The sequence below is a fragment of the Trinickia dabaoshanensis genome (assembly GCF_002879885.1).
GTDB classification, from domain to species: domain Bacteria; phylum Pseudomonadota; class Gammaproteobacteria; order Burkholderiales; family Burkholderiaceae; genus Trinickia; species Trinickia dabaoshanensis.
The window spans coordinates 57,672-115,342 of sequence record NZ_PNYA01000005.1; the positions used below are offsets into that span (position 1 = coordinate 57,672).

Below are 57,671 nucleotides of genomic sequence, written 5' to 3' on the forward strand. Positions count from 1 at the left end.
GCCGAAACTAGCCCGAGTGCGTCGCGCGTCACGTTCAGGAGACTGAAGGGCGCGAGCGGCGCGTCATAGTCGTTCACCCAGCCTGTCGTGCGGCCGAAACCTCGCTGATCGGGAGCGACGACGTGGTAACCGGCATCGGCCAAAAGCGGCATCAAGTGACGCCAGCCATAGGCTAAATCCGGGAAGCCATGTAGCAGTAGCGCCAACGGGCGGTTGGGACGCTCGAATCCAGCCTCGAGGATATGCACATCGAGCCCGTTGACGCCGTTGATCATGCGCGAGCGTATCCCCTCGGGCAGCGTTCCCCTCCCATACGGTGATGTAGTCAAGTCAGTTCCTCCCTCGAGGTTTGCGCGTGCGGGTCGAAGCAAGGCCATAGCCAGGCCGGCCGCGCCCATCGTCAAGACGGCTCGCCGGGACGCCGACGGCTCGGTTTCGTTGCGCGGCATGGCTCACTCCGAAATATGGTGATCGCCATACTATGGTGATCACCATATGCGAGTCAAGCGCGACGTGATATGGTCGGGGTATGACACGGAAAACCGAAGCCCGCACGCGCGCGATCGAGACGGCCATGCGGCTGTTTCGCGTTCAAGGCTATACAGCGACTGGCTTGACCCAAATCCTCGAGGAAAGCGGTGCGCCGAAAGGATCGTTCTACTTCCACTTTCCGCGCGGCAAAGCGCAGCTCGCGGAAGAAGCCATCGATCAGTACGTCGCCAGCAGAATCGCTGTGCTACGACAAATATCGGCGGATACGACGGGGAACGCGCTGGATTTTGTCCACCGGCTCTTCGAGACATTCGCGGCCGAGATGGTCGACTCCAATTTCCAGTATGGATGCCTGATGCAGAACCTGGCGAACGAGCTGCCTGCGCTCAACGCGGAGCTCACCGAACGGGTCGCGCGCGGGTTCGTGGATTCGACCGAGGTCATTGCGGCGCATTTCAGGGACTGCGGGTTCTCTCCGACGAGCGCGTCCTCTACCGCAGCCGCCCTAGTGGCCGCCCTGGAAGGCGCGCGAACTATTGCCCGCCTAGAACGCACGCCGGCCATATTCCAAGCGCTGGCGACGGTCAGCAGTCAGACATTGGCGGCTTCGGAGTGCAATCCGAACGCGATCGCTGGAACGCGGCATGGACGGTCGAAGCAGGCGCATTGATAGCCGTGGATGGAATGTCAGAAAGCCGACACTCGATCATGTACACCGCTGGCTGCCAAGACAGATCCCGGCCGGCGAGAATGCCGGCCATATTGATAATTAGTTCGATCGGTGTTTGACGCGATACAAAGCAGAACTTCCCCATACAACCGCGGCAGCGATCGCGAAACTAAAAACGAGCATGACTACTACCACCGGATTGTCGTAGTTCTCGCCATCGAGCGGCTCGAACGGCTCGAACGGCTTCGCAGCCCAGCCTAATACCTGATGACCCACCGGACTCTTCGCCAACGTCCAAAACCAATCTAGCGACCCAAGCACCCAACCAATGGGAAATGTCAAAACAACCGTTGCAGCAAACCGGAGAAGAAAGCGCTTCATCGCACCTCCACCGTTCCATAAAAATCGATTGTAGTCGCGGGAATCTCCGCGAATGTGTGTCTTTCGGCCGCCCATTCATTCATTTCGCCAAGGCGCTCCTGTATGCATCGAGCGATGCTCGTGCTTGTGCGCGAATCGCATTCTGGACGAACGGAGTCCAGCCGAGCAACGCGCCTTTCGCGCCGAGAGCCTGCCGGGCCCAGCGCCACAAGTCGAACGAGTCCCGGTGCTCGGCGATCAACCCCTCCCGAAACGCGAACCGCGCTTGTACACGATTCACCACGACTCGTCCCGTACGCGTGAACACGTACGTCGCTGTCCAAGTCGCACGGCCGGACCGATCGTCGGCCTCAACGTCGGAGAAGGTGAGGGAAAAGTCCTGTGCTCGTTGCGTCAGCATGCGCCACATGTCGCGCGCGGCATCGCCTTTCAACTCGCCGAATGCAGGATCGGCAAAGCTGACATCGTCGGCATAGCACTGGGCCATCTGCTGCGCATCGAGTCGCTGAAACGCTTGATAGAAACGCGTCACGACGTCGGCATTCGGATGACGACTATTCATGGACAGCCTCCTCCTAGATTGTTATTGAAAACCACCCATTATCGACGCTACGGCAAGCCGATGGCTATCTTTAGCGACCTAGCGCATAGAGGTTTCATGCGGAGCTCCGCATCGGTTTCGTCTTCCTAGGTGCCTCGTCTATCACAAGAGGATATAATTCAGGCCTTCATCCGCCGCAAAGTGCGGAATTGGTCAACCTGTCGGCGCGCGCTGCTTTCAGCAAGAGCGTGGCGCTCGCCTGAGCCGCGCCGGCACGGCGCGTCGTCATCCATTGTCATGAGGCGGGCTTGCTCCCGCGTCGTGGTCGATCCTGTAACCCATCGTCTGCCAATCGGGATCGTCACCGCGTGTTGCGCACTTCGCCCCGCGCTCGTCCGCGCCGGGCCGGACACTCGCTCGACCGCTTCCTTTCACGAAACCGTTCACCCAGAGGAGACCGAATGAGCCGAATCGTCGTGGTATCCAACCGAGTTTCCGACCCGCACAAGCCCGCTGCCGGCGGGCTAGCCGTCGCCGTTAAAGAGAGTTTGCGCAAGACCGGGGGCATTTGGTTCGGATGGAGCGGGCGTATCACCGACGAACCCGCACGGGGCAGCGGCCAAGAGCGCGTCCGTGTCGAGACGAGCGGAAACATTCGCCTGGCCACCATGGATCTAAGCCGGCGCGAATACGAAATGTACTACGCGGGCTACTCGAACAACGTCCTGTGGCCCGTCTTTCACTACCGCCTCGATCTCGCGCAATTCGACAAGCGCCATGCGGCAGGCTATCGGCACGTCAACCAGTTGCTCGCGCAACAACTTCGTCCGTTACTCGAGCCCGACGACATCGTTTGGGTGCACGACTATCATCTGATTCCGCTAGCAGCCGAGCTTCGCGCCATGGGCTGCGAAAACCGGATTGGTTTCTTCTTGCATATCCCCGTTCCGCCGCCGCTCATACTAGCTGCCATCCCGGAACACGAGTGGTTGATGCGTTCGCTGTTTTCGTACGACCTCGTCGGCGTTCAAAGCCAGGCGGACTTGACTCACCTCGAACGGTATATGGCAACCGAAGCGAAAGCCGAAATCGTCCGCGACGGCGTGTTGCGGGCCTTCGGCCGCACTTTGCAGATCGGCGCCTTCCCCATCGGCATCGACGTGAACGAGTTCGCATCGCTCGCCAAAGGCACGGAGAGCATGGACATGCTTGAAACAATGCGCGAGGAATACTCGCGTCGGCAACTGCTCGTGGGCGTGGACCGTCTAGACTACTCGAAGGGTCTACCGCAACGTTTGCTGGGATTTAGAGAATTGCTCGAGCGTTACCCCGAAAACCGCAGCCGCGCCACGTTGATTCAGATCGCCGCGCCGAGCCGAGAAGATGTCGATGCCTATGGCGAATTGCGTCAACAAATGGACTCGATCTGCGGCGCGTTGAACAGCGATTACGGCGAACTCGATTGGATGCCGGTGCGCTACATTCGCCGCAACGTAGCCCGGAAGCGTTTGCCGGGGCTGTATCGGGCGTGCCGAGTGGCGCTCGTCACGCCGCTGCGCGACGGCATGAATCTCGTCGCCAAAGAATTCCTCGCCGCGCAAGATCCGGCCGACCCCGGGGTGCTGGTGCTGTCGCGATTTGCGGGTGCGGCGGAGCAACTCACCGAGGCGCTGCACGTCAATCCGTACGATACGGAAGGAATTGCGCACGCGACCCAAAGCGCACTGACGATGCCGCTGGAGGAACGCGTCAAACGACACGAAGCGCTGATGACCCGCATCCGGCGCTATGACGTGCATTGGTGGCGCAACGCATTTCTCGATGCGTTGGAGCAGGCCGTCGTTGCTTGAGGGCGTCGTCTAGGCGCCCACGGCCACCACCGGCGAAGCCCGTAGACGCGCTATGTCGCGCGCCGGCGGCTCGCCAAAAAGGCGGCGATATTCGCGGCTGAACTGCGAAGCACTCTCGTAGCCTACGCGGAAGGCCGCGGTGGCAATGTCGATGTCCTCGACCAGCATCAGGCTGCGCGCGTCCTGCAAACGCAGTTGCTTTTGAAATTGAAGCGGCGTCATCGCCGTTACGGCCCGAAAGTGTTCATGCAGGCTCGACGCACTCATCCCTACTTCCGCCGCAAGCCCTGCGATGCTGAAGCGCTCCCGGAAGTGCTGCCCGATCCAGGCGATGGCGCGGCCCACCTGGGCCACCCTGCCCTGGCTCGAGGTGATGTACCGCATCCTAGCGCCGTCCGGCCCCGCAAGCAGGCGATAGAGTATTTCCTGCTCGGCAAGCGGCCCGAGCACGGGCAGCGCAGCAGGATCGTCGAGCAAACGCAGCAGGCGTAGCGCCGCGTCGAGCAACCCTGAGCCGGCATCGGACACGGTCTTGCCCGTAGGCTGGAACGGTGTCCCAGGAGGCACCGGCACGCGCAACGCCAACTCCGCCAGCATGACCGGATCGAAATCGAGAAATAGGCAGAGATAGGGGCTCGCAGGCGTCGCCTCGATCACCCGTCCCGTCGCCGGCAGATCGTAAGTCACGATCCCATAGCGGCCCGGTGTGTATCTGAACACATGCTCGCCGAGCGCGACCTCCTTTTTCCCCTGCGCGACAAGGCACAGTTGTGGCCGATAAACATGCGGCATCGGCACGGTCACCGTGGAGGATCGAGCAAGCGTCAACCTTTCCATGCCGGTGGCGTGAAAGCCATCCTTGGAGATGTGGCGGGCGATTATCGAGGCGATTTCGGTCAGTGTTTCCATGAGACGACTATGGCACGTACGCGTAAGCGCGGCAACGCGAAGCAAAGCCTTGGAGGATTGGGCATTAATCGCGGCGCATCAGGCTAACGGTTCGGCTTCACCGCGCATCATGATCGCAGCATCGCCCGGGTCACCGCAAACCCGGCAGCAAACCACGTAAGGAGCGTACATGACGATCGACAATCCGAAGACCCCCACGGTCGCATTGGGGACCTGGGCTTGGGGCGACAGCGGTAAGGCGGGCGATGGCTACTTCGGAAGCGCCTTGACTCGGGTTGGCCTGGAAGAAGTTGTGGAAAGGGCGCATGCGGCGGGCTTCACCCTCTGGGACACCGCTATGGTGTACGGCATGGGCCGGTCAGAAACAGTCCTCGGAGACGTGCTGAAGCGCTACCCCCGCGGCGACTACCAGCTTTCGACGAAATTTACCCCGCAAGCCGCGGGGAGTGGAGCTGATCCGGTGGCGGACATGCTGGAGCAAAGTCTCGCGCGCCTCGGCACCGGCTACGTCGACCTTTACTGGATTCACAATCCCGCCGACGTGCAGCGGTGGACTCCACATCTGATTGCGCTGCTTGAGAGCGGAAAGGTCAAACACGTCGGCGTCTCGAACCACAATCTACGCGAAATCGAACTCGCCAACAGGATCCTCGGCGAAGCGGGCTTCCGCGTTGAAGCCGTCCAGAACCACTACAGCCTCCTATACCGTAGTTCTGAAAACGCAGGAATCCTGGACTACTGCCGCGATCAGGGCATCCCGTTCTTCGCTTATATGGTGCTTGAACAAGGTGCCCTGACCGGGAAATACAGCCTAGAGAATCCACTGCCGGAAGGCAGCAACCGAGCGCAGACTTACAACGGCATGCTCTCCCGGCTAAAACCCTTGACGGACAAGCTCGACGCGATCGGCCACAAGCACGGCGCACAAGCGGCAGATGTCGCGATAGCTTGGGCCATCGCTAAAGGCGCGACGCCGATCGTCGGCGTCACCCAGCCTCGCCATATCGATGGCTTGACCCGAGCCGGCACCATCATGCTTTCCCGCGACGACATGGCTGAATTGGAAGCGCTCGCTGACGGTGCCGACGTGAACACGCGCGGCTGGTGGGAAAAAGAAATGTGAGTGCCCGGCGATGACCCGCACCCGCTCAAGCTTCAGCTTGAGTCGACGCGAGCGCTGCTGCCGCGGCTTGCGCATCATGCGCCACGAGCGGACGATCCGGGCGCAGGAACAGCCAAAGCAGTGTTCCTGTATTTCGACTCAAGATCTACCCCTGTTGTTCAACGCGTGACGTTGCGCGCGGGCGATGGCCGCTTCTATACTGGCATCAGCGACGCCGAATCGGCGCTCGTGGGTCTAGCCGCCGAACACGTACGCCGAGCAATGATGGATACCGCCGCAATACCGAGCACGCATCCCCCACGCACTGAGCCAGGTAAGCGGCTCACGAGCCACTCGTGGAGCCTCGAGTTGTTACCTCGGCATGCCTACGAAGTAGCCTATACGCCGGGAGAGGCGGTCATCGGCTTTGCTTTCGAAAGCCAGTCGGGTGCGCATGCGTTTTCAAGCGATCGCGTCACGCCGTTTTTCTCCAAACCGAACAGTCTGGCCTATGTTCCGTCGGGATGCGCCGTGTTCTCGTCGTCCCGGGAAGGCGGCGAATACCTGCGCGTGACGACAACCGGCAAACATCTCGCGGAGATGTTACCTCAGCGGCAGTTCAACGACTTTATCGATCCCATTGCGATCGGTGCGGCGCAGATCATCCGTACTCAGTTGCTGATCGGCGAGCCCGCGAGGTTGATGTTGGACGAACACGTCATCGCCCTATGCGAGCGGGTTGAACACGTCCTGACTGGTCGAGCGGTCGAACCGAAGGTAGGCCGCTCGATGACATCCGCGCGACTGCGGCGAATCGATGAAATCATCGAGTCGTCCATCGATGAAGAGATCACGATCGAATTGCTGGCCAATGCGGTGGGTTTGTCCGAGGCATTTTTTATTCGCTCGTTCAAGGCAGCGACGGGAAAGAGTCCCCACAGCTATTTGATCGATCGGAGGCTGGCCAAGGCACGGACGTTACTGGAAACGTCTAAGTTCGACTTGCGAGAGATCGCGCTCGCCGTTGGGTTCTCGTCGCACGCACATATGACGGCCGCGTTTCGCGCTCGGCTAGGGGTAACGCCGAGCCGGTTACGGCAGCGCTAACCGATCAACGCTGAAACACCGCTGGATTCGGGCTCGAGCCAATGAATTCGCACGACAGGCGTTCCTTGCCACGCCCAAGGCTCTTTCTATGCACTCGTATCTGGCCGACCGGTGCGGTCGAAGCGATATGTGTGCCGCCGCAGGCAATGACGCGGCCTTCGCACTCCCAGTACCGAGCGTCCATGTAATCCGGGTGCGGATACACTTTGACTTCGCTGCCACGGGCGACATAGGCGTTGGCGATCCGTGCGATCTCTTCTACTTCGTCCAAAGCAAAGCGATTTTCCACAGCGAAGTCGAACCGTGCGGCGTTGACTTTGATGTGACACCCGATCGTGCCGGCAACGGCATCGGGACGAATATCTGCGACCGCGAGGTAGAGCAGATGCGAGCCCGTGTGGCTCAGCGATAACTGCGCGCGCCTCAGTCGATCGATCCGTACGCTAACTTCGGCTCCGATGTTCACGTCGCGTAGCAATGCCAGGTCGTCCTCGTGTATCACGTGCTCGATAATGCCGTCGACTTGGATGTCGGGAAATGCCGGTATGTGGATCGGGTTCCCGTACATTTTTCTGACGTCGACGAAGCGGATCTCCCGGCCGTCGTCGAGAACGATCACCCCATGATCGGCTTCTTGTCCGCCGCCTTCCGGGTAAGCAACCGTTGCATCGAGCTCGACGTTATTAGCGTTGATCCTTGTAACTTTCGCCGCGCACTCGCTCGCATCGGGGTTCTCGTAATACAACTTACGCGTTTTTCGACTGAGTGAAAACATAAGGTTGAATGTGCAGAAGCAGAGAATCGATTTGCGGTAAATGGCAGGCATCGCCTGCCATGCGGTGCGCCTCATCCAAGAGGATAAATGGATGCGGAAAAGCCGCTATCGAAAAACTGCCCTAATAAGGACGAGGCTCAGGAAAGCTTAAGCAGCGCGCGCGAAGATGGACCACACAGCGTCGTACGGGACGCTTACAGCACGCTGTAGCGGCCATGGATGAAGGCCCGCGATTTGCTGTAATCCGAGTGGCCCCAAACGACGCGTTCTCGGGGAGCAACACTACGAACAGGAGTTCGCCATGAGATCGTCCAGCTTATCTTCCACGTCTGAACGAATACTAAGGGGCATCGCCGCCCTGCTCGCCCTTGGCCTGTTCGCAGGCTGTACCTCCACGACCGGCGTTCCGCCCAGCGCTTCGGGCTCCGCGCAAGCCGTCTATGATGCGAACGGCCATTACGGCGGCTGGGGCACGGGTTTCGGCAACGACGGCTCGCGCGGCCGAGGCTGAACATTTCGGACCGTGGCTCGAGCGAACGGGTGTCATGACGCTACGACGGCGACATGCCGGTTGGGGCCACCGTGCTCGAGCCTAAACGACGACAAGGCCTTTCGAAGGCCAGGCTCCGAAGAGTCCAGATAGACCGATCGCAATCATCAGCGCGATGCAGGCAATAAACGAAACATACAGATCGGATTTGATCGTTCTCATAAAAGCGCTCTTGGTCTCCAATTCGTCGCTCAATCGTTTTGACGCATTGTATTCAGCTCATTCAAACGAAAGCTGTCAGTGGCAGACAGCTTTGTAACAACAGCGACGGCCGGGGGTAATTACCGACGGAAATCGACGTTTCCTGACAGCCGGTAGACAGCTTGCGCTCCCTACCATTCGGTCACTGCTCGCCGGCAACGACTCCGCGAGCAGTACTCGCGAAAACAATCACATGCAGGAGACATTGATGAAAAGGTGGGCGAATTCGATCGACCAACGGCAGCGGTGGACTAGGAAGCCAACATCGATAGCAGCGCAATTGATGTGCTTTGCCCTCGCAGGACTGACTGTCGCACCGGCCGCGCACGCGGATCAACTGAGTCAGCTCGAAGCTGAAATTCACGACCTGTCGGCGCAAATTGCGCAACTGAAGGCCACACAGGCACAACAAGCGGCCACCCAAGCGAATCAAGCAAAGCAATTGGCGCAGCCCGTTGCCGTTGCGCAAGCGCCCGGGGTCGAACTCACTCCCATGAAGGCGGAGCAGTTGAGTGCGTCTGCCGAATACGTGCGGCGCGGAACGATGCCGCATTCGTTCATCGTTCCCGGCACCAACACGTCGCTCAGCATCGGCGGCTTCATCAACTTCCAAGGGATCTACGACCCGACCGAAAACCTCGGTCCGAAATTCGCAATCGGCAATTTGGATCCCAAAGGCAGCAACGCGCGCGCGCAATCGGAACACACGTTTCACTTCCAGGACAAAGTATCGCGCCTGGTCGTCGGCACCAGCACGCCTAGCCCCTACGGCAACATCACGACGAATTTCGGCCTGGACTTCTACGGCTTCACGTCGGGCGGCGACAACAATCAAGCGCTCCAGAACAATAGCTGGGGTGCGCGTATCGTGACCGCCTACGGAACGATCGGACCGTTCCTCGTCGGTATGGCCAATTCGAACTTCATCGACGATCCGGACTCGCTGGAATCGTTCGACAATGCCGGCCCCGCCGGCCTACCCGCCGCCCGCACGCCGCAGATCCGATACACGATGCATCTCGGTAAGGGCGGTGCGTTGTCTTTCGCGCTGGAAAACCCGCAAACGGGCTATCAAGACACGCGTGACAACATCGAGGCCAACACCAAAACGAATCCGCTTCCCGATCTTTCGGTGAAGTACGAACGCGAAGGCGACTGGGGCCACTTCCAAGTCTCGGGACTGGCCCGCGAGCTCGGCTTCACGGATCAGAACGGCGCGCGTAAAACGAAGTTCGGGGCAGCGGCGCTGATGGGCGTCACGTTCAATCTGCCTCACAGCAAAGACAACTTCGGCGGCCAGCTTTGGTACGGCGCGGTGGGCCGCTACCTGCCGGACGATTTCGGCGCGAACGTCGCATCCGTGCTTGCCATCAACAACGGGACGACCGCTGCCCCCACCGGCGCGACAGACGTCGAGGTTCAGCCGGACGCAGGCGCGGAGCTGTTCTTCCAGCACTGGTGGACGCCCAAGCTGCGCTCGAATCTGGGGCTCGGCTACAACCACCAGCGCCTCGCGTCGTTCCTGCCGGCCGACCCAACGAACGCCGTCACGACGAAGACCGCGCATATCAACCTGATCTACCGCCCGGTTCCGACCGTCGACGTCGGCCTTGAAGCGATGTACGGCCAAAAGACGTTCCAGTCCGGGACGGGCCTCGGAACTCAATCGGCCTGGCGCATGGAAGCAGGCGGTATTTGGCACTTCTAAAACCCGTTGCCTCAGCTTTGGCGGCATACGAAAAACCCGGTCTCGTATGCCGTCATTTAAAGGAGAACACACCCGTCAACCAGACCTAAGACTCGAGCACTGACCCATCTACCAAGAAGTCATCGCCGCTTTTTCCGATTCCCGTCTCGTTAGCAGGCGAACGCCCAGACAGGCGATCGGCCGGAAGCGCGAAACGGAAAAATCCGGCGGCGCAACATCCATGCAATCCACCCATCGATCGGCGATGGGCCCATGAAATAAGGTTTTTTATGTCAGATACATCAACGCGGCGAGGAGGCGTTCAGTTCTCCGGGGTAACGAAGCGCTTTCCAACGCGCGACGGCTCCGAAAAGACTGCGCTGCGCGACGTCGACCTCGTCATCGAGCCCGGCATGTTCTGCGCGGTGGTAGGCCCCACCGGCTGCGGCAAGTCCACCACGCTCACGCTCGCGGCGGGCCTTTATCGCCCGAGCGCCGGCGTCGTGCGCGTGTCGGGCGAGGTCGTCGACGGCATCACGAACGGGGCGGGCTTCGTCTTCCAAAACGATGCATTGCTGCCTTGGAAGTCCATTCTGAAGAACGTCGCGCTCGGCCCCATCTTCCGCGGCGTGCCGAAAAAGCAAGCTACCGAGGAAGCGCGCGAATGGCTGCGCACGGTCGGTCTCGCAGGTTTCGAAGACTATTTTCCCTACCAACTGTCGGGCGGCATGCGCAAGCGCGTGAGCCTCGCGGCTGCCCTCATCAACAAGCCGTCGATGCTGCTCATGGACGAGCCGTTCTCGGCGCTCGACGTGCAAACGCGCGCGATCATGTCGAACGAGTTGTTGCGCCTGTGGGAACGCACCCGCCCGTCGGTGATCTTCGTCACGCACGACTTGGAAGAGGCCATCGCGCTGGCGGATCGCGTCGTCGTCATGACGGCGGGCCCCGCCACGGTCAAAGCGGTCTTCGATATCGATCTGCCGCGGCCTCGCGGTGAGGTGCAGGAAATTCGGTTCCACCCGCGTTTCCTCGATCTCTATCAACAAATTTGGGAGTCCTTGCGCGAGGAAGTAGAGCAAGCGTATTCGCGCACGACCTCCGTTTCGAATCTCAAGGGGAATGCGGCATGACCAGCATGAACTCCAGCGTGCAACTAAAGTCGGGCCCGACGGACCCGGCCGATGTCGCGGGTAACGCGCGGCGCAAGGCCCAGCGCCGCAAAACGTATGTCTTGATCGGACGCCTCGCCTTATTCTTGCTGATCGTAGGCGGCTGGCAACTGCTCACCTCCTGGGGCGTCATCGATCCGTTCTTCTTCGGCTCGCCCACCGGGATCGTCGCCCGTCTCGCCGACTGGGCGCAGAAAGGCACGGCATACGGTTCGATCTGGCTGCAGATCTGGGTGACGCTCGAAGAGTCGCTGCTCGGCTTTGCCGTCGGCGTGGCGGGCGGCGTCTTCTTCGGCGTGCTCTTGGGAGAGATTCCTTATCTTGCCGACGTCGTCGGCCCGTACATCAAGGTCGTCAACGCGTTGCCCCGGATCGTGCTGGGTTCGGTGTTCGTCATGTGGCTGGGCCTCGGCATGCCGTCGAAGGTGGTGCTGGCCGCGGTGCTCGTGTTCTTCGTGGTGTTCTTCAACGCATTCCAAGGGGTGCGCAGCGTCGATCGCAATCTGATCGCCAATGTGCGCATTCTGGGCGCGTCGCGCTTCCAAGTGATCTGGCACGTCGTGTTTCCCTCGGCCATGACGTGGATCATCGCGAGCCTGCACGTGGCCCTCGGCTTCTCCATCATCGGCGCGATCGTCGGCGAATTCCTCGGGGCGCAGCAAGGCCTCGGTCTCGTGATCGCAACGGCGCAAAACACTTTCGACGCCAACGGGGTATTCGGCGCGATGCTGGTCATCGGCATCATCGCCCTCAGCGCGGAAGTGCTGATGGGCATGCTCGAAAAGAAGCTTCTGTCGTGGCAACCGCCGTCGGCGTCCGACGGCAACCGTCCCGGGATCTAACGATTGGGTATCCGGGAAATCAGTTAGGACTACTTCATAAGAGATCCCCCCGCGGGATCTCCAATAACCAAGGAGATGTGTGTCATGAAGCAGAAATCACGCGCGACGATATTGTTGGCCGGTTTGGCTTGCGCCGCCGGCGTATTCAGTTCGGCCGCGATGGCGGCCCCGCTGCCGAAAGTCACGATGATGGTCGGAGGCATCGACAAGCAGATCTATCTGCCGTATCAGTTGGCCCAAAACCTCGGCTACTTCAAGAAATACGGCGTCGACATGCAGTTGAGCACGGAAACGGCCGGCGGCGTGGGTGCGGAGGACGCCGTCGTGTCGGGCCAAGTCGATATGGCGGGTGCCTGGTATCTCCACACGATCGACTTCCAACTCCACGGCAAAGACGTGATCGACATCGTTCAATTGAGCGGTGCGCCGGGCGAGCGTGAAATGTGTACGCCGGATTCGGGCGTGAAGACGCCGGCCGACTGGAAAGGCAAGACCGTAGGTGTGACCGACGTTGGTTCAGGCACCGACGATCTGACGCTCTATCTGGCCGCACGCTATCACCTGACCTCGAAGGACTTCACGCGCGTAGGCGTGGGCGCGGGCCCGACGTTGATCGGCGCGCTCAAGCACAACCGCATCGTCTGCGGTATGACGACGCAGCCGACTGTCAACGCGGTCGAGAAGATGAAGGTCGGCGTCTCGACGATCGATTTGGCGACGGGCCCGGGTGTCAACAAGTGGCTCGGCGGCTATTGGCCGACGGCCAGCGTGCTCGCACGCGCGGATTGGGTGAAGGCCCACCCCACGGAGACGCAAGCGGTCGTCAATGCAATGGTCGCCACGATGCACTGGATCAACACGCACAGCGCAGCCGATATCGCGAATCATTTACCTGCCGACTTCGTCAGCAATCAGTTGTCGACGAAGCAAGAGTACATCGACGCGCTGGCGCAGGATAAAGGCCAATTCCTTCCCGACGGCATGATGCCCGCGAATGGTCCCGATACCGTCCTCGCTGTCGAAAAGCTGGCGGGCAAAATCGACAAGCCGGTCGATTTGGCCAAAACCTATACGAACGACTATGTGATCAAAGCGAACGCGATGCTCGCAAAGGAGGGCGGCGCCGGAAAATGACGAAACCTGAAATCCTCGCATAGCTACGATGCATAGAGCGGTGGCTTGCCCCGCTCTTCCCGCGGTACGCAAATCGGCGCCGCTCGGGTCCCTCCTCTCCCGAGCGGAGCCTCAGTTCCGTGAAAATTCATCGACACCGTGCTGCCGCACCTCGCGCGCTCACGACCTAGCGGCGTACAGCGGCGAACGCATTGGGGTAAATCCTGGCGCTTCAGGCCGCTTCGTGACAGCCGGTTGACAGCTTGCGGTCTCTACCATCGTCGATATCGGAGACGAATCGCGATACCCGGCGCTCAGACCTGCCCGCCGTATCGCATATAACGGGTGCCGAATTGCCGGCGCTCCCCCAGGGGGAAAAGACATGAAGATCGGGGCCAGGCTAGGCTTGGCATTTGGCGTACTCCTTGCCCTCATGGCCGGCGTGGCGATCATGGGCATCACGCAGCTTTATGTTATGGACGGCGCGCTGACCGATGCCGTCGACGTCAGCGGGAACGAAAACCGGCTCGTGTCGCGGGCGCTCGAAAGCGCTCAGGAGGCGGCAGCCGCAATGCGTAATTGCGTCGCGCTCTCCGACGATTCGCGCAAGGCCGCCGAGAAGCGCTCTTTCGACAACGGCATTGCAAACTATGAAAGCGCCGCGAAGAAGCTCGACGCCCTGTTCGGCGACGATCCCGGTGTGAGCGACGACGAGCGGAACCTTCTAAAGAAGCTGAACGCGGCTCGTGACAACGCGCTGCCGATCGCGAACAAGGTGCTCGGCCTTGCGCTCGCGAACGACCCTAGCGCCCGCGGCATGATGATGAACGATGCGGTTCCGGCACTGGACCGCTGGATCGCAATCATGGTGAAGTTCAGCGATTACGAAAACGAGCAGAGCAACGAAACGTCGGCCGAAGCCCACGACACATATGGAAGCAGCGTCGTGTGGCTGCTCGCGCTGTGCGGTGCCGGTATCGTAGGCGGCATCGCCGTCGCATGGCGCGCTACGCGGAGCATCACCGTGCCGATCCGGCAAGCGGTTCGCGTGGCCGAGACGGTGGCCTCGCGCGATTTGACTTCGCACATCGAGACCGCTCGACGCGATGAGATCGGTGCGCTGCTGCAGGCGCTTCGCGCAATGAACAGCAACCTGTCGGCCGTCGTCGCGGAGATCAGGTCGGCGACGGAGTCGGTGCAGGTTGCTTCGGAGGAAATCGCAAGCGGCAACGCCAACCTTTCCGCGCGGACCGAGGAGCAGGCTTCCTCGCTCGAAAAGACCGCATCGACGATGATGCAGTTGACCGAAACCGTACGCCAAAACTCGGACAATGCGCAACGGGCCAACGCCCTGGCGAGCAAGGCGGCCGACCTGGCCGAGAGCGGAAACGATGCGGTACAGGCCATGGTTGCGACGATCGAGAGAATCAGCGGCAGTTCGACGAAGATATCGGAAATCACGAGCGCAATAGAAGGCATCGCATTCCAAACGAACATTCTCGCGCTCAACGCTTCCGTGGAGGCCGCGCGTGCCGGCGAACAGGGGCGCGGCTTCGCGGTGGTGGCGAACGAGGTGCGCGGCTTGGCGCAACGCTCGGCCGCGGCGGCGAAAGAGATCAAGGATTTGATCGTGTCATCGGTCTCGATGATCCAGGATGGGGCCTTGCAGGCCGTCGAAGTCGGGGACACCGTGGGCTCGGCGAGGCAGGCGATCAAGCAGGTATCCGACATCGTCGGCGAAATCGCGGCGGCGTCGAAGGAGCAGAGTATCGGCATCGAACAGGTCAATCAGGCCGTCATGCAAATGGACGACGTGACCCAACAGAATGCCGCGCTGGTCGAACAGGCGGCAGCGGCCGCGAAGTCGCTCGAGCAGCAAGCAGCGGATCTGAACGGCGCCGTTTCTGTCTTCACGGTCGACGAGGACGCGATACGAATAAGAAAAAAAGACGCAGGGAAACAACGGATTGCGGCATGACCGCGAGGGCACGTAAATTGCAGATGACGTGCCTCTCGGTAAGGCGGTAACTAATCTCGTTGGCGATGTGCTCGCGAACGTAAAAAATTTCTAAATGCCGATCACCGCGAATGGTTCGCATGAGACGTTGGTGGCCTCGATGAAACTGCTGCTCATAGAAGACAATTTGGAATTTGCGCTTTGGCTCAGCAAGGCGCTGCAGGCCGAGCGATTCGACGTCGAATGCGTGCATGACGGTTCGGCCGCGATCGATCGCATCGGTCAATCCCAGTACGACTTGCTGCTCCTCGATCTTCGCCTGCCCGGCATGGATGGGCGCAACGTGCTCAGCAGCATTCGGCGCCGCCGCAATGACACGCCGGTGCTCGTGGTCACGGCCAACGCCTCGATCGATGCGAAGGTGGATTGCCTCGATCTCGGCGCGGACGACTACGTCGGCAAACCGTTCGAAATGCGCGAACTCGTGGCGCGCATCAAGGCATTGATCAGGCGGCATGGCCGCAGCAGCCAATCTGTCGTTCAATGCGCCGATCTTCAGTTCGACCTCGATACGCATGAATTCCGGGCCGGCGGCCAGCCGCTCGAATTGACGCTGCGCGAACATCACGTGCTGGAAACGCTGATGCTGCGGCAGGGCAAAACCGTCACCAAGGCGCAATTGATGGTCAAGGTGTTCGACATCGGCAGCGAAGCGAGCGAAAACGCCATCGAAACGTATGTGCATCGCCTCCGTCGCAAGCTATCGGGCTCGCAGGCCCGGATTCTGACGTTGCGCGGCCTCGGCTATCTGCTGCGCGACGCGAATGCCGCGACATGAACCAGTTGCGCGTACGCCTGCTGCTATGGGTGCTCGTGCCCATGACGCTGGTGTTGGCATTGATGGCCGTCGTCTCCTGGCAGAACGCCCGGAGCACCGCCCTACTCGTTCAAGATCGACGCTTGCTTGCGTCTGCCGAAGTCATGGCCGGTCAGGTGCGATGGCAAGGAGACCGGATCGGCGCCGAGACGCCTCCCGCCGCCCTGCAAATGTTCGCCTCCCGCGAGCAAGACCGCGTCTACTTCCAAGTGAGGACGGCGTCAGGCGAAGTGCTGGCCGGCTGGCCCGATTTGACGAAGGGCGATGCCACTCCGGAAGACGCCCCCCGTTATCGCAGCGTCGAGTACCACGGCGACGCGTTGCGCATGGTCACGCTGACTCGCCATCTATATCGGGGCGGCATCACGACGGCGGTCCTCGTCAGTGTGGCCGAAAGCCGCCATGCGTACCATCATCTGCTCCAAACGCTGTGGCGGCCGGTGCTCGTCCAAGAGTCCGCTCTGCTCGCGCTTGCGCTCGCGCTGATGGTGGTCGGCCTGACGCTCGAGCTCAAGCCCCTCCTCCATTTGCGCCGCGATTTGCAGGCGCGCGAAACGGATGACTTCAGCCCGCTCGGCACCGGGCAACTGCAACGCGAACTGCGTCCGATCGTCGACACCATCAATCAGTACGCCACGCGCCTGACCGCCCAAGTCAACATCCAAAAGCGATTCATCGCAGACGCCGCTCATCAGATGCGCACGCCGGTCGCCATCATGAGCACGCAGCTCGATTACGCAGCGCATCTGACGCAAGACCCCGAACTGAGCGAGACCTTGCGCGCCGTGCGTGCATGCGCGCGCCGGCAAAAGGACCTGATCAATCAATTGCTGAGCTTGTCGCACGCGGAATCGAGCCGCGCGGCGAATCTTCCGCGCAAGAAGGCGAAGCTGCTCGATCTCGTGCAAGAGGTGCTAGTCGATCTATCGGTGCTCGCGGACGACAAGGCAATCGACCTCGGCCTCAGTGCGACGAGCGCCGAAGTCGCGATCTGGACCTACCCCACGCTCGTGCATGCCATCGCGTTCAACCTCGTCGACAACGCGATCCGCTACACACCGGATGGGGGACACGTCACGGTCCATGTCGGCCCCGGCGAAAACGGTGGGGCCGTCTTGCAAGTGGACGACACCGGGCCCGGCATTCCGGACGCCATGAAGGCCCGCGTTTTCGAGCGGTTCAGTCGCGGCAACATGTCGGACAACGATGGCTTCGGGCTCGGGCTCGCGATCGTCGGCGAAGCGGTCAAAGCGTGCGGCGCCGATATCGAACTCGCGGCCCGGTCGACGGGAGGATTGAGCGCCATCGTTCGGCTACCGCTGGATCAAAGCTGAACGCAATTCGACGCGCCGCGCGTCTGTAGGTGCGCCGCGCGACGAACTACACCCAATACGAAGTGGAGAGACCACGATGAGTACTGTAAGACGCGCAGCGGCCATGACCGTGTTCGTGCTCGGCGCGTCCTTTGCAACGCGCGCCTGCTACGCCGACGATACGATCACGCTCATGGTGGGAGGCATCGACAAGATCATCTATCTGCCCGCGATTCTTGCCAAACGGCTCGGCTATTTCGAGCAGCCTGGACTGGACGTCAGCGTCGTGACGGAACCGGCGGGTGTCAATGCCGAAGACGAATTGATCGCGGGTGCGGTGCAAGGGGTCGTGGGCTTTTACGATCACACGATCGATTTGCAAAGCAAGGGAACGGAAGTGGAATCGCTGGTCCAATTCGCGTCCGCGCCCGGCGAAGTCGAACTCGTGGCGGCGTCGCATGCCGGGGACATCAAAACGCCCGCCGATTTCAAGGGGAAATCGCTCGGCGTAACGGGTCTGGGTTCGTCGACGGATTTTCTCACTCAATACTTGGCGAAGAAGTTCGGACTGGCCAGAAGCGACTACCGTCTGTTGCCCGTCGATGCGGACAAAACTTTCATCAATGCCATGCGCGCGCACCGCATCGTAGCGGGGATGACGACCGAGCCCACCGTATCGGAACTGCTTGCAAGCCGCGAAGCCAAGGTTCTGATCGATTTGCGCACCGAAGCGGGCACACGAGAAGCGTTGGGCGGTCCTTATCCGGCAGGATGTCTTTATATGCGCGCCGCTTGGGTGAACGAGCACCCGGACGCCGCGCGCAAGCTCACGCACGCTTTCGTGCGAGCGCTGCAATATATCCACACACATAGCGCGGAGCAGATCGTCGCGCAACTGCCCCGCAGCTATTACCAGAACCGAAAGGCGCTCTATGTAGGTGCGCTCGGGGCCTATCGGCACACGTTTTCTACCGATGGCCGCATGCCCGCGGACGGTCCTCGTACGGTGCTCGGCATCCTATCGACGATCGACCCGAGCGTGAAAGCAACGGACATCGATTTGTCGAAAACGTATACGACCGCCTACTTGGACGACTCGGAAAAATAGGTGTTTGCGATGAGGACGGCAATGGAGAGCATCGCAAAGACCGTGCTTCGTGCGTCCATGGTGGCTCAGTGAAAAAGGGGGCGCAGTCAATGAGAAGCAGCCGGCTCGCGCTTCTCGCGACGACCGGTCAATCCGATCATGACCGGCATCGCCAGTAGCACCAGCGGCAACTGCACCAATGCCCCGGCGATGATGGCGATTGCCAGCGGCTGAAGCATCTGGTCGCCCGATCCGCTGACCGCGGCGCCCAACGGTACGAGCGCGAGAATCATGGCGAGCGTACTCATGGCGATCGGCCGAAGGCGATTGAGTGCGGCCTCGCGCAGCGCTTCGCGCTTGCCCATCGTCTCGCGCAGCAACTGATACTCGGAGACGAGGAAAATCGCCATCTCCGTTGCGATCCCGATGATCATCACCATGCCCATCATCGCGGTGATGTTCAATTCGACGCCGGTCGCCCATAACCCGATGAATACCGCCCCGGTCGAAAACAAGGACGTCCCCATGATAACGAGCGGCACGAACAGTTCGCGGTACAGGAACAGCAGCAAGATGATTTCGGCCGTGACTGCCGCGGCGAACACTTTAATCATGCCGCGCACGGCCATTTGTTGCTGTTTGTATGCGCCGCCGAACGTATAAGTCACGCCCGCGGGAATCAAGCCCGGCTTGTCCAATGCGCTGCGAATCGCCGCGATCGTCGATCCGAGATCGTGGGACCCGCTGATTTGCGCCGTCACCGCGACGATTTGCCGGAGGTTGTCTCGCGTCAACTGCGGTTGCCCCGAAACGAAGCGCGTCGTCGCCACCGTGCCCAACGAGAAGATCGCACCGCTCGGCGCTCGGATAGGCAGGTCGGCAAGGCTGTCGCGGTATATCGGCGAATGCGGCGCCTTGAGCCAGAGCCGTACGCCGACGTCTTGCACCGTGCCGAGGTAACGCGTCACCACGCTGCCATTCAAATAGTGGTAGACCTGCTCCTTGACGTCGGCCGGGGTCATCCCTTTGAGCGCAGCCGCGGCGGGATCGACGTGGATGTCGAGCGCATCGCCCGCGGGCACGACGCCGGGGTCGACCGAGGCCGGCTCGACACCGGGCACCTTCGAGACCGTATCCGCCACCTTCTTGGCAATGGCGCCGAGCGCGTCCGGATCTTTCGCGCTCAATTGGACGACGACAGGCTGCCGGCGGCCCACCATGTCGCCGATCATGTCGCTCATCAATTGGTGCGTATCGAAATCGATGCCAGGGACTCGCTGCGTCACCTTGCTCGAGATGTCGTCCATCACCTTCCAGATGTCGGGGCGCTTGGCGGGATCGACGAGGTGAACGAAGAAATCACCCTGGTAAGTCTCGGTCAAATCGCCCCCGAGGCCGGCGCCCGTTCGGCGCGAATAGGTGTCGACGTAACGATTGCTCTTGAGAATCGCCTCCACCTGTTGCAGCTCGCGGTTCGTTTCACCGAGCGACGTGCCCGGTGCCGTTTGATAGTCGAGCACGAAGCCGCCCTCGTCCATGCGCGGCAAAAAGCCCGTCCCGACGTGGTGATACGCCACATAGCCCGCACCGGCCAGGACGACGAGCCCCGGCACGATGAGCCATGGCGCACGAAACATGGCGTCGAGCCAGCGTGCGTGCGTGCGGCGCATCCACGTATCCTTCCCGTGGCCCGGGTCCGTCCACGAACGGAAGTCGATCATCGCGCGGGCCAACAACGGCGCGGTGAACGCCGTCAAAAAGAACGAAATGATCAGCGCCGACGCCATCGTCAGCGAGAGGAACTTGAAGAAGGCGCCGGTCACCCCGTCCAAGAAAGCAAGCGGCCCGAAGATAATCGTCGTGGCGAGCGTCGAACCGAACAAGGGCGACAGAAATTCGCGCGCCGCGTGCAGCACGCCCGCGTTCGGATCTTCCTGATCGGGATGGCCGGCACGCCGCGCAATGTGCTCGATCATGACGATGACGTCGTCGATCAACAAGCCGATCGCCGCGGCGATACCGCCGAGCGTCATGATATTGAGCGTCATGCCGAGCAGCCAGAGAATCAGCACGCTGCATAGGACAGACATCGGCACCACGATCATCGCGACGGCCGTCACGCGCCAATTGCGCAGGAAGGCGAACAACACGCCGGCCGCGAACACGAGCCCGATCGCGATGGCCTCTTCCAACGCGGCGATCGACGATCGGACAAGTTGCGTTTGGTCGTACCACTTGTACAGATGGATCGCTTTGGACTGCGTTTTCATGAACGTGTCGAGCCGCTCCTGTACGAGCTTGGCCAGGCTCAACGAATCTGCGCGATCTTGCTGGTAGACGTCGAACGTCACGGCCGGATGGCCGTTGTTGTTGACGAGCAGCCATTGCGGCTCCGTCCCGAGCTTCACCTGGGCAATCTGCGAGAGCGGCACGACACTGCCTTTGCCCGTACGCACGGTAGCTTGGCGAACCGAATCGACCGATGTGAAGGCGTTGTTGTTGACTGCCAAGTAAAGCAAATCGTTATCTTCGAGCCGCCCGACGGCTGCGACGGTGTTCGTGGACGACAGCGCCTGCGCGACATCCGCGATTGTTAGCCCATAGGCTTGAAGCGTTTGCGGTGCGATCGACACTTCGACTTCCGGCGTCTGGCCGCCGAGGACGCCCACGCGTCGAATGCCCGGAATGCCCGTGAGCATCGGCAGAATCTGGTAGCGCGCGATTTGCCGCAGCTCGGAGGGCGACTTGCTGTCGGACTGTAGCGCATACGAAACGAACGGCATGATGACGTTCGGGCTCATCTGAATGGCGCCATACGTGACGCCTTGCGGCAGATCGGGCATCTTCTGCGCGAACGCGGCATCGACGCTCAGCAACGCCCGGTTCATATCCGAACCCCATGGGAAATCGACGAAGATTTCCGCCGAGCCTCGCGAAGTCGTCGACGACACGTCGACGGCGCCGGGCACCGCGCGCGCTGCCGCTTCCAGCGGCTCCGTGACGTCCACGAGCATTTGTTTCGCCGGCATGCTGCCCGCGTCGACCTCGATGCGAATGCGCGGAAAGCTCGTGAGGGGAAACAGGCCGACGGGCAGGCTGATCGCAGCATAGAGGCCAGCCAGCGTCAAAACGAACGCAACCGCCAAAACCGGGAGGCGATGACGGTGAAGCCATCCGGCAAACGTCATTGCGCCTCCTTCTTGCCAGGCTGCTCGACGCGCATGCTCATGCCGTCATCGAGCTGATAATTTCCGGAAAGAACGAGGGGCTGGCCGGGCTTCAATCCGTCGCCGCGAATCACGTCCTGGTCGCCGTGCGCGCCGGCAATGCTGACCGCGACCTTGCGCGCTTTCAGGCCATCGTCCTGCACGACATAAGTGCCGCCGTGGTCGTCGACGAGAATGGCGGCATGCGGAACCACATAGCCTTGCGTATCGCCAACGGTGATCGTGGCATCGGCCGCCTCGCCGGGCAGAAAGCGGCCCGGCGGCAAGGCGATCTCGATCGGGACCAGGCCGGTCGCGGGATCGACCATCGAGCCACGCTGGACGACGGCGGCAGGCCAGCTCTGCTCCTCGCCGACCGCCGTGACCCGAGCCGCGTTGCCGCGGCCGACCAGCAACGCTTGAGCGGGTACCGCGCCGACTTTGAGGATCGCTTTTTCGGGGCTCGCTAGGTCGAACAGCGGCGAGCCCGCCGAAACGATCGTTCCTTGCGAAGCGGCCACATGCAGCACGATTGCGCGGAAAGGCGCACGCAGCACTTGAGCGCCACCGGCGCCCTGCGCCTTCAGTGCGGCCAAATTCGATTGCGCGTCGGACTCGGCCTTCTGGGCATCCGCCAATTGCTGCGCGGTCGCGAGATGTTGCGCGAACATTTGCTTGGTCCGCGACAGCAGTTGCTCCGCCACCCGCTGAGCCGATTGCGCTTGTGCGTAGGCCGCCGTCGTTTGGGGGCTGGGCACGAGTTGCATCAACGGGGCGCCTGCGCTGACTTCTTCGCCCTCCCGAACGTACAGCGTTTGCACGGTTGCCGAAGTCGCCGCCATCACCGTTCGGCTCGCCGCAGCGGAGGCTTGGACCACGCCATACGCTTCGATCGTGCGCGGCAAGGTGCCTTGCCGGAGGGCCGTCTGCGTCACGAGCACGCTGGGAGCGGGAGCATCGGACGCGGCGATGGCATAAGTCGACCAGGCCGCCAATGCGACGGCGCCAAGAATCCATCGATTGTTCATTATTCGTTACCTCGGGAAGCGAGCGGATCGATGCGAGTTTGCGGAAGTCCCAAGCCGAGCTCCAATGCCAGGGCGATGCGTGCCTCGTCGAGTCCACGTTCGAGACCGAATACCTCGAGGCGCCGATCCGATGCTGTCGTTTCGTAATCCATCAGCGACCGTTGATCCAGGTTGCTCTGCGCGTAGGCGCTTCGCGCCGCTTGCGCTTGCGATTCGGCCGTCGCGGCGCCCAGCTGCGCCTGGACCAAGTCGGCGGCCATGCGGCGGCTGCGCGCGTCGAGCGCGAGGATGCTGGAGACCGTATCGTCGAGCCGGGCCTGATATTGCGCGTGAAGCAAACGGCGAGTGGCACGCGTCTTGGCCACTTCGCCCTGGTTCCGATTGAAGATCGGCAGGTCGAACGTCGCCGTCGGGCCGGCCGAACGCACGTCGGACGTGTCGGACCCGTACGTGCCGCCGAGAACGAATGCCGGGAACTGTCCGAGAATGGCGGCACGCACGCTTTCGTCCGACGAACGATAGCCGAGCTGAAGCGCGACGAGGTCCGGACGCCTGGCTGGAACGCTCGAGATCAGCGCGTCGAGATCCGTCGGCGCTGCGGGCACTTGGGGCGCGGCGATCGCAAATCGAATCCCAGGCTTCATTCCGAGCAGCGCATCGAGATCTTGCCAATTCTTGAGCTGGTCGAGACGCATCGAGGCGAGCGCGCGTTCGGCCGATGCCTGCGAGGCCAAGATGGGGCCGAGCTCGGTGAGGCTCAGGCTGCCCGCGTCCACGGCACGCCGAACGTCCGCGGCCTCTTTCGACAGCGATCGGAAGGTGGCCTCGCTGCTTTGGATCGAACGTTCGCCCCAATAGAGATCGACGGCCAGCAAGCGGGCCTTTTGCGCCACTTGCCATTCGTTCCAAAGCAGATTCGCGTTGACCTCGGAGGCATGCGCTTTCGCGGCCGAGACGCGGCTTCGGTAAGAGACGAGCGATGCGATGTCTTGCGCCAGCGACGCGGTGAATGCACCGGTCGTGCCCGGCCCGCCCAGCAACGCCGCGTAGCTCAGGCTCACGGACGGATTCGGCAGCGTCGCGCTTTGGGTCACATCCGCGCGAGCGAGATCGGACTCGGCGCGTTCGGTCAGAAGCTCGGGATCGTTGAGGATGGCGAGAAGGCCGACCTGATCGACGCTCAAAGGCTGGCCGACGTCGATCGAGACCGGGTTGGCTCCAGGCGCCGCAGGAGGTAACGTGTGCCGGATGTCCCCGATGCGATTGGCCAAGTGCGCATGTTCGGACAGCGGCAGAGGGTGATATGCGGCACACCCTCCGATGAGGAGCGCACAAGCCGTCAACCCGAGCGCGGACAGGAATCCGTTAGTCATGTCATTTCGTCCAGACCTTTCGATAAGCTTTCCGAGCGTTGTGCGGAAAGGCGAAATGGAGCGGGACGGACGAACGACATGCTCGCGAGATCCCCTCCCCGTTATCTCGCGATGTCGACCGAGGCGGGCGACCCTATCCGAGAATCAGCGCAGTGTGAACGGGGCTGGCTTAAGGAATGCTTATGCGAGTAGCTTGGTAGGCGGATTAACAGATCGATCGCGGCAAGGCGGTTTTCAAGAGCAACGTCGAATCGCGCGGCGTTCACCTTGAGGCAACACCCGATACATAGCGAGCGCGGGGTTACCATCCATACTTCAACTCGGCGCCCATGTAGTCGCCGTTGCGCCCGCCCGCCTCGCGCACGGCGCTTCCCACCTGAAAATGCACCGCTTCGACAGAACCGATCAAGTTGGCCGCGATCGTCCAATCCGCCCGCAATTGAACATACATGCCGGTCCATGCGCTGCCCTTCCCGGCGGTCCCGGGCACGGCCTGGTTAGCTTGTTGATAGACGGCATCGCCCGTCGTTTCTCGCCACTGAAAGCCCAACGCGCCTAGCAGAGCCAAATTGGCCGACGGCTTGAGCGTGATCGACGGCTTGACGTGGATCAAGTTCGTATAGCCGGTGTAGCCCGCGAGCGTGAAATAGTATCCGTTCGGAAAAAGCGCGTTGAACGTTTCCACTCGTCCGTCGTTCGGATGCCGGTCACCGGAGGCCGCGTCGATCTGCAACGCGACACGGGGCGACCACGCGGCATCGAAGGAATACCCGGCGATCGATCCGACCGCCCAAGCGCTCACCGTGCTCTGCCCTACAGATCCCGTTTGCAGCATCGCTTCGACGTCCCAATCGATGCGACTGTGCGTTCCGGTATAACGCAAATCCCATACATCGCGATGTTCATCTCCGGCTGCATCGATAAAACGCGCATTGTGCCGGTTGTAGCGCGACCAATAGCCGGATAGATCCCCGGGGCCTATGGACTGCCGCTCGAAACGCACCCCGCTGAACGTGATGTTGCGGTTCGACGTGTCGTCGAACGGTGCGGCTTCGCGGTACTGCACGGGCTGAGTCGCGTAAGCGATGAAACGCCACTTATCCCATTCATAGTCGACCCACGCTCCATCGAATGATTGGCGCACGTTAGGTCCATCGCGCACGGAAATGAATCGTTGCAGATCGAACGCCATCTGCTGACGGCCCACCCGTGCCTTGAACGTGCCAGGGCCAAGGCTGCCGGCGTAGGTTGCGAATAGCTGCTCGAGATCGAGTGGATTTTTGTCGACCGGCGTGATGTTGTTCTTGCCATATGCATGGGCATCTTCCCATTGCATGAAGAACTGCCAATGTTGCGCGATGTGCGCGTCGGCATCGACCTCGACCCGCTGAATCAAATACGTATCGCCCTTCACGGCTCCAATGCCGAACAGCGGCGCGTCGTTCGTCTCGACGCGCTCACGCAGATTCGCCCCGAGCGAGAGATAGGAATCGCCGCCGTATCCGAGCGGGATGTACTTCAACGCGTCGAGGGGCTCACGCGCGACGCAGGGATTCGCGAGCACCGACCAATCTTCTTGCCAGCGATTGAAGAGAACGGCCGGGCGCTTGACGTTGCAATCGCCGCTAACCCCCGCGGCTGAAGACGCCGCCGAACCCGGTGTCACCGCCGAATCGCTAGCCGATTCGGCGAGCGCCCAACGCGGGCATGTCAGCGATAAAGCGGCAATGGACGCCAAGCATACTGCCGTTCGTTTATTGCGCGAGAATGCGCCGCCCGCGCGCTTCGAAAATCTCATCGATCCGCACTCACTTCGCTACGCTGTCGTGAATCTCGGCGATGTAGCCGCCGGGGAACTGTACGATCGCCGCATCGCGCCCGTCCGACTCGAACGGCGGCACGAGCACGGTCACGCCGGCTGCCTGAGCCCGTCCCAAGGTCGCCGCGAGATTCGGCACTTCGTAACCCGTCAATTCGCGTCCGAACGGGTACGGCAAATGACCGTCGGAGACGATCACGGTCATCTTTCCAAATCCGGATTCGATGCGTACCCGGCGATAGGTCTCGTTTGGCTGCCCGATCTCGATACCGGGAGCGCGCGATACGTCGGACACGACCTTCCCATGCGAGAAAGCAATGAATTCTCGGATCAACTTGTCCGCGCTTTGAGTCGATACATAGACCCGGTTTTCCGGAACGGTCTGCAACGGATCGTAGTGCGGTGCCTGCGTATGCCAATACAACTGCATATGCAGACCGCCGGGCCACGAGACGATCGCATCGCGGCCGATCGGATCCGGGAAGGGGTCGACGACGACGTCGGCACCGTGCGCGCGCGCCGACGCAATCGCCGCATCCATATCGGTCACGAGGTAGCCCGTGCGCTCCGCGCCGAACGGATACGGGATCGGCGTCTTGAACCCGAACACGGAGATCGTGCCGGACGGCGTGAAAACGAGCTGCGATATCGTCTGGCTCGGCGTCGGCGTGACCTGAAACACGCCCTGCTGCGATTTGGTGCCGCCAAACGTCGCGACGAAGCTATCCGTGAATCGGTCGAATGCCTCCGGGTCCACGTAGACGTGCGTCGTGTCGTATTGCGGACCCACCGCGAAGGAAACGGGAGACTGCGATGCCGTCTTGGCAAACGCAGCGGGCGCGGCGACGAGTTCGCCCGCGATCATCAATGCCGCCAGGGCATACCGAATGAGTTTCATCGGAGGTTTTTCCTTGCATTATTAGTGGGTGACTGCGTATCGGCAAACCCGATCGCGCGCAGCGCTGCTGCCGCGACCGGTCGCGATCGGGGAAATATCAAACCGCCCAGCACGAGCAACCGAAGGCGCCCCAGAAACTCTTCGGGTCCGAAGCCGGCACTGCACTGCCCCACGCCTGCGCATGCGCATGGCCGTGCAATCCACAAGCGCTCGCGCAACCGCAGGCGGCGGCCGCGGCGGCACGTTGCAACGGAGCGCCTTCGCTTCGCTGCGCGCCCCATCCGGCGTAGCCGCCGTATTGACGTACCGGCGACCAATCGGGCATCGCGGGGGGAATCGGTGTGTCGAATTGCGAGAACGGGCCGGCACCCCAGACGATCTTGCCGCCGACGACCGTCAGCAAGGCCGTCGTGGCTGCGATTTCATTCTCGGCGCACGCGAAGTAGTCGCGATCCGGGACGATCGCATCGGCGAGTTGGCCCACCGAGATGCGCCCTTTCCTGCCTTCCTCGTTCGAAAACCACGTAACGTATTCCGTCCACATGCGCAGCGCCGTCTCACGGTCGAGCAAATTGCGCCGCGGATAAAGCCGCAACCCGCCGACGGTCATACCCGTGACGAGCCACGCAAGCGAGACCCACGGGTTGTACGATGCGACGCGCGTGGCATCGGTGCCCGCGGACACCTTCAGCCCTTTTGCCAGCATCGTCGCGACAGGCGGTGTGGCTTGCGCGGCCTTTTCACCGTAACGTTCGACGAAGTATTCGCCCTGGTAAGCCATCCGGTGCTGAACCGCGATGCCGCCGCCAAGGGCGGCGATGCGATCCATCGAACGCTCGGAGACGGTCTCCGCGTGATCGAAAAACCAGTTGATGCCCGCGAGCGGGATGTCTTTGTCGACTTTTTCGAAAACGTCCAATGCGCGGCTGATCGTTTCGTCGTACGTTGCGTGCAGCCGCCAAGGCCAGCGGTTCTGCGCGAGCACGCGCACGACGCCTTCGAGTTCGTCCTCCATGCCTGGCGCGAGTTCGGGGCGCGCGACACGGAAATCCTCGAAATCGGCCGCGGAAAAGACCAGCATCTCGCCGGCGCCGTTGTGGCGGAAGTAATCGGTGCCGTCGTGGTATTTGACCGTGCGGGTCCAGTTGACGAAGTCTTCCTTCTCGTCGTTCGGCTTTTGCGTGAACAGGTTATAGGCGATACGAACGGTCATCTCGCCCGCGTCGTGCAACTTGCGAATGACTTCGTAGTCGTCGGGGTAGTTTTGCGAGCCGCCGCCGGCATCGATCGCGCCCGTGACCCCGAGGCGATTGAGTTCGCGCATGAAATGGCGTGTCGAATTGTATTGATATTCGAACGGCAGCTTGGGTCCCTTGGCCAGCGTGGCGTAAAGAATCGCCGCATTGGGGTTGGCGAGCAACAACCCCGTCGGATTGCCCGCGGCGTCACGTGCGATCACGCCTCCCGGGGGCTCGGGCGTATCCTTCGTGTAGCCCACGACACGCAACGCGGCCGCGTTCAGCAGCGCGCGATCGTACAGATGGAGGATAAAGACGGGGGTGTCCGGGGCGATCGCGTTGATCTCTTCGATCGTGGGCAGCCGTTTTTCCGCGAATTGATGCTCGGTAAAGCCGCCCACCACCCGCACCCATTGCGGCGCGGGGGTGATCGCGACTTGCTGCTTGAGCATTTCCATGGCCGCCGCGAGCGAAGGGACGCCGTCCCAGCGCAGCTCCATGTTGTAATTCAATCCGCCGCGAATCAAATGCAGGTGGTTGTCGATGAGCCCCGGCAACAGTGGACGGCCGCCGAGGTCGATCACCTTCGTTCGGCTCGTTGCGAGCGGCATCACCTGCGCATCGGCGCCGACAGCGATAAAACGCCCGTCGGCAATCGCTACCGCGCTCGCGGAAGGGTTCGACCGGTCTAGCGTCGTAATGCGTGCGTTGTGCAGAATTAGTTCGGGGTGGTTGCTGCTAGTGCTCATTTACATTGCCTCGCTTTGCGAACTACGACTAGATGCCCAACAGCGGCCGGAGGGTGGGAAATGCCTGCGCGCCGAGCGACATGCCCAGCAAACCGACCAGGGCAATCAGCGGCGGCGCCGGCGAGCGCACCTTGATCGCGCTATAGATCACGCCGATCAGGGCACCGGCGCCCAAGGACACAAGGTAAGATTCCATACGGTCAACTCTCTTACGGTTTCGAAAATTTCGTCACGCCCGTTGGTCCGTTCGCGCGTATTGCAACGGTCTTGCCAACTCATTGCTCAGTCCATTTGAATATCGGGCGAACCGGACCACCGAATAGGCGCCATGCCACTGCCACATGCAAAACGTTCCTGACTTAGAGGCCTGGGCGATCTTCATACGCGTCGCCGAAACGGGTTCTTTCGCCAAAGCCGCCGAGTTGCTCGGGATTTCGCAACCGACGGTGTCGAAAGCCCTTGCTCGCCTCGAGCGGCGGCTCGGCACCATGTTGCTTTACCGCACGACGCGTAGCCTTTCGCTCACGCCCACCGGCGAATCGCTGCGCGAACGCGCGCTTCAATTGCTCGCCGATGCGGAGGCGTTCGAATCCGAAGCCTCCGCCCTAGCGTTGGAGCCTGACGGCCTCGTGCGAATGAATGCGCCGATGTCCTTCGGCCTGCGCTATCTCGCCCCCTTGCTCCCCGCGTTTTTCGAGCGCTATCCCAATGTCGATATCGACCTCTCGCTGACCGACCAACTCGTGGACATCGTCTCCGGCGGCTATGACCTCGCGATACGCGTGGCGGATCTGACGGATTCGTCGCTGCGCGCGCGGCAGCTTTGCACGATCCGCCGCCCGCTCGTCGCATCGCCCGCTTATCTCGCCAAACATGGCCGCCCCACGCACCCGAGCGATCTGGGACGGCATAGGAGCTTCATCTACACCAACTCGCCCACGCCCGAGCACTGGCGCTTCCGCCATACGACGTCCGCACAGGAATACGCCGTGCCGGTACATGGACGCATTCGCGCCAATAACGCGGAGGTATTTCTCCCCGCGCTGCTCGCGGGCCAAGGTCTTGCGCTGCAACCGGAGTACCTCGTCTGGGACGCACTGCAACGCGGCGAGCTCGAGCACGTCATGTGCGATTGGAAAATTGCGGACATCAGCGTGAATCTGATCACGCCACCGGGCATGCTGCGCACCGCTCGCGTCACCGCCTTGATCGAATTCCTCGTCGAGCACCTGGCGCACGCGCCGTGGGCGCTCGTCGAGGCGTAGGCGCGCAACCGGCGGCGCCGCCCGCGCACGCTCGGCCCCCCGGCCCCGACGAGCGGGCGCCTGCCCGATCAACGCGCCGCGATGGCCGGAAGTGCTTCGTGCGGCGTCGCCGTGCGCTGCGAAGCCTTGTGGACCATCGTATAGGCGTAGTCGATCCCCATGCCGTACGCGCCGGAATGCTCCTTCGCGATCGCCATCACCGCGTCGTACGTCTCGCGGCGGGCCCAATCGCGTTGCCACTCGAGCATGACTTGTTGCCATGTGACGGGCACGACGCCTGCCTGCACCATGCGCTGCATCGCGAAATCATGAGCATCCTTCGAGGTACCGCCCGACGCGTCGGCCACCATATAGATCTCGTACTCGCCTTCGAGCATGGCGCACAGGGCAAAGGTCGTATTGCAGACCTCGGTCCAGAGCCCCGCCACGACAACCTTCTTGCGGCGGTTGGCGGCGAGCGCGTCGCGCACCTTTTGATCGTCCCAAGAATTCATCGAAGTACGCTCCAGAACCTTTTGGTTCGGGAACACATCGAGCAATTCCGGATAGGTGAAACCGGAGAAGCTTTCCGATTCGACCGTCGTGATCGTCGTGGGAATGCCGAATACCTTGGCCGCCTTGGCGAGCCCGACTACATTGTTCTTCAGCGCCTGCCGGTCGATCGATTGAACGCCGAACGCCATCTGAGGTTGCTGATCGATGATGATCAACTGGCTGTTCTGCGGAGTCAGTACTTCGAGCTTGACGTTGCTCATGTCGCGAGTGTCCTTCGATTCGGGAAATAGGCAGCCCGCCTACGCGGCGTGACCGGTTGCTGTGCGATTTGCGTCGCGGCGGCGAATTGATTGCTCACCAGCCGTAAGCATTTGACACGCAAATTCGCTCGATGAACAATGAAAAAAACGGAATTAATCTGATTCAGGATTTTCAGCCTTAATTAATCTGAATGCCCTTCTCCGTGATCGAAAAAGCCGATACGCTTGGCACTCGTATTAGCGTCGATTGCGCATGCCGATCTTTCGTCAACGAGAACCATCATGAAGCCGTACATTCTTTCCTTGCTGGCCGGCGTGCTTGCCGGCGTCGTGTACTACGCGATCGGCGTGCAAACGCCGGCGCCGCCGGCCGTCGCGCTGGTGGGCCTGTTGGGTATGCTGGCCGGCGAGCAGATCATTCCTCTCGCCGGACGGATGTGGGCGGGTTTGAAGCCCGGCGCCGCTTGGCGCGAGGCGAAATGCAGCAGACATATATTCGGCGCGCTGCCTAGTTCGGAAGCGCCCAATGCCTCGAGCGAGCGGCGTAGGGTTTGACCTCGCTCGCCCTATTCTTCCCAGGGCGAGCCCAATAGCTGCCCGCAGAAGTTCAAGCGGAGATAGTTGGGATCGACTCTGTCGAGCACGTCGGCCCCGACGGTTCCGAACGCGGTATCCGGCCGATGCGCCATGCCGCGGCCCATGGCAGCGATGAATTCGTCCGCAAACCGCGGTCCCCTCGGATATGCGGCCAACACGCCCAGGCGCTGCTTGTGCGTGTAGGTCTCTAGATGGGCGGCGGTTAAATCCGTCAGCGTGGCGGCGGCAAGCGCATTGGCCAGCGGCGAGGCACGCGATGCGATACCGGGCGTCATATGCAGTGCGATGGCGAGCCACGCTTCGTCTTGTTCGCGCAGGCCAACGCCATGTCGATCGAGATGAGCGCGGGCCGCGTCCGCGCCGTCCACTTCGTAGCGCGCCATCGAGCCCGCACACGCCTGGGTCAAGCCGAAGTTCGCATACATGGCGCACACGTAGAGCAGATCGGCGTCGCAGGCGTCCGCCATGCGTTGGGCGTTCAACATAGCGAAGACGAACACTCGGCACGCATGTCCGAGCAAGGCGATCGGCAGCGCGGCACGCGCGTGGGATGCGGCGGCCGTGGCCACCGGCGTGCGCGGAATGCGCACGCCTACCACTTCGTCCGCCGTCGAGAAGGACGATGTGCGCATGAATGTCTCCCTATTCGAGATCGGCGGGCGCGACATCTGTATTCGTTTTCGCACCCGCGTGCGAGGCCGGCGCTCAGGCCTTCAAGAACGAGAGCAGATCGGCATTGACCTGCTCGACATGGGTGCTGCACAGACCGTGCGGCGCACCGGCATAGACTTTCAGCGTCGCGTTCTTCACGATCTTCGCCGAGAGTTTGGCGGAATCGTCGATCGGCACGATTTGATCGTCGTCCCCGTGCAGGATTAGCGTGGGCACGGCGATCTTTTTCAGGTCGTCAGTGTAGTCCACCTCCGAGAACTGTTTGACGCATTCGTATTGGCCTTTGATCGAGCCGGCCATCCCTTGACGCCAAAAGTCTTGAATCAACCCTTGAGACACCTTCGCATTCGGTCGATTGAAGCCGAAGAACGGTACGGCGAGATCGAGATAGAACTGCGAGCGGTTTGCCGCCACGCCCGCGCGGATGGCGTCGAACACCGGCATCTCGAGTCCGTTCGGATTGGTGGCCGATTTCACCATTTGCGGCGGCACCGCGCCGATCAGGACGGCCTTGGCGACCCGCGCTTCGCCATGACGCCCGATGTAATGCGCCACCTCGCCCCCGCCGGTCGAATGGCCGACGAGCATCGCGCCCTTGACGTCGAGCGCATCGAGCACGGTGGCGAGGTCATCGGCATAGGTGTCCATGTCGTTGCCCTGCGACGGTTGGCCGGAACGGCCGTGGCCCCGACGATCGTGAGCGATGACGCGGTAACCCTGACTCGCGAGGAATAGCATTTGTGGGTCCCAGGCATCGGCGGACAACGGCCAGCCGTGCGAAAACACGACCGGCGTGCCGGCGCCCCAATCCTTGTAGTAGATCGGCGTGCCGTCCTTAGCCTGGGCAAAGCCGCCGCGCGCGGCCGAGAGGGGAAACGTGCTGCTGTGCTCTGTGCTCATACTTTCTCCGTCGATACGTCGCCGCGGATGGGCCGGGCGAGCGGCTTTCACTTGATCTTGACGATGTGCGCGCCGGCGTTGCGAAAGCCGCGAACCGGTCACGGCGCGTGCCACGACAACGGAACGCGCGCTCGCATGGTAGAGGCCGATCTACGCGGAAGTCCCATCGAAAACCTGAAGAGTTCTGAACGGAACGCAATCTTGGCCGAGCAATCAACTCCGATCGGCCGGAGAGGTCCGCGTCATGCCGGCGGCCCGCAGTAGTTCCTCGAACCGCCGGAGCTCGGGTAGCCGAGTCCGTGGCCCGAAACGATCGACGAAGGCGGCCAACGGTTCCAGGATCGCCAACGCCTGCGCCGCCTCTCCCGCTCGCACGAACGATGCGCTCAGATCCAGTGCCGCCCGCAACTCGAACAGCGGAGCGCTTTGTTCGCGCGCCAACGCCATCGCATCGTGCAGGTATCGGTGCGCGCTCTCCAGCGCGGGTGCACCTGTTTGCCGCGGCAGCACGCCGTGTCCGACGGCGCGTGCCAACTCCAGCAGTCCGCGTACTCGCAGCAACTCGGCGGCGAAATTGTGGTCGCCTTGGGCGGTGCCGCGACGCCGCGCTTGATCGAGTACGGTCTGCGCCTCGTCGATGCGCCCATGTTCGATCAGCGCTTGCGCGTAGGCGCCTATTAGTGGCGCCGTCAGCCGGCCGAATCCCTGCGATGCGAGCCGCGACAACGCGGCTTCGAGACGAAGCAGGCCGGCCTCGGCGCGCCCGCTCAGCAAGTCCAACTGGCCGGCAAGACATTCGCCGTAGTCCTGCCAACCGTCGAACCGATTGAGCGCCGTTTGCGACCGAAGCAGTGCAAGATGGCGCGACGCGGCCTCCAACTCGCCGCAAGCCAACTCGATCGGAACGGCGACGGCCGCCAATAGGTGGCATAAAGACGGCTCGAGCATATCCGCGCGCACATAGTTGATCGCACGTTCGACCAACCGCAAGGCAAGCGCCGCGTCCCCTTGCATCCACGCAATCCGCGCGAGCGTGCCGGTACCGAAGATGCGGGGGTCGACGGCGAGGCTTCTCTCTTCGGCATCGGGAATCCCGAACGCATCGAGCGCGGCGAGCGTGCGCTCGAGCCGCTCGCGTGCCTGTGCCTGTTCGCCGAAGCAGTGCAGCGATGCGGCGAGCGTCGCGCTTGCGCAAAGCTGCTGCCATGGCGTTTCACGTCGCTCGGCGTGTGCCTCGAGACGGGTCGCGTAGCGCAGCGCCGAATGAATATCGCCGCTCATCATCGCCGCATTCCAAAGTCCCCAGAGGGCGCGCGCCGCGAAGGTCTCGTCCGCCGACGATTCGGCGCGCGCGAGTACACGCCGCCACAGGGCGCTCGCTTTCTCGGCCGATCCGCCGGTCAATAGCAGCGATGCGGCGTAAGCGGCGCATAGGCGCATCTCGCAGAGCGCGTCGACCGCCGTGTCAGGTAACGTATCGAGCGTGGCGAGGGCCCGCTCGGCCCGCACGCGGCATTCATAGACGAGCGACGCGTCGAGCAGCGTGCCGACGAGCGAGCCGGCCAACGCAACGCCCAGCGCGGGATCGCCCTCGTCGGAAAACGCCCAATCCCATGCGCTGCGCGCATCGTCCAACGTTTGATGCGCGAGCGGCGGCGCGGGCGTGCGGCGCGGCGCAAGCGCCGAATGATCCTCGATATGGCGTTGCAGATAGCGCATGTGATTGCGCGCGACGCGTTTGACTTCGCCCTCGTTGCGCAACTTTTCCATCGCATAGGCGCGCGTGGACTCGGTCAGCCGATATAGCGCGATGGCGCCGCGAAATTGCACCGTCAGCAACGATTTCGCCGCTAATTCCTCCAGCGACGCAATCGTCGTGGCGACCGGGATATTCGGCTCGGCCGCCACCGCACAGACCGCCTCGAAGGTAAAGCTGCCCGCGAAGAACGCTAGGCAGCGGAACAACGTGCGCGAGTCGGCATCGAGAAGCGCATAGCTCCAATCGAACGTCGCGCGCAAGGTTTGATGCCGCGGCAGCGCGGATCGCATGCCGCCGCTGAGCAGATCGAGGCGATCGTCGAGGCGGGCCGCTACACCGTCCACGCCCAGCGCCGCCACCCGCGCCGCGGCAAGTTCGATCGCGAGCGGAAGTCCCTCCAGCCGGCGGCAAATGTCGGCGACGAGCCGAATGCTCGTCTCATCGCAGGCGCAACCGGGTGCGATGGCGCGTGCGCGTCGTAGAAACAATTCGACCGCACCGTGTTGCGGCAAGGTTTGCACCGCGGCGTCAGCCGGAGGTATCGAAAGCGGATCGACGCGGAAAACGGTTTCGGCCCGAATCGACAACGGCTCGCGGCTCGTCACGAGAATGCGCAGGTCGGCGGCATTCGCCATGAGCGTCTCCACGATCTCGGCCACGGCATCGATCACATGCTCCGCGTTATCGAGCACCAACAGGGTGCGCTCGGCACTCAAAGCCGCGGTAAGCGTACCCACGTCGCGCGTCGTCCGCGGCAAATCCGCCTGCAATGCAAGTGCAAGCGTGGCGAGAACGGCCTCGCTCGAATCCGCCAATGCCAATTCGACAAAATGGACGGCGCCGGCACGTTCCTCGCTCAACGCGTGGGCGACACGCACGGCTAGCGCCGTCTTGCCGATTCCGCCGGCGCCGACGAGCGTCACGACCGCCGCACGGCTCAGTTGGTCGACGATGCTCGCGAGTTCCCGCTCGCGACCGACCAGTGGCGTGTCGGCGGGCAGACGCCGCGCGGCGGCCGGCGCGTTTGCAACACGCGACGCACATGGCACGAGCATGTAGCCGCGCCCGTTGACGGTCTTGATGAGTTCGCGGTCCGCATCGAGGACCTTGCGCAACGCGGCGATATGGACCTGCAAGCGGTTTTCCTCGACGATCTGACCGGGCCAGACCGTTTCGATGATGTCGTCCTTCGACACGATCGAGCCTTTGGCGCGAAAGAGGACTTCCAAAATGTCGAAGGCGCGCGCGCTCACACGCAACGCCGTGCCGTTTCGTCGAATTTCCCGATGCTCGAAGTTCACGAGCAGGGTGCCGATCTCGACCATGGCCGTCTCCTGGGACTGTGGGCAGTGGGTTGCAGCCGCGCTACGAACGAGACTCGCCGCCAGCGAAGGATTGAGTTCGCCAAGTGTAAGCGGCGCGTAACCCGGTGTATTGGACGAAAATGCTCGCGGTGCGCAAACATGGGATATCGCGCGGACACTCGATGCCGATACGGCAAGCCGACCGCCTCTACATGCGGTGGTTGTGGCTTTCATCGATCGAAGGTATAACCGATTGAACGTTAATCTCACGGTCCTCAATTGCATGCAATCCGCCGATACCGCCAATCGATTGCCGGCGTGCCGCGACGATCTCGGTTGCGCGTTCAGCAAGCTACGCAAGAACGTGGAAATAGCCCACACGGAATTCACGTTCTATCGCAAGTGCATGGACGAGGAGCAACTCGATCGGGTGGAGATGCCGGGATGCGAGCGCGGATTTTTGATCGGCGTTTCGCTCAATGGCGGGCATCGACGAAGAATTTTTCGCGGGCCCCACGTCGAAGATCGGTACTTCGAGACGCACTCGATTTATGTTCGCGACTTCTCGGAAAGCTATCGAGCGGATCTGTACGGTCGCTTCGACTTTATCCTGGCCGAAATGCCGCGCGCATTTCTCGATCGCTTGGCCGATGAGCACGACCTTCCGCGCATCGCCGGTCTAACGGGCGAGTCGAATCGACGAGATCCCGTGCTTGGGCATTTGGCGGCAGCCTTGGCCGCGAACGCCGAGGGGCCCGGCAAGCTCGACGCGCTGTTCGTCGAACAGATGGGCCTGACGATCGGTATCCACCTCGCGCGGCAATACGGCAACGCGCCTCATCGCGAGGCCGGCATCAAAGGCGCGCTGACCGCGGCTCAGGAGGCTCGAGCGAAGGAGATGCTTCTGTCGCGGCCGCGCGAGGGTCTAACGCTTGCGGATGTCGCGCGCGAATGTAACGTGTCGCGTGCTCATTTCATCCGAGCGTTTGCCCGCACCACCGGCCGTACTCCTCATCAATGGCTGCTCGAACAGCGCGTGCATCGGGCGCGCGAGCTCATCGAGCGTAGTGCGCTCGCTTTGTCCAATATTGCCGTCATGTGCGGGTTCGCCGATCAAAGCCATATGAACCGGGTCTTTCAGAAAACGCTGGGGACGACGCCAGGCGCCTGGCGCCGCCCCGCGAGGCGCTAACGCTCGGCGTTCGAACAATAGGCCTCCAGCCGATATCCGTCCGGATCGATGACAAACGAGGCGTAATAATCGGGCCCGTAGTCCGCTCTCGGTCCCGGCGCGCCATTGTCTTTGCCACCCGTAGCCAATGCCTTGGCATGAAAAGCATCCACCGCGGAGCGTGTCGGCGCGGCAAAGCAAAAATGCAGGCCCGACCGCATGTCGGGGGCGACCGGGTGGTCGGAGGCGGAAATCCAAAGTTGAACGGACTGCGCACCATAGCCTAATGAACCCTCTCCCGCGTGTAGGCAGCGATAGCCTAGCGCTTCGAGGACACTGTCGTAAAACGCCTTCGTCTTTGCGATATCGCGCACGCCGATCGATACATGGTCGAGCATCTTTGTCTCCTGCTTCGTTGTTGAGCCGGCCATCATTGTCCGGTCGAAGCGGATAAAGAGACTTTGCAAAAATTGCGATCTTCGTGCGTGTTTTCTCTTCCAGTGGGGTTTGTTGGCTGTGCAATTCGATTCGTCAAAAATCGCGAGCGAAGCCTAAATCCGGGCGCGCGGCGCCAACCGTCGCAACAGCGGCGCGTGGTCCGGATATTGCGCCGCAAGCGCGTCCACATCCGCCAGTTCGAAATCGCGGAATTCGAAACCCGGCGCGACCGTACAACCCGCCAACGCGAAACCGGCAGCGGTTGCCTGATCGGGAAGCTGCGCGCATTGCGCCGCGAACCAGCACCCAGCCGGCACGATCACCTGGAAGGCGGCACCGTCGTCGGTGAGCGCATTGCCGAGCCGATGCGTGCGCAGACGTCCGTCGCGGTCGATCACATGCACATCGATGGGATCGCCTGCATAGAAATGCCAGATTTCGTCGGAGCGGATTCGATGCCATGCCGAATAAGCGCCATCGCAGAGCATGTAGTAAATGCATGTCGACGCCGCAAGCGACGCGTCGGCGTCGGCACCCGCGCCCTCAGATGCACCGGTCCCAGGCACTCGGGAAACGCGCTGCGCATCGCGATGCGTCTCGCGATAATGTCCGCCCTCGGGATGCGGCACCAACTGAAAGCGGTCGATCAAGCGTTGCTTATCGTGCTGATCGGCATTCATCGTTATCGCTCCTCTTAGCCAGGCAAAACGAGTCCGTCGTCAAGACGGATTCGCGGGCACCTGAGACATATCGACGAACATCACTTCCCAGATATGCCCATCGGGATCTTCGAAGCTGCGGCCGTACATGAAACCGAGATCCTGCTTCGCGTTGACATCCGCCTTGCCGCCGTTCGCCCCGGCGGTATCGGTCATACGATCCACGCTTTCACGGTCGTCCGCGCTGAGTGCCAGCATCACCTCGCTTTCGCGCCGCGAATCGACGATCGGTTTGCTCGTGAAATGCGCCCATTTGGCGTGTGTCATCAGCATGACGAAGATCGTATCGGAGAAGACCATACAGGAACTCGTCTCGTCGCTGAACTGTGGATTCTTGCCCGCCCCGATCGCGGTGTAGAACGCGGTAGCCTTGGCAACATCACTAACCGGCAAGTTGATGAATATCTGTCTTGGCATGGTCCTGTCTCCGGGTTGAATTCGTTGTGCTTCGATCTTTTGGCCGCGGCGCGAGGCTCGTTTCGCCCGCGCCCGGTATAGTACGCCGACTACCCGAAACCACTGATGAAAGTCCGCACATGGACGTGAAACCGATCGAGCGCGCCGCAAACCTGCAGCCTGCAGGCGAAGCGTTCGGCCCGAACGAATAACGATTAAGGATTCGGTGCGTACAACGTCGATTCCGCGAACTGTTCGGCGGCGAGTACATGCCCGACCAGGATCAACGCGGTGCGCTCGATATCGGTTTGCGCGACCTTCTCGACGATATCCGCGAGCGTACCCACCACCCGCTCTTCATCGGGCCAGCTCGCCCGGTAGACGACCGCGATCGGACAATCGTCGCGATAGTGCGGCCGCAACTCATCGACGATACGGGCCAGATGCCGGACGCCAAGATGGATCGCCATCGTTGCGCCGTGACGCGCCAGGTCGCCGAACTGTTCGCCGGCGGGCATCGAGGTTTTGGTCGCGTAACGCGTGAGGATGACCGTCTGCGAAACGCCCGGCAGCGTGAGTTCGCAACCCAGCGTTGCCGCGCAAGCGGCCGTTGCGGTCACGCCCGGTACGATCTCGTAAGGGATGCCCAGGCCTCGGATGCGGCGAATCTGCTCGCCGATCGCGCCGTACAACGACGGGTCGCCCGAATGGACGCGCGCCACGTCTTGCCCCTTCGCATGCGCGTGCGCAAGCAATGCAACGATCGCGTCGAGGTCGAGATCGGCGGTGTTCACCACCAACTCGGCCGAGTTGCCGGCCAATACCTCCGGCGGGACCAACGAGCCCGCGTAGAGAATCACCGGACACGCGCGAATCAAGCGCTGCCCTTTCACCGTGACGAGCTCGGGATCGCCCGGACCAGCACCAATAAAATAGACCGTCATGATTGACTCCGACATGTGGCGGCCCGGATCATACGAGTATCGTTTTCCACGCGCAATGCGTCGAGCGCGCCCAACAACGCGTCCGTCGTGTCAAAGGCACGATCGACATCGGGCAGGCTCGGCCGCCGCAGCATGATCACGGGCAAGCCGCGTTCGCGCGCGACGTCCAACTTCGCCTCCGTCGCGGCGCCCCCGCTGTTCTTGCTGACGACGACATCGAACCGGTTTTCGTCAAATAGCGCCCGCTCTCCCTCGATAGTGAACGGCCCGCGCGCGGCGATGATGCGCGCTCGATCGGTGCCCGGATGAGGGTCGAGACAGCGAATCGTCCAGCGTTGATGGGCGGGGATTTCATCCAAATGCGCGAGCGGCTCGCGCCCCAGCGTGAAAAGCGGGCGCGCGAAATCAGTCAACGCGGCACGCATCGCGTCCCAGTCGTCCGCGTCACGCCAATCGTCGCCGACACAGGGCTCCCAAGGCGGACGGCGCAACGCCCAGCAGCTGACCTTCGCGATGCGGCCGGCCGTTGCCGCATGCGCGCTCATTTGCGCCGCATACGGATGCGTCGCATCGACGATCAGCTCGATACCCTCGGCTTGCAGAAAGCGAACGAGACCCTCGCTGCCGCCAAAGCCGCCGACACGCACGCGACAGGGAAGATCATCGGGGACTTTGCCGAGCCCCGCGAGGCTATAGACGTCGCCAGGTGTCAGACGACGCGCAAGCTTGAGCGCATCGCCGGTTCCACCGAGCAAGAGAACGCGAGTCACTGTGCGACTCCCACGAATCGCCCTTGCCGATCGATGGCGAATACCTCGACCTCCACCTCTGGCGGGACGATGCCCCGCGCCACTTCGCGGGCATGCCGGCACACCAGATCGCCCAGGGCAATACCTTGCTTCGTTGCTAGCGCGAGCGCTTCCTGGCTCGTATTGGCCGCTTTGATTTCGGCTTGCAGACTCTCACCGGCCCCAGCCTCGGCGGCCCACTGAGCCAGCAACGGCAAATCGATACTCGAGTGAGCGCTATGTAAATCGAGGTGCCCCGCCGCGAGCTTGCTGAATTTGCCGAATCCGCCGCATAGACTGAGCTTGGCCACGGGCGCGCGGCGCATATGCTTGAGGACCGCGCCGACGAAGTCGCCCATTTCGATCAACGCGATGTCCGGCAGTGCGTAATGCGCACGCATCGCGTCCTCGCTCGCGTTGCCGGTACACGCCACGACATGGCTGTAGCCGTTCGCGCGCGCGACGTCGATGCCTTGGTGGATCGATGCGATGTAAGCCGAGCAAGAAAACGGCCGGACGATGCCGGTGGTACCGAGAATCGACAAACCGCCGACGATGCCCAATCTCGGGTTCATCGTTTTGAGCGCCAACGCTTCGCCGTTTTCGACGCCGATCGTCACGTCGAATCCCCCCGAGTAGCCTTGTTCGTTGGCGAGCGCGGTCAAGTGATCGTGCATCATCCGGCGCGGCACGGGATTGATCGCGGGCTCGCCGACGGGCAACGTGAGGCCGGCTCGCGTCACCGTTCCCACCCCTCGCCCGGCATAGAAACGCACTCCGGGCGCGGCACTGAGTTCCACGCGCGCAAAGACGAGCGCGCCGTGCGTCACATCCGGATCGTCGCCTGCATCTTTGATCGTGCCGGCCTGAGCGCCGGCCGCGCCGTCGGTCCCGTTGACGAACCGGCAGAAGACGAGCGGCATCGGCACATGCTGCCCTTTCGGCAGGACGATTTCCGCGACATCGCTCGATTCACCCGTCAGCAACAAGCGGGCGGCCGCCAACGACGTGGCCGTCGCGCAACTGCCCGTCGTATAACCGCTGCGTAGCGGGCGCGCCTGCTCGGGTGTCTCGTCGCGCATGGTCATCTCTGATCGATCGAGGCGGCCTCATCGAGACTAGCCGCTTTCGTCACGTCGAGCAGCGTGATCGGCAATGCCCCACGCCACGTATCGAACCCTCCGAGGGGCTGTGCTTCGCTCATGGCGATTCGTGTCAGCGTGCCTCCGTGACGGCTACGCCATTCGACCAAGGCAGCCTCGCCTTGCAGCGTCACGGCGTTCGCCACGAGGCGCCCGCCTTCGCGCAAGCTCGACCAGCATGCTTGAAGGACACCAGGAACAGTGACCCCACCGCCGATGAAAATCGCATCGGGCGCGGGCAATCCAGCCAGGGCCTCGGGCGCACGTCCTTCGACCAAGCGCAAACCGGGCACGCCCAGCACGTCCCGATTATGTGTGATGAATGCCTGCCTGCGCGCGTCCGATTCGATCGCGATGGCCCGGCATGTGGGATGCGAGCGCATCCACTCGATCCCGATCGAGCCGCATCCCGCGCCGACGTCCCAAAGCAATGCGCCGGGCGCCGGCGCAAGGCGGGCCAGCGTCATGGCGCGTACGTCGCGCTTGGTCAATTGACCATCGTTCATGAACACCGTGTCCGGCAACCCGATTGTCAAAGGTAACGAAGCACCGCTTCCGGCACGGCACGTCAAGGCGACGATATTCAAATCCGCGATGGTGTCGTCATGCCACGTTTCGGCCTGCGCATCGATGCGGCGTTCGAGCGGTCCGCCCAAGTGCTCGAACACGCTCATCGCCGTCGCGCCGAATCCGCGTTCGTTCAATAGCTTGGCGATCTCGGAGGGTGACACTCCGTCGCGGCTCATCACGAGCACGCGCGCACCGTCGCGCAACTGCGCATTCAGCGACGCCAGCGGCCGCCCCACGAGTGAGAGCACCGCTACGTCTTGCAGCGGCCAACCCATTCGCGCGGCTGCGAGCGATAACGACGATGGCCCTGAAATGACGCGCATTTCGGCGGGCGGTATGACGCGTGCGAGCGTCGAGCCGACGCCGAACAGCATGGGATCGCCGCTGGCGAGGACGCATACGGGGGTGCCCCGATAGGCCTCGAGACGGGCGACGTCGAACGGCTTTGGCCAGGGCTCCCGACGCGCGCGAATCCGGCCGGGAAGCATGGCGAGATGACGCTCGCCTCCCACGACGACGGAGGCGTCCAGCAGCGCCCGACGCGCGGTGCGCCCCAATCCGAAAAAGCCGTCTTCACCGATGCCGACGACCGTCAGCCAAGCCTTCATTGCCCCTCGCCTCCGTCAACCCGCCCATGGCCGGCCGGCGGTATTCGTGCCATTGCAAACAGGGCATAATACCCGCTTTGCTGGCGCTAATCGTTCGCGCAAGCCACGACGGCGCGCTCTGTACGGCAAGCGTTCTCCTGCTTGCCGGAGCAACGTGGCCGGCGTGCAACGCCAACTTCGTTGAACCTTGGGCTACCCTCCGTCTCCTTCGCTTCGGCCTTCTGCTTGTCCCGCGCTTTCGCGGATCGTCGCGGCTCGCGATGGCGGGCTGTGCCGCATCAAGCTGCCCGGCGGCAAATTGGTCGCGGCGCAAGCGCTCGCGATCGCCGATGCGGCCGAGCGCCATGCCTCGGGTATCGTCGAACTGACGAACCGTGCCAATCTGCAATTGCGCGGCGTCAAGCCCGGAGCCGAACAGGCGCTGAGCCAACTATTGGCACGAGCGGGGCTCGGTCCTCGCGTCGGCGCCGACCCATCGCTCGATCCAGCCGAGGCGGCGCATCGAGCGGCCGTCGCGGACGATGCGCGCAACTTATTGCTGAGCCCGGTCGCGGGACTCGATATCGACAGCCTCTGCGATACCGCCGCGCTCGCCGAACCACTACTCGCCGTCCTGCAAAACGAGCCGCGATTGGCTGAGCTGTCGCCGAAATTCTCGGTGCTGCTCGATGGCGGCGAACGGCTTGCGGCACTTGATCATCCGCACGATATCTGGTTCGCGGCGATGCCCCGCGCAGCGGGCGCGGGCGACGAACTTCGCTTCGCCGTCGGGCTCGCAGGACAACCGTCGCCGATCGCGGGCAACGCGTTGGCAGCGGTTCGGCAATGCGACGCCGCGGCTTTACTCCAAGCGTTGTTGCTCACGTTTCTAGACCTTGCCGCGCCCGACGAAAATCGGATGCGCGACTTGCTGCGTTCGCATGATGCGCATGCCGTGCTTGCGCAAGCCGCTGCAAACGCCGGCATCGAACTCCAGCGGGACGACACCGTTGCCGCGTGGCGCCGAGGCGCGACGCACAGTCATCGACGATTCGGCGCTCATGCGCAGCGCGATGCGGGTCGTTGGCACGTCGGCGGACAGCCGCCGCTCGGGCGCATCGACACCGCCACGCTCGCGGGTTTGGCCCGCCTGGCGCTCGCCCATGCCGACGCCACGCTGCGCTTTACGCCGTGGCAAAGCGTCGTTCTCGCCAACGTCTCCGAACAAGCCGTGCCGCAAGTCGAGCGCGAATTGGCGGCCCTCGGCCTCGTCGTGGACTCGCGCGATCCGTTCGCTCGATTGATCGCCTGCGCCGGTTCGGCAGGATGCGCGAAGGGCCTGTCCGATACGAAGGGCGATGCATCGCAGATAGCGGGACATCTGCCTGACGATATCGAAGTCCATCTGAGCGGATGCATCCGCTCGTGCGCCGCCGCGCATTGCGCGCCCTACACTCTACTGGCCGTGGCGCCGGCTCGCTATGATCTCTACCGCCGTGCATCCGCGCTCGTCCAAGGCGAAGCGCATCGCTTCGGCGAACGCATCGGCACCGATTTGACTATCGAAGTCGCTGCGCGGCAACTGCGCGCAGCGTCCCGCGCCCCTATTCCAATGATCGATTACATTCGCGACGGACAAGCCATCTACGACCAATCGTTCGCGACGATACGCGCCGAGGCCGACCTGTCCGCCATCCCCACCGACCTCGAAAAGCTGGCCGTGCGCGTGATTCATGCGTGCGGAATGGTCGATATCGCACAGGCGATTCGGTTCTCGCAAGGCGCAGGCACCGCGGGCCGCAAGGCATTGGCGGGCGGCGCTCCGATTCTTTGCGATTCGCGCATGGTCGCCGATGGAATTACGCGAGCCCGACTGCCCGCTTCGAACGAAGTGCTGTGCATGCTCGGCGATCCCGCGTTGCCCGAACTCGCGCGCAAGATCGGCAACACGCGCTCCGCCGCCGCGCTCGAGCTATGGCGGCCCTGGCTGGAGGGAAGCGTGGTCGCGATCGGCAATGCCCCGACCGCTCTCTTCTACTTGCTCGAAATGTTGGACGCCGGCGCGCCCCGGCCCGCCCTGATCCTCGGCTTTCCCGTCGGCTTCGTGGGCGCCGCCGAGTCGAAGGCCATGCTGGCCGCGGACAGCCGCGGGGTGCCGTACGTCATCGTCGAAGGCCGGCGCGGGGGGAGCGCCATGGCAGCGGCGGCGGTCAACGCACTCGCATCGGAACTCGAATGACGAACCATCGTGGGCATCTATACGGCATCGGCGTCGGTCCCGGTGATCCCGAATTGCTGACGCTCAAAGCACTGCGCTTGCTGAAAGCCTCGCCCGTGGTGGCCTATTTCGCCGCCAAAGGTAAAAAAGGCAACGCGTTCAGCATCATCGAAACGCACCTCGCGCAAGAGCAAACCCGGTTGCCGCTCATCTATCCGGTCACGACCGAGCCGCTGGAGCCGCCGCTCTCGTACGAATCGGTCATCGCCGATTTCTACGATACGGCGGCCGCGATGATCGGCGAGCAGTTGAATGCGGGACGCGACGTGGCGGTGGTATGCGAAGGCGACCCGCTGTTCTACGGCTCGTACATGTATCTGCATGACCGGCTTGCACCCGAATTCCCGGTCGAAGTCATCCCGGGTGTGTGCTCGATGCTCGGGGGGGCCGCCGTGCTGGGCACGCCCCTCGTTTATCGCAACCAGAGCTTGTCGATTCTGTCCGGCGTCATGACCGAGGACGAACTCAGGCGCAAGCTGGCGGACACCGACGCGGCCGTCATCATGAAGCTGGGCCGCAACTTCGATAAGGTGCGGCGCGTGCTGCACGAACTCGGGCTCGCGGACCGGGCGCTCTATATCGAGCGCGCCACGATGCCCAATCAGCGCGTGGTGCCGTTGGCGGAGGTCGATCCGATGGCGTCGCCGTATTTTTCGCTACTGATCGTGCCGGGGCCGAAATGGCAGGGGTAAGCGCGCCGCCCGCCATCGTCGTGCTCGGGCGCAGCGCGCTGCCGACAGCCCGAAGGATTCAAGCTGCCTGCCCCGGTTCGCTCGTTCATGGGTTGCAAACGCGCGTCGATGCGCAAGCCGATTGCAGCTTCACCGAGCTTACCGAGCACCTCCAGGCGCTGTATGCCCGCGGCACCCCGATCGTCGCCCTCTGTGCCGCGGGCATCGTCATTCGGTGCATCGCACCGATGCTGCGCAACAAGGGCGTCGAGCCACCGGTTCTTGCCGTGGCCGAGGATGGCAGCGCGGTCGTTCCGTTGCTCGGCGGCCTGGGCGGGGTCAACGTTCTGGCTCGCGATATTGCGGGCGCCTTGGGTGTGGCTCCGGCCATTACCACGAGCGGCGAACTGCGGTTCGGCACATGCCTGCTCAATCCGCCCGAGGGTTATGTCCTTGCCGATATCGAGCAAGGCAAACACTTCGTCTCCGATCTGCTCGCGGGAGAGCCCGCACGTATCGAGGGCGAGGCGCCATGGCTCGACGAGGCGCGCATTGCCCGAAGCGACGGGGCGCGGCTCACGATTCGTGTGACACCGGCCGAGTCCGCCGTGCGGCGAGACGAACTCGTCATTCATCCGCGCAGCATCGTGGCGGCCGTTTCGGGCGAATGCGCGGTGACCGCGGAAATCGTGCGCACAGCGCTTGCGGAACAAGGCCTCGCGTTGAACTCGCTCGCCGTGTTGCTTGCTCCGGCGTGCCGCGGTGCGGATCCGTCGATCGAACAGGCGGCGCGCAGCCTAGGCGTTGCGCTGCGCTTTGCCAACGGAGATGCAAGTGGCGATGCGAGCGAACCCGCGCGATTGCTGGCGCAAGCACTTCCCGTCGGTCACGAAGTGCGAGATGCGCAGCGGCACGGCATCGCGCTGGGCGTAGCGGCAACGCCGCTCGATCCCGATCAAGTGGGCCGCGCGCGGGGACGGCTGACCGTCGTTGGACTCGGGCCGGGGTGCGCCGGCTTGATGGCGCCCGATGCGCGCGCGGCGCTGGACGAAGCGAGCGATATCCTCGGGTATGAGACCTACGTCAAAATGGCGGGTCCCTTTAGGCCCACCCAGCGGCTGCATTGCACCGACAACCGAGAGGAGTTGCAGCGCGCCCGTCACGCATTCGAACTAGCGTGCGAAGGCAAGCAAGTGGTGGTGGTTTCATCGGGCGATCCCGGTGTTTTCGCGATGGCGTCGGCGGTTTTCGAGGCGCTCGACACCCACGCCGATCCTCGCTGGCAAGCGGTGGATCTGCGTATCGTTCCGGGTATCTCGGCGGCCATGGCGACGGCGGCGAAGGCCGGCGCGCCGCTCGGCCACGACTTCTGCATCCTGTCGTTGTCCGACAACCTCAAGCCGTGGGCGATCATCGAAAAACGGCTCGAGCACGCGGCAATCGCCGATCTGGTCATGGCGTTTTACAACCCGATATCGCGCGCGCGTCCGTGGCAACTCGACCGTGCGTTGGAGATCGTGCGCGCGCACCGCGAGCCCGGTACGCACGTGGTTCTTGGGCGCGACATCGGCCGGCCAGGCGAGACGTTGACGACGACGACGCTCGGTGCGCTCCAATCGACACAGGTCGATATGCGGACGATGGTCATCATCGGTTCGTCCACCACGCGAACGATTGCGGGCGGTCCGCATGGGCTATGGGTATATACGCCGCGCTGGTACGAAGCCTAAGCACACGCGGCGCTAGGCCACGCTACGAGAGAATCGCCATGTCTTTAGCGAGCAGGTAATCCGCATCCCATTCGCGCGCGAGTTGCACCCAACGCCCCAGTGCGATGCTCCCCTGCTCGCAATCGACGATGACGGTCCGGTCGACCGCGCCGGGTCTGGCAGGACGGTCGCGGCTGCGGCCGTCGCCGAATACCCAGAGCACGCGTTCAACGCCCGGCTGTTGCCGCTTCGCGCGATCGAGTAGCTTTGCCGCGGCGGCTACACCGAGCGAAAACGATGTCCCCCCGCCGCCGCCGATCGGCTGCACCCAACGCTCGTTCCACCAGCGTGGAATCGCGGGCCCGAACCGTAAATCGGCGCGGCCCCCGCCGAAGCAAATCAGCGCCACCTGCGCACGGTCCTTCGCCGCCAGATCGAAGCACGCGAGCACCAAACCTTTCGCCATCGCAAGGCGCTCGCCCGTCAACATCGACGCCGAGCAATCGAGCAAGAAGCAATGCAGCGCAGTGCTTCTGGGCTCGTGCCGGAAATACCTCAAATGGCGCCGCTCCAATGGCCCCTGCCCTTTCTGCGCCAGCGAAGCCGCCCACGCAATGCGGCGCCCGGGGTTCGACGCCGCGTCACGCCCCACGAATCGGTCCGCGCCGGACGGCCATCGAAATCCGCTGAACGATTCAGCGAAGGCGCCTTTCCGATGGCTCAGCGTTTTTTTGCCGAAAGCGCCGAAAGTGGGATCACGCTCTTGACGGTTGAAAGCCCCACCGGCTCGGGCGGCAAATAACCCCAATCCGCTTCGGTGTCTTCGTGATTTGCCGTGCCGTTCGCTTGCAAGGACTCGGCCGCCGACTGGCGTTCATCCTTGGGCGATTGCTCGCTTCGCGCATGACTCTCGTTGGCCGCATCGTTGCCCGGCGCATCCGCGCCGTCACGCCTGCGATGCCGCAGCACGAATGGCGCGACCCGCTCGACGTGCGCGTGCGTCACCCATTCCGACGATTCCAATGCGGCCAGCGCCCGCGCCGACCGCATCATGACGAGATCGGCACGCATGCCGTCGACGGCCGCCTCGATGCACAAGCGGCTAATCGTTGGATGCACATCGTCGGCAAACGGCAAGCCGGGCAACATCGCCCTCGCCTCGCGAATCCGCTGCGCCAACCGTTGCTGCTCCTGCGCGTAGGATGCCCGTAACGCGTGCGGGTCCATATCGAAGGCCATGCGCACTTTGACGATACGCTGCCTGATCTCGGCGTCGAAACAGTTCTCGAGTTGCACCATGAGCCCGAATCGATCGAGCAACTGCGGGCGCAATTCGCCTTCCTCGGGATTCATCGTGCCGATCAGCACGAATCGGGCTGCGTGGCTATGGGAAATGCCGTCGCGCTCGACGACGTTGATGCCGCTGGCCGCCGCATCGAGCACCACGTCCACCAAGGCGTCGGCCAGTAGATTGACTTCGTCCACGTAAAGCACGCCGTTGTTCGCGCGCGCAAGCAGCCCCGGCGAGAACGCGACTTCCCCACCTCGCAGGGCCTCGTCGAGATCGAGCGTGCCCACCACGCGATCTTCGCTCGCGCCCAGCGGCAACGTGACGAAGTGACCGTCGGGCAGCAGTTCGGCAAGCGAGCGCGCCGCGGTCGATTTAGCCGTGCCGCGCGGGCCGCTCACGAGCACGCCGCCGATCGACGGGTCCACCGCGACGAGCAACAACGCATCGCGCATCGCGTCCTGCCCTACGAGCGCGCTCAATGGAAAAGGCGGCGGCAGCGCGCCGGTAACGGGGGCATTCGATCGGTTCACGATGACCTCTTCTCGATTTGCTGCTCGGTATCCAGCAGATGTTCTTCGATCTGCGCCCGATAAGCGCCAGGCTCGCGCCACAAACCGCGTCCGATCGCTTCCAGCAAGCGCTCGCAGATCGAATGAAGCGCCTGCGGATTATGGCGTTGCATGAAGCCGCGCGTATCGGCATCGTTCAGATACGCATCGGTCACGAGCGCATATTGGTGATCCGTAATCACGCGCGCGGTCGCATCGTAGCCGTACAGGTAGTCCACCGTGGCGGCGATCTCGGCCGCTCCCTTGTACCCGTGCCGCTTCACGCCGTCGAGCCATTTCGGATTGACTACGCGCGAGCGAATGACGCGCGCGATCTCCTCGCTCAGCGGCCGCACGCGCGGTGCGGCAGGATTGCTGTGATCCGCGTGATAGAGCTGGGGCTGCCACCCGGAGAAATGCCGGACGGCGGCCGCCATTCCCCCTTGGAATTGGTAGTAATCGTTCGAATCGAGCAGATCGTGCTCGCGGTTGTCCTGATTCTGCAGCACGACGTCGATGCTCGCGAGCCGCGTCGCGAACGCACCATGCGCCTCGTCGCCCGCGCTCGTCGATGCATAGGCGTATCCGCCGAATGCTCGGTAGGCACCGGCCAAGTCTTCATCGGTGTCCCACGCTCTCGAGTCGATCATCTCTTGCAGTCCGGCGCCATAGGCCCCGGGCTTCGAACTGAACACACGCCAACCCGCGCGCTTGCGGGCCTCGTTCGCATCGAGCCCGCGTGCGATCCAGGCATCGCGTTCGCGCAACACCCGCGCTCGGATCGGATTGACGTCGGCGCTCTCGTCGTCGAGTTCGGCGACAGCTTGAACGGCCGCATCGAATAGATGCATCACATTCGGGAACGCGTCGCGGAAAAAACCCGACACGCGCAACGTGACGTCGATGCGCGGCCGCTCGAGCACACCCACCGGCAAGATCTCGAAATCGGTCACGCGATGACTACCCGCGGCCCATTTCGGGCGCACCCCGAGCAAGGCCATCGCCTGCGCGATGTCGTCCCCGCCCGTGCGCATCGTCGCCGTTCCCCAAATCGAAAGGCCGATCGCGCGGGGATAATCGCCATGTTCTTGCAGATGACGTTCGAGCAACTGGCGAGCCGACTTCAGCCCCAACGCCCAGGCCGCCTGCGTCGGGATCGCCCGCGTATCGACGGAATAGAAGTTGCGCCCCGTCGGCAATACGTCCGGCCGCCCGCGCGAGGGCGAACCGCTCGGCCCGGGCGGCACGAAGCGGCCTTCGAGCCCGCGCTTCAAATGCCGTAGCTCTTCGCTTCCGCATGCGGCCAGCCGCGGCAAGACGTCTTCGCGGATACGTTCGAGCACTTGGCAGGTGAACGGGAGCGCCTGCATCGGCGTGTCCGGCGAGGCATCGCGTTTGGCTTCGGGACCGTTGCACTGCGCGTCGAGCAGTTGCTGCGCCAATAGCTCCAACCGCTCGCGCGTGTCGCCGTTGTGGCGCCACGGCGCCTCGCTCACTCGCTCGAGCAGCGCCGGCCGAGTCCCCGTCCAAGCGGTCGACCACTCCGCCGTCAACGGATCGAATAGATGGTCGATGCCCAGATCCTTGGCGATCGCATCGATCAGTCCGGCGTTCTTGCCGCGCCCGTCGCGCACCGGAAAACGCGCGAGGGCGAGCAACGTGTCACGCTGTTCGCGCCCCTCGGGCGAGCGCCCAAACACATGCAGGCCATCGCGGATCTGAGCCTCTTTCAGCTCGCACAGCCACGCATCGACGCGCGTGAGCAAGGCGTCCTCCTCGTCCTGGCCCGCCGGTTTCGCCATACTGAGTTCGTCGTGGAGCCGGTGCTTCACGATCGTCTCCAGGATCGTGCCGCGCAAGAGCTTCGCGCGCCGTGCATCGACCATCAACGCTTCGTAGTACTCGTCCACCTGCCGCTCGAGATCCTGCAGCGGTCCGTAGGACTCGGCGCGCGTGAGCGGCGGCATCAAATGATCGATGATGACCGCATGGGCGCGCCGTTTCGCTTGGCTGCCTTCGCCGGGATCGTTGACGATGAACGGGTAAAGATGCGGAATCGGGCCGAGCGTCAGGTCGGGCCAGCAGCTTTCGCTGAGCGCCACGCTTTTGCCGGGCAGCCATTCGAGACTGCCGTGCTTGCCGACATGCACGAGCGCATCGATCAGGAACACCTCGCGCAGCCAAAAATAAAACGCGAGGTAAGCATGCGGCGGCACGAGGTCGGCATCGTGATAGCTTGCGTAATCGCCCGCCACGCGGGAGCGCGACGGCTGAATACCGACGAAAATGCGTCCGCATCGCCATCCGGAAATCATGAAGCGTCCGTGGCGAACGGTAGGATCGCTTTCCGGCGGGCCCCATCGCTCGTTCAGCGCGTCCCTTACTTGCTCGGGCAGCGCAGCAAACGCCGCGCGATAGTCATCGAGCGAAAAGCTCTGCAAGGCCGGGCGTAAATCGCGCACCGCGGGATCGTTCGTCACGCCCTGCGTGAGTTGCGCCATCAGCGCCTCGCCGTCGCTCGGCAAGCTCTCGACGCGATAGCCGTCGTCGCGCAACGATCTCAAGATTTCCACCACCGATGCGGGCGTGTCGAGCCCCACGCCGTTGCCGATACGCCCCTCGCTCGCGGGATAATTCGCCAGCACCAACGCCAGGCGCTTTTCTTCGTTGGGCAAGGCGCGCAGCCGGCACCAACGGCGCGCGAGCTCCGCGACGAACGCCACACGCTCGGCGTCCGCCTGGTAGCGCACCACGTCCACTTCGGTATGGGGGCAACGATACGCGAGCCCTTTGAAGCTGATTGCCCGCGTAATGATGCGGCCGTCCACCTCGGGTAGCGCGATATGCATGGCGATATCGCGCGAGTTGAGCCCTTGGTTGTCCTTGACCCAATCGTCTCGATTGCCGCCGCTCAGAATGACCTGAAACACCGGCGCATCGATGCCGAACACCGGCCATTGCCCATCCTCGGGCGTCGATGCGGCGAACGCCGTCGTATTGAGTACGAGTCTCACCTCGTGCTCGGCGCACAGCTCGGTCACCAGCGCATGGCTGACCGCATCCTTGAGCGAGGTAATCGCGATGGGAAGCGGATTGAGGCCACGCGCTTCGAGCGCATCGATCAGCGCATCGAACACCGCGGTATTCGACGCTTGCAGGTGCGCTCGGTAAAAGAGAATGGCAACGACAGGAGCACCCGCTCGCCACCGTGCCTGCCAGTCGGAGACGGTCGGCCGATCGTGTCCCGGATGGTAAAGGGTGGCGTTCGGCACGCACATCGGTGGCGCCGGCTCCTCGCCCCAGCCCAATGCATGCCATGCGATCGCACGCAAGAACGCTTCGGCATTGGCCGGCCCGCCTTCGCGCAAATAGCGCCACAGGCGCGTACAGAACGCGGGGCTTTCCGTGCTCTGCGCGATCAGATTCGGATCTTCCTGCAAATCGCCCGAGAACATGACGAGCGTTTGCTTGTTATGCCTCGCCAATTGCACGACGCGTTCGATCCCGTAGGGCCAATATGCCTCGCCGCCGAGATGGTCGATGACGACGACGCGCGCATGCCTCAGGACGTCGTCGACATAAAAATCGACCGATGCCGGCTGACGCAGATAGGTGACGTTGGTCAGCCGCAGGCTTGGGAAGCCTTCGCCCAGCCGTTCGACCACGCCCGCCAGCAGCGACAGCGTCGTATCGGCGGAACTGAGCACGACGATGTCGCCGGGGCGTTGATCGATACGAACGACGCCCGCCGTGTCATCGACGAAGCCACCCGGGACCGTCCGTAGCAAATGCATTCGAGGCTCTGAGAATCAAGCGGCCGCGCTCGCCGCCGCAAGTGCGTGATCGAACTCGCGCTGCAGCCGCGTCACATCCAAGTCTTCGCCGATCAGCACGAACTTGCTCGAGCGCGTTTCGTCGTCGCGCCAACGCCGATCGAAATAACTGTCGAAGCGCTCGCCCACGCCCTGGATGACGAGCCGCATGGCCGCGCCCGGCAAGGCGGCGAAACCCTTCGCGCGATAGATCGCATGATTGGCGACCAGATGCTTCAACGCGGCAATCGCCGTTTCGCGCGAGGCCGGCGCGCCCGAAACAACGACGGAATCGAACTCGTCGTGGTGGTGATCGGCATCGTCGGCCGAGCCATGGTGATCGGGCCGCGTATCGATCGTCGTTTCGGAGGCCGCATTCAGGCCGAGCAATACCGACAAGTCGAGCTTACCGTTACAGGCCGGCACGATTTTGACGTGCGGGGGAATCTCTTCGCGGATGAGCCGGGACACCGCGGCCTGAGCCGGCTCGTCGAGCAAATCCGTTTTATTGAGCACGACGAGATCGGCCGCGCTCAGTTGATCTTCGAATAGCTCGTGGAGCGGCGATTCGTGATCGAGATTCGGATCGCTCTTGCGTTGCGCGTCCACCGCGCCCGGATCGTCGGCGAATTGGCCGCTCGCGGCCGCCGGTCCATCGACCACGGTGACCACGGCATCCACCGTGAAGCTATTGCGGATCGACGGCCAATTGAATGCCTGCACGAGAGGCTTGGGCAACGCCAATCCCGATGTTTCGATCAGCACGTGATCGATCGTTGCGCGCCGCTCGACCAGCGCCTCCATCACCGGAAAGAATTCCTCCTGCACGGTGCAGCACAAGCATCCGTTCGCCAGTTCGTAGAGCTGGCCTTCGCGCTCCTGCCCCGTTTCGTCGCATCCGATGCCGCAGCCTTTGAGGATTTCCCCGTCCACCCCGAGTTCGCCGAACTCATTGACGATGACGGCAACGCGCAAGCCGTTGGCCTGGGACAGGATGTGACGCAGCAGCGTGGTTTTACCGCTACCGAGAAAGCCCGTGATGACGGTCACGGGGATTTTGCGCATGGTTGTCGACATGATGGACAAAGGTGACGAAGCACTGGATCGGCGTGACAGCACGCCGCCTTCCCGCAGCAAGCTGTCTTCTTCTCCGGCCGGTATCCGGGCTGACGAACGTACCGCTTCACCTTCCCGCGCCGTTTAAGGCGCAGTGGTATAGCACACGCAGACGTCGCGTGTGTCGAAGCCGGCCGTGTATCGCGTGAGCGCGACACATTCGCTAACCGTTGCGGGGGCAGCACAGGCAGGTTCGCCACGATACGCGTCGAGCCGAACCGCTGTTTCCCGTTTAACTGCGCATGTTCGAACGCATGCGCGAGCACCAGATTAGACGCGAGTGTAGGTATGTGGAACGGGCCCGTCAAGGAAACACGGTGTGCGGTGTGGCGTGCCGCAAGGCCTGTGGTATCTTCGTTCCCCCTTATCTACCGCCTTTCGCAAACATGCAACGTCGCCTAGGGGCCTCGTGCGCCGTACTTCCGTGCCGCCGGCGCAACGGCGCGGCCAGGCTTGCGCGCACGCCGGCCGTCTTCTCCGTTGCCGGGAGGCGGCGATGAGCCGGGCTTGGCTGATCGGCGCTGGGCCGGGCGACGCCGAACTGATGACGGTCAAGGCCATGCGCGCGCTAGCTGTGGCCGACGTCGTGCTCGTGGACGACCTCGTGAACCCCGATATCCTCGAGATGGCGCGCGCCGACGCGCGTATCGTCCATGTCGGCAAACGCGGGGGGAGCCTTTCCACGCCGCAAAGCGAGATCATCGAACTCATGCTCGATCATCTGCGCGACGGCCGCAGCGTGGCCCGGCTGAAAGGCGGCGATCCGTTCGTGTTCGGCCGCGGCGGCGAGGAATTGGCGGCATTGCGCGCCGCCGGCATCGACGTCGAGATCATCAGCGGCGTGACCGCGGGCATCGCCGCGCCCGCTACGCTGGGTATACCGATCACGCACCGGGGCATGGCGCAGGGCGCCATCTTCGTCACCGGGCACGGGGCCGACGATCAGGAGCCCGACTGGGGGGCATTGGCGGCCACTGGGTTGACGCTGATCGTCTACATGGGCATTCGCCGCGTGGAGGACATTGCCGATGCCTTGCTTCGCGCAGGCATGTCCGACGATACGCCGTGTGTCGCAATCGAATCGGCCACCCTGCCGACCCAGCGTCAGGTCATGGCATCTTTATCGGCGCTTCCGATGCAGGTGCGCCAGGCCGGGCTGGGCTCGCCTTCGATCCTGGTCATCGGCCGCGTCGCTTCTCTCGCTTGGACGAGCCAACCCGTCACGAACGAAAAGCCGTTGACGGTCGGCCTCGGGTTTCGGCGCGGCGTAACCGTTGAACAAATAGAAACGGCCGTTCGTACGGCCTTGGCCCCAACGACCATGGCCGACGTCGCCTGCGTGGCCACGGCCGAAACAAAGGCCGCCGAACCGGCGCTCGCCGCATTTTGCGAACGCCATGGCCTGCCGTTGGTCACATTTTCCGTGCCCGAGATTCAAGCGTGCTTCGAGCGCTTTCCTGCGCTGCGCAGATCGCCGCCCGTACAAGCGCATATCGGCGCCGACGGGGTATGCGAACCGTGCGCGCTGCTGGCCGCGAGAAACGGTAATCTGATACGGGAAAAACAAGCGTTGGACGGCGTCACGGTTGCGATCGCCGTTTCGGAGAACCCAACGGCGGGATCGAACGCGTAACAGACAAGGACACTATGAAGACGGACACCGAATCGCATTTGCGCATGACGCAGCGGCGCCGCGAAGGCCATGAGAAAAAACAGGCTTCGGCGACGCTGGAGAAAGGCTTGCTGATCGTCAACACCGGCAACGGCAAGGGCAAGAGCACGGCGGCGTTCGGTATGGCGGTGCGGATGCTCGGTCATGACGAGCGCGTCGGCATCGTGCAGTTCATCAAAGGCGCGTTGCATACGTCGGAGCGCGATTTTCTGGGCGCGAACGCAAAGTGCGATTTCGTTACGATGGGCGATGGATACACCTGGAACACGCAAAACCGCGAAGCCGATATGGCCACCGCCCGCAAAGGCTGGGAGCAAGCCGTCGCGATGATTCGAAGCGGGGACTATCGGATGGTCATCCTTGATGAATTGAACACCGTCCTCAAGTACGAATACCTTCCGCTCGACGAAGTGCTCGGCGTGCTGACGGCTCGCGCGCCGATGCAACATATCGTCGTGACTGGGCGCCACGCGCCCGATGCTTTGATTGAAGCCGCCGATCTCGTCACTGAAATGCGCCTCGTCAAGCATCCGTATCGCGAGCAAGGCGTGAAAGCGCAGCGCGGCGTGGAGTTCTGATCGTGCCCGCATGCCCGGCCCTCTTGATTAGCGGCCCAGCTTCGGGACAAGGCAAGACGACGGTGACGGCGGGCCTTGCGCAATTGCATCGCCAACTCGGCCGAAAGGTGCGCGTGTTCAAGACGGGGCCCGATTTTCTCGATCCGATGATTCTCGAGCGGGCCAGCGGCGCGCAAGTGCAATCGCTCGATCTATGGATGGTCGGGGAAGACGGGTGTAGACGCTTGCTCGCTGAAGCAGCGGAACAAGCGGACTTGATCCTGATCGAAGGCGTGATGGGGCTATTCGATGGCACGCCGAGCAGCGCCGATCTCGCCGCGCGATTCGGCGTACCCGTCGCGGCCGTGATCTCGGCACAAGCGATGGCGCAGACGTTCGGTGCGCTGTCGTTCGGGCTGGCGCACTACCGGGCCGATGTGTCGATCTATGGGGTGCTCGCCAATCACGTAGGGTCGCCGCGTCATGCGGGGATGCTCGAGGAAAGCGTGCCTTCCGATATTCGGTGGCTCGGGCACCTGTGCCGGTCGGATCGAATCACCTTGCCGGAACGGCACCTGGGCCTGCATCAAGCCGGCGAGATCGACGAACTCGACGCACGCATCGAATTCACCGCGCGGGCATTGGCCGATACGGCGCTCGCCGAGTTGCCGCCGCCCATGTTCTTCGAACCGCAGGCACCGCTCGCATTGCCGAAATCGCTCGATGGGGTGCAAATCGCGCTTGCGCGCGACGCGGCATTTTCGTTCGTCTTCCCGGCCAATGTGGAACTTCTGGGAACGCTCGGTGCACGCGTGACGTATTTTTCGCCGCTGGCGAACGAGGCTGTTCCCGAAGCGACGGACGCCCTGTTTCTACCGGGCGGCTACCCGGAGTTGCACGCCGCGACGCTTGCCGCCAACGCGCGCAGTGCGGCGTCGATCCGCGCGCACGCGGCAGCCGGCAAGCCCATCGTGGCCGAGTGCGGGGGAATGCTGTATCTGCTCGAAAGCTTGACCGACGCAAAAGGCGTTCGCACGGCGATGATCGGCTTGTTGCCGGGACACGCGACGATG

The 57,671-nt window shown here is 62.8% G+C and carries 49 protein-coding genes, 1 pseudogene and 1 riboswitch (2 of these 51 cut by a window edge); of the genes and pseudogenes, 23 read left to right on the forward strand and 27 right to left on the reverse strand.

Annotated features, from left to right (window positions below; translation table 11 throughout):
- Window positions 1-275: the 5' end (the start) of an alpha/beta fold hydrolase gene (locus C0Z18_RS06855; protein WP_102644647.1), read on the reverse strand. The gene continues 856 nt to the left of window position 1, outside the view; the window shows 275 of its 1,131 coding nt (coding positions 1-275); its start codon is at window positions 273-275; its stop codon lies beyond the left edge, outside the window.
- A gap of 299 nt (window positions 276-574) precedes the next feature.
- Between C0Z18_RS06855 and C0Z18_RS06860 the strand changes: the two genes are divergently transcribed.
- Complete coding sequence (locus C0Z18_RS06860) at window positions 575-1,162, forward strand: TetR/AcrR family transcriptional regulator (RefSeq protein ID WP_408646973.1); 588 nt, start codon at window positions 575-577, stop codon at window positions 1,160-1,162.
- 99 nt (window positions 1,163-1,261) lie between these two features.
- On the opposite strand, the gene C0Z18_RS06865 is transcribed toward C0Z18_RS06860, so the two are convergent.
- A complete protein-coding gene (locus C0Z18_RS06865; protein WP_102644649.1) occupies window positions 1,262-1,543 on the reverse strand; it encodes a hypothetical protein in 282 nt (93 codons plus the stop codon).
- Window positions 1,544-1,622: 79 nt separating this feature from the next.
- Window positions 1,623-2,105, reverse strand: coding sequence for a nuclear transport factor 2 family protein (locus C0Z18_RS06870; protein ID WP_102644650.1), 483 nt, complete (start codon window positions 2,103-2,105; stop codon window positions 1,623-1,625).
- Between the two features lie 440 nt (window positions 2,106-2,545).
- On the opposite strand from C0Z18_RS06870, the gene otsA reads away from it, so the two are divergent.
- Complete coding sequence (otsA, locus tag C0Z18_RS06875) at window positions 2,546-3,934, forward strand: alpha,alpha-trehalose-phosphate synthase (UDP-forming) (RefSeq protein WP_102644651.1); 1,389 nt, start codon at window positions 2,546-2,548, stop codon at window positions 3,932-3,934.
- A gap of 9 nt (window positions 3,935-3,943) precedes the next feature.
- On the opposite strand, the gene C0Z18_RS06880 is transcribed toward otsA, so the two are convergent.
- Entirely contained in the window at window positions 3,944-4,843 is a 900-nt protein-coding gene (locus C0Z18_RS06880) for an AraC family transcriptional regulator (RefSeq protein WP_102644652.1), read from the reverse strand.
- A gap of 169 nt (window positions 4,844-5,012) precedes the next feature.
- Between C0Z18_RS06880 and C0Z18_RS06885 the strand changes: the two genes are divergently transcribed.
- Together C0Z18_RS06885 and C0Z18_RS06890 are read left to right on the forward strand one after the other, a co-directional pair.
- Entirely contained in the window at window positions 5,013-5,966 is a 954-nt protein-coding gene (locus tag C0Z18_RS06885; RefSeq protein WP_102644653.1) for an aldo/keto reductase, read from the forward strand.
- Complete coding sequence (locus tag C0Z18_RS06890) at window positions 5,967-7,052, forward strand: helix-turn-helix domain-containing protein (protein WP_199189404.1); 1,086 nt, start codon at window positions 5,967-5,969, stop codon at window positions 7,050-7,052. It abuts the gene before it with no gap.
- Between the two features lie 4 nt (window positions 7,053-7,056).
- Here the strand turns inward: C0Z18_RS06890 and C0Z18_RS06895 are convergent, their stop codons facing one another.
- Window positions 7,057-7,878: an alanine--tRNA ligase-related protein gene (locus tag C0Z18_RS06895; protein WP_233217214.1), complete on the reverse strand. Its 822-nt coding sequence runs from the start codon at window positions 7,876-7,878 to the stop codon at window positions 7,057-7,059.
- A 250-nt stretch (window positions 7,879-8,128) separates the two neighbouring features.
- On the opposite strand from C0Z18_RS06895, the gene C0Z18_RS32655 reads away from it, so the two are divergent.
- The 9 genes from C0Z18_RS32655 to C0Z18_RS06935 all read left to right on the forward strand — a co-directional run bounded on the left by C0Z18_RS32655 (window position 8,129) and on the right by C0Z18_RS06935 (window position 18,647).
- Complete coding sequence (locus C0Z18_RS32655) at window positions 8,129-8,338, forward strand: hypothetical protein (RefSeq protein WP_146013960.1); 210 nt, start codon at window positions 8,129-8,131, stop codon at window positions 8,336-8,338.
- Window positions 8,339-8,861: 523 nt separating this feature from the next.
- Window positions 8,862-10,286 (forward strand): DcaP family trimeric outer membrane transporter, encoded by a 1,425-nt coding sequence (locus C0Z18_RS06900; protein WP_233217215.1) that lies wholly within the window; start codon window positions 8,862-8,864, stop codon window positions 10,284-10,286.
- A 269-nt stretch (window positions 10,287-10,555) separates the two neighbouring features.
- Window positions 10,556-11,398 (forward strand): ABC transporter ATP-binding protein, encoded by an 843-nt coding sequence (locus C0Z18_RS06905; RefSeq protein ID WP_102644655.1) that lies wholly within the window; start codon window positions 10,556-10,558, stop codon window positions 11,396-11,398.
- Between the two features lie 5 nt (window positions 11,399-11,403).
- Entirely contained in the window at window positions 11,404-12,279 is an 876-nt protein-coding gene (locus C0Z18_RS06910) for an ABC transporter permease (RefSeq protein WP_199189409.1), read from the forward strand.
- Window positions 12,280-12,363: 84 nt separating this feature from the next.
- Window positions 12,364-13,413, forward strand: coding sequence for an ABC transporter substrate-binding protein (locus tag C0Z18_RS06915; RefSeq protein ID WP_102644657.1), 1,050 nt, complete (start codon window positions 12,364-12,366; stop codon window positions 13,411-13,413).
- A 361-nt stretch (window positions 13,414-13,774) separates the two neighbouring features.
- Window positions 13,775-15,370, forward strand: a complete 1,596-nt coding sequence (locus C0Z18_RS06920) for a methyl-accepting chemotaxis protein (protein ID WP_102644658.1) — start codon at window positions 13,775-13,777, stop codon at window positions 15,368-15,370.
- 139 nt (window positions 15,371-15,509) lie between these two features.
- Window positions 15,510-16,187, forward strand: coding sequence for a response regulator (locus C0Z18_RS06925; protein WP_102644811.1), 678 nt, complete (start codon window positions 15,510-15,512; stop codon window positions 16,185-16,187).
- A complete protein-coding gene (locus C0Z18_RS06930) occupies window positions 16,184-17,560 on the forward strand; it encodes a sensor histidine kinase (RefSeq protein ID WP_102644659.1) in 1,377 nt (458 codons plus the stop codon). The genes C0Z18_RS06925 and C0Z18_RS06930 overlap by 4 nt, the downstream gene beginning before the upstream one ends.
- A gap of 76 nt (window positions 17,561-17,636) precedes the next feature.
- Complete coding sequence (locus C0Z18_RS06935; protein WP_102644660.1) at window positions 17,637-18,647, forward strand: ABC transporter substrate-binding protein; 1,011 nt, start codon at window positions 17,637-17,639, stop codon at window positions 18,645-18,647.
- 86 nt (window positions 18,648-18,733) lie between these two features.
- On the opposite strand, the gene C0Z18_RS06940 is transcribed toward C0Z18_RS06935, so the two are convergent.
- The 7 genes from C0Z18_RS06940 to C0Z18_RS06970 form a co-directional block, all read right to left on the reverse strand.
- Window positions 18,734-21,814: an efflux RND transporter permease subunit gene (locus tag C0Z18_RS06940; RefSeq protein ID WP_102644661.1), complete on the reverse strand. Its 3,081-nt coding sequence runs from the start codon at window positions 21,812-21,814 to the stop codon at window positions 18,734-18,736.
- The gene (locus C0Z18_RS06945) at window positions 21,811-22,860 is read right to left on the reverse strand and encodes an efflux RND transporter periplasmic adaptor subunit (RefSeq protein WP_102644662.1); all 1,050 of its coding nucleotides are present in this window, start codon (window positions 22,858-22,860) and stop codon (window positions 21,811-21,813) included. Before C0Z18_RS06945 ends, C0Z18_RS06940 begins: the two co-directional genes overlap by 4 nt.
- Window positions 22,860-24,233, reverse strand: coding sequence for a TolC family protein (locus tag C0Z18_RS06950; RefSeq protein WP_102644663.1), 1,374 nt, complete (start codon window positions 24,231-24,233; stop codon window positions 22,860-22,862). Before C0Z18_RS06950 ends, C0Z18_RS06945 begins: the two co-directional genes overlap by 1 nt.
- Before the next feature lie 301 nt (window positions 24,234-24,534).
- Complete coding sequence (locus C0Z18_RS06955) at window positions 24,535-26,031, reverse strand: alginate export family protein (RefSeq protein WP_102644664.1); 1,497 nt, start codon at window positions 26,029-26,031, stop codon at window positions 24,535-24,537.
- Window positions 26,032-26,041: 10 nt separating this feature from the next.
- Window positions 26,042-26,950, reverse strand: a complete 909-nt coding sequence (locus C0Z18_RS06960; protein ID WP_102644665.1) for a glyoxalase — start codon at window positions 26,948-26,950, stop codon at window positions 26,042-26,044.
- Window positions 26,951-27,047: 97 nt separating this feature from the next.
- Entirely contained in the window at window positions 27,048-28,937 is a 1,890-nt protein-coding gene (locus tag C0Z18_RS06965; RefSeq protein WP_102644666.1) for an amidohydrolase, read from the reverse strand.
- A 28-nt stretch (window positions 28,938-28,965) separates the two neighbouring features.
- Window positions 28,966-29,133, reverse strand: coding sequence for a DUF1427 family protein (locus C0Z18_RS06970; protein WP_102644667.1), 168 nt, complete (start codon window positions 29,131-29,133; stop codon window positions 28,966-28,968).
- Window positions 29,134-29,278: 145 nt separating this feature from the next.
- On the opposite strand from C0Z18_RS06970, the gene C0Z18_RS06975 reads away from it, so the two are divergent.
- Entirely contained in the window at window positions 29,279-30,202 is a 924-nt protein-coding gene (locus C0Z18_RS06975; RefSeq protein WP_102644668.1) for a LysR family transcriptional regulator, read from the forward strand.
- Between the two features lie 68 nt (window positions 30,203-30,270).
- Here C0Z18_RS06975 and C0Z18_RS06980 read toward each other — a convergent pair whose 3' ends face one another.
- Complete coding sequence (locus tag C0Z18_RS06980) at window positions 30,271-30,957, reverse strand: hydrolase (protein WP_102644669.1); 687 nt, start codon at window positions 30,955-30,957, stop codon at window positions 30,271-30,273.
- A 282-nt stretch (window positions 30,958-31,239) separates the two neighbouring features.
- Here C0Z18_RS06980 and C0Z18_RS06985 point away from each other — a divergent pair, with 282 nt between their 5' ends.
- A complete protein-coding gene (locus C0Z18_RS06985; protein ID WP_102644812.1) occupies window positions 31,240-31,512 on the forward strand; it encodes a XapX domain-containing protein in 273 nt (90 codons plus the stop codon).
- Window positions 31,513-31,523: 11 nt separating this feature from the next.
- Here C0Z18_RS06985 and C0Z18_RS06990 read toward each other — a convergent pair whose 3' ends face one another.
- From C0Z18_RS06990 to C0Z18_RS07000, 3 genes are all read right to left on the reverse strand, one after another.
- Window positions 31,524-32,186: a phosphohydrolase gene (locus C0Z18_RS06990; RefSeq protein WP_102644813.1), complete on the reverse strand. Its 663-nt coding sequence runs from the start codon at window positions 32,184-32,186 to the stop codon at window positions 31,524-31,526.
- 73 nt (window positions 32,187-32,259) lie between these two features.
- Window positions 32,260-33,126, reverse strand: a complete 867-nt coding sequence (locus C0Z18_RS06995; RefSeq protein ID WP_233217216.1) for an alpha/beta fold hydrolase — start codon at window positions 33,124-33,126, stop codon at window positions 32,260-32,262.
- Between the two features lie 213 nt (window positions 33,127-33,339).
- A complete protein-coding gene (locus C0Z18_RS07000) occupies window positions 33,340-36,210 on the reverse strand; it encodes a winged helix-turn-helix domain-containing protein (RefSeq protein WP_102644670.1) in 2,871 nt (956 codons plus the stop codon).
- A gap of 262 nt (window positions 36,211-36,472) precedes the next feature.
- Here C0Z18_RS07000 and C0Z18_RS07005 point away from each other — a divergent pair, with 262 nt between their 5' ends.
- Window positions 36,473-37,381, forward strand: coding sequence for an AraC family transcriptional regulator (locus C0Z18_RS07005; protein ID WP_102644815.1), 909 nt, complete (start codon window positions 36,473-36,475; stop codon window positions 37,379-37,381).
- Here C0Z18_RS07005 and C0Z18_RS07010 read toward each other — a convergent pair.
- The 7 genes from C0Z18_RS07010 to cbiE form a co-directional block, all read right to left on the reverse strand.
- Window positions 37,378-37,758 carry a VOC family protein gene (locus C0Z18_RS07010; protein ID WP_102644816.1) on the reverse strand — a complete coding sequence of 127 codons (381 nt, stop codon included), beginning with the start codon at window positions 37,756-37,758 and terminating at the stop codon, window positions 37,378-37,380. The genes C0Z18_RS07005 and C0Z18_RS07010 overlap by 4 nt on opposite strands.
- Before the next feature lie 153 nt (window positions 37,759-37,911).
- Window positions 37,912-38,478 carry a cupin domain-containing protein gene (locus tag C0Z18_RS07015; RefSeq protein ID WP_102644671.1) on the reverse strand — a complete coding sequence of 189 codons (567 nt, stop codon included), beginning with the start codon at window positions 38,476-38,478 and terminating at the stop codon, window positions 37,912-37,914.
- 39 nt (window positions 38,479-38,517) lie between these two features.
- Window positions 38,518-38,934, reverse strand: a complete 417-nt coding sequence (locus C0Z18_RS07020; protein ID WP_102644672.1) for a VOC family protein — start codon at window positions 38,932-38,934, stop codon at window positions 38,518-38,520.
- A gap of 194 nt (window positions 38,935-39,128) precedes the next feature.
- Window positions 39,129-39,857 carry a precorrin-4 C(11)-methyltransferase gene (gene cobM, locus C0Z18_RS07025; protein WP_102644673.1) on the reverse strand — a complete coding sequence of 243 codons (729 nt, stop codon included), beginning with the start codon at window positions 39,855-39,857 and terminating at the stop codon, window positions 39,129-39,131.
- Window positions 39,854-40,627: a cobalt-precorrin-6A reductase gene (locus C0Z18_RS07030; protein WP_102644674.1), complete on the reverse strand. Its 774-nt coding sequence runs from the start codon at window positions 40,625-40,627 to the stop codon at window positions 39,854-39,856. Before C0Z18_RS07030 ends, cobM begins: the two co-directional genes overlap by 4 nt.
- Window positions 40,624-41,727 carry a cobalt-precorrin-5B (C(1))-methyltransferase gene (locus C0Z18_RS07035; protein WP_102644675.1) on the reverse strand — a complete coding sequence of 368 codons (1,104 nt, stop codon included), beginning with the start codon at window positions 41,725-41,727 and terminating at the stop codon, window positions 40,624-40,626. The genes C0Z18_RS07030 and C0Z18_RS07035 overlap by 4 nt, the downstream gene beginning before the upstream one ends.
- A 2-nt stretch (window positions 41,728-41,729) precedes the next feature.
- Window positions 41,730-42,965: a precorrin-6y C5,15-methyltransferase (decarboxylating) subunit CbiE gene (gene cbiE / locus C0Z18_RS07040; protein WP_102644676.1), complete on the reverse strand. Its 1,236-nt coding sequence runs from the start codon at window positions 42,963-42,965 to the stop codon at window positions 41,730-41,732.
- Between the two features lie 187 nt (window positions 42,966-43,152).
- On the opposite strand from cbiE, the pseudogene cobG reads away from it, so the two are divergent.
- The 4 genes and pseudogenes from cobG to cobJ all read left to right on the forward strand — a co-directional run.
- Window positions 43,153-44,568: pseudogene (gene cobG / locus C0Z18_RS33440) on the forward strand (precorrin-3B synthase); the annotation flags it as partial.
- Window positions 44,557-45,183, forward strand: a complete 627-nt coding sequence (locus C0Z18_RS33445; protein WP_233217229.1) for a precorrin-8X methylmutase — start codon at window positions 44,557-44,559, stop codon at window positions 45,181-45,183. The pseudogene cobG and the gene C0Z18_RS33445, both read left to right, overlap by 12 nt.
- Window positions 45,180-45,914, forward strand: coding sequence for a precorrin-2 C(20)-methyltransferase (locus tag C0Z18_RS07050; protein ID WP_102644678.1), 735 nt, complete (start codon window positions 45,180-45,182; stop codon window positions 45,912-45,914). Before C0Z18_RS33445 ends, C0Z18_RS07050 begins: the two co-directional genes overlap by 4 nt.
- Window positions 45,902-47,623, forward strand: a complete 1,722-nt coding sequence (cobJ, locus tag C0Z18_RS07055; RefSeq protein ID WP_102644679.1) for a precorrin-3B C(17)-methyltransferase — start codon at window positions 45,902-45,904, stop codon at window positions 47,621-47,623. Before C0Z18_RS07050 ends, cobJ begins: the two co-directional genes overlap by 13 nt.
- Window positions 47,624-47,645: 22 nt before the next feature.
- Here cobJ and C0Z18_RS07060 read toward each other — a convergent pair whose 3' ends face one another.
- From C0Z18_RS07060 to cobW, 4 genes are all read right to left on the reverse strand, one after another.
- Entirely contained in the window at window positions 47,646-48,254 is a 609-nt protein-coding gene (locus C0Z18_RS07060; protein ID WP_102644680.1) for a vWA domain-containing protein, read from the reverse strand.
- A 68-nt stretch (window positions 48,255-48,322) separates the two neighbouring features.
- Window positions 48,323-49,423, reverse strand: coding sequence for an ATP-binding protein (locus C0Z18_RS07065; protein WP_233217218.1), 1,101 nt, complete (start codon window positions 49,421-49,423; stop codon window positions 48,323-48,325).
- Complete coding sequence (gene cobN, locus C0Z18_RS07070) at window positions 49,420-53,235, reverse strand: cobaltochelatase subunit CobN (protein ID WP_102644681.1); 3,816 nt, start codon at window positions 53,233-53,235, stop codon at window positions 49,420-49,422. Before cobN ends, C0Z18_RS07065 begins: the two co-directional genes overlap by 4 nt.
- Before the next feature lie 15 nt (window positions 53,236-53,250).
- On the reverse strand, window positions 53,251-54,330 hold the full coding sequence (gene cobW, locus C0Z18_RS07075; RefSeq protein WP_102644682.1) for a cobalamin biosynthesis protein CobW: 1,080 nt from the start codon (window positions 54,328-54,330) through the stop codon (window positions 53,251-53,253).
- Between the two features lie 58 nt (window positions 54,331-54,388).
- A riboswitch (cobalamin riboswitch) is annotated at window positions 54,389-54,654 on the reverse strand.
- A 211-nt stretch (window positions 54,655-54,865) separates the two neighbouring features.
- On the opposite strand from cobW, the gene cobA reads away from it, so the two are divergent.
- The 3 genes in view from cobA to C0Z18_RS07090 are tightly spaced (at most 14 nt apart) and all read left to right on the forward strand, a layout consistent with a single transcriptional unit that may run on beyond the window.
- Window positions 54,866-56,002, forward strand: coding sequence for a uroporphyrinogen-III C-methyltransferase (gene cobA, locus C0Z18_RS07080; RefSeq protein ID WP_102644818.1), 1,137 nt, complete (start codon window positions 54,866-54,868; stop codon window positions 56,000-56,002).
- Window positions 56,003-56,016: 14 nt separating this feature from the next.
- The gene (gene cobO / locus C0Z18_RS07085; RefSeq protein ID WP_102644683.1) at window positions 56,017-56,619 is read left to right on the forward strand and encodes a cob(I)yrinic acid a,c-diamide adenosyltransferase; all 603 of its coding nucleotides are present in this window, start codon (window positions 56,017-56,019) and stop codon (window positions 56,617-56,619) included.
- 2 nt (window positions 56,620-56,621) lie between these two features.
- Window positions 56,622-57,671, forward strand: partial view of a cobyrinate a,c-diamide synthase gene (locus C0Z18_RS07090; protein ID WP_102644684.1) — the 5' portion only. Its footprint extends 249 nt past the window's final position; 1,050 of the gene's 1,299 nt are visible here — the first part of the coding sequence; its start codon is at window positions 56,622-56,624; the stop codon falls past the right edge of the window.

Bases quoted from the DNA above. Each gene is read 5' to 3' on its own strand.
- C0Z18_RS06935 (WP_102644660.1), top strand. From the start codon at position 17,637: ATGAGTACTGTAAGACGCGCAGCGGCCATGACCGTGTTCGTGCTCGGC.
- C0Z18_RS06985 (WP_102644812.1), top strand. From the start codon at position 31,240: ATGAAGCCGTACATTCTTTCCTTGCTGGCCGGCGTGCTTGCCGGCGTC.
- C0Z18_RS06915 (WP_102644657.1), top strand. From the start codon at position 12,364: ATGAAGCAGAAATCACGCGCGACGATATTGTTGGCCGGTTTGGCTTGC.
- C0Z18_RS07035 (WP_102644675.1), bottom strand. From the start codon at position 41,727: ATGCGCGACGAGACACCCGAGCAGGCGCGCCCGCTACGCAGCGGTTAT.
- C0Z18_RS06950 (WP_102644663.1), bottom strand. From the start codon at position 24,233: ATGACTAACGGATTCCTGTCCGCGCTCGGGTTGACGGCTTGTGCGCTC.
- C0Z18_RS06920 (WP_102644658.1), top strand. From the start codon at position 13,775: ATGAAGATCGGGGCCAGGCTAGGCTTGGCATTTGGCGTACTCCTTGCC.
- C0Z18_RS06955 (WP_102644664.1), bottom strand. From the start codon at position 26,031: ATGAGATTTTCGAAGCGCGCGGGCGGCGCATTCTCGCGCAATAAACGA.
- cobJ (WP_102644679.1), top strand. From the start codon at position 45,902: ATGGCAGGGGTAAGCGCGCCGCCCGCCATCGTCGTGCTCGGGCGCAGC.
- C0Z18_RS06945 (WP_102644662.1), bottom strand. From the start codon at position 22,860: ATGAACAATCGATGGATTCTTGGCGCCGTCGCATTGGCGGCCTGGTCG.
- C0Z18_RS06975 (WP_102644668.1), top strand. From the start codon at position 29,279: ATGCAAAACGTTCCTGACTTAGAGGCCTGGGCGATCTTCATACGCGTC.
- C0Z18_RS32655 (WP_146013960.1), top strand. From the start codon at position 8,129: ATGAGATCGTCCAGCTTATCTTCCACGTCTGAACGAATACTAAGGGGC.
- C0Z18_RS07020 (WP_102644672.1), bottom strand. From the start codon at position 38,934: ATGCCAAGACAGATATTCATCAACTTGCCGGTTAGTGATGTTGCCAAG.
- C0Z18_RS06930 (WP_102644659.1), top strand. From the start codon at position 16,184: ATGAACCAGTTGCGCGTACGCCTGCTGCTATGGGTGCTCGTGCCCATG.
- C0Z18_RS06870 (WP_102644650.1), bottom strand. From the start codon at position 2,105: ATGAATAGTCGTCATCCGAATGCCGACGTCGTGACGCGTTTCTATCAA.
- cobA (WP_102644818.1), top strand. From the start codon at position 54,866: ATGAGCCGGGCTTGGCTGATCGGCGCTGGGCCGGGCGACGCCGAACTG.
- C0Z18_RS06865 (WP_102644649.1), bottom strand. From the start codon at position 1,543: ATGAAGCGCTTTCTTCTCCGGTTTGCTGCAACGGTTGTTTTGACATTT.
- C0Z18_RS33445 (WP_233217229.1), top strand. From the start codon at position 44,557: ATGATCGATTACATTCGCGACGGACAAGCCATCTACGACCAATCGTTC.
- cbiE (WP_102644676.1), bottom strand. From the start codon at position 42,965: ATGAAGGCTTGGCTGACGGTCGTCGGCATCGGTGAAGACGGCTTTTTC.
- C0Z18_RS06910 (WP_199189409.1), top strand. From the start codon at position 11,404: ATGAACTCCAGCGTGCAACTAAAGTCGGGCCCGACGGACCCGGCCGAT.
- cobO (WP_102644683.1), top strand. From the start codon at position 56,017: ATGAAGACGGACACCGAATCGCATTTGCGCATGACGCAGCGGCGCCGC.
- cobW (WP_102644682.1), bottom strand. From the start codon at position 54,330: ATGTCGACAACCATGCGCAAAATCCCCGTGACCGTCATCACGGGCTTT.
- C0Z18_RS07015 (WP_102644671.1), bottom strand. From the start codon at position 38,478: ATGAATGCCGATCAGCACGATAAGCAACGCTTGATCGACCGCTTTCAG.
- C0Z18_RS06990 (WP_102644813.1), bottom strand. From the start codon at position 32,186: ATGCGCACATCGTCCTTCTCGACGGCGGACGAAGTGGTAGGCGTGCGC.
- C0Z18_RS06980 (WP_102644669.1), bottom strand. From the start codon at position 30,957: ATGAGCAACGTCAAGCTCGAAGTACTGACTCCGCAGAACAGCCAGTTG.
- C0Z18_RS06940 (WP_102644661.1), bottom strand. From the start codon at position 21,814: ATGACGTTTGCCGGATGGCTTCACCGTCATCGCCTCCCGGTTTTGGCG.
- C0Z18_RS06970 (WP_102644667.1), bottom strand. From the start codon at position 29,133: ATGGAATCTTACCTTGTGTCCTTGGGCGCCGGTGCCCTGATCGGCGTG.
- C0Z18_RS06965 (WP_102644666.1), bottom strand. From the start codon at position 28,937: ATGAGCACTAGCAGCAACCACCCCGAACTAATTCTGCACAACGCACGC.
- cobM (WP_102644673.1), bottom strand. From the start codon at position 39,857: ATGACGGTCTATTTTATTGGTGCTGGTCCGGGCGATCCCGAGCTCGTC.
- C0Z18_RS06860 (WP_408646973.1), top strand. From the start codon at position 575: ATGCGGCTGTTTCGCGTTCAAGGCTATACAGCGACTGGCTTGACCCAA.
- C0Z18_RS07010 (WP_102644816.1), bottom strand. From the start codon at position 37,758: ATGCTCGACCATGTATCGATCGGCGTGCGCGATATCGCAAAGACGAAG.
- C0Z18_RS06895 (WP_233217214.1), bottom strand. From the start codon at position 7,878: ATGCCTGCCATTTACCGCAAATCGATTCTCTGCTTCTGCACATTCAAC.
- C0Z18_RS06905 (WP_102644655.1), top strand. From the start codon at position 10,556: ATGTCAGATACATCAACGCGGCGAGGAGGCGTTCAGTTCTCCGGGGTA.
- C0Z18_RS06900 (WP_233217215.1), top strand. From the start codon at position 8,862: ATGTGCTTTGCCCTCGCAGGACTGACTGTCGCACCGGCCGCGCACGCG.
- C0Z18_RS07000 (WP_102644670.1), bottom strand. From the start codon at position 36,210: ATGGTCGAGATCGGCACCCTGCTCGTGAACTTCGAGCATCGGGAAATT.
- C0Z18_RS06880 (WP_102644652.1), bottom strand. From the start codon at position 4,843: ATGGAAACACTGACCGAAATCGCCTCGATAATCGCCCGCCACATCTCC.
- C0Z18_RS06995 (WP_233217216.1), bottom strand. From the start codon at position 33,126: ATGAGCACAGAGCACAGCAGCACGTTTCCCCTCTCGGCCGCGCGCGGC.
- cobN (WP_102644681.1), bottom strand. From the start codon at position 53,235: ATGCATTTGCTACGGACGGTCCCGGGTGGCTTCGTCGATGACACGGCG.
- C0Z18_RS06925 (WP_102644811.1), top strand. From the start codon at position 15,510: ATGAAACTGCTGCTCATAGAAGACAATTTGGAATTTGCGCTTTGGCTC.
- otsA (WP_102644651.1), top strand. From the start codon at position 2,546: ATGAGCCGAATCGTCGTGGTATCCAACCGAGTTTCCGACCCGCACAAG.
- C0Z18_RS06885 (WP_102644653.1), top strand. From the start codon at position 5,013: ATGACGATCGACAATCCGAAGACCCCCACGGTCGCATTGGGGACCTGG.
- C0Z18_RS07050 (WP_102644678.1), top strand. From the start codon at position 45,180: ATGACGAACCATCGTGGGCATCTATACGGCATCGGCGTCGGTCCCGGT.
- C0Z18_RS06960 (WP_102644665.1), bottom strand. From the start codon at position 26,950: ATGAAACTCATTCGGTATGCCCTGGCGGCATTGATGATCGCGGGCGAA.
- C0Z18_RS07005 (WP_102644815.1), top strand. From the start codon at position 36,473: ATGCAATCCGCCGATACCGCCAATCGATTGCCGGCGTGCCGCGACGAT.